At 55.8% G+C, this 43,133-nt stretch carries 35 protein-coding genes; 23 read left to right on the forward strand and 12 right to left on the reverse strand.

Translation table 11 applies throughout. The annotated features are described in order from the left end of the window. The first annotated feature begins 1,891 nt into the window (after positions 1–1,891). A complete protein-coding gene (locus DJ81_RS00380) occupies positions 1,892–4,804 on the forward strand; it encodes a PAS domain S-box protein (RefSeq protein ID WP_094587912.1) in 2,913 nt (970 codons plus the stop codon). Between the two features lie 330 nt (positions 4,805–5,134). Then, entirely contained in the window at positions 5,135–5,596 is a 462-nt protein-coding gene (locus DJ81_RS00385; protein WP_249269034.1) for a hypothetical protein, read from the forward strand. Between the two features lie 44 nt (positions 5,597–5,640). Here the strand turns inward: DJ81_RS00385 and DJ81_RS18570 are convergent, their stop codons facing one another. From DJ81_RS18570 to DJ81_RS00395, 3 genes are all read right to left on the reverse strand, one after another. After that, positions 5,641–6,201, reverse strand: coding sequence for a hypothetical protein (locus tag DJ81_RS18570; protein WP_141212497.1), 561 nt, complete (start codon positions 6,199–6,201; stop codon positions 5,641–5,643). 66 nt (positions 6,202–6,267) lie between these two features. After that, positions 6,268–7,530, reverse strand: a complete 1,263-nt coding sequence (locus DJ81_RS00390) for an RNA-guided endonuclease TnpB family protein (RefSeq protein WP_094526490.1) — start codon at positions 7,528–7,530, stop codon at positions 6,268–6,270. A 251-nt stretch (positions 7,531–7,781) separates the two neighbouring features. Continuing rightward, the gene (locus DJ81_RS00395; protein ID WP_094523949.1) at positions 7,782–8,687 is read right to left on the reverse strand and encodes a helix-turn-helix transcriptional regulator; all 906 of its coding nucleotides are present in this window, start codon (positions 8,685–8,687) and stop codon (positions 7,782–7,784) included. Positions 8,688–8,795: 108 nt separating this feature from the next. Here DJ81_RS00395 and DJ81_RS00400 point away from each other — a divergent pair, with 108 nt between their 5' ends. From DJ81_RS00400 to DJ81_RS00410, 3 genes are all read left to right on the forward strand, one after another. Then, positions 8,796–9,557 carry a CPBP family intramembrane glutamic endopeptidase gene (locus tag DJ81_RS00400; protein ID WP_094526489.1) on the forward strand — a complete coding sequence of 254 codons (762 nt, stop codon included), beginning with the start codon at positions 8,796–8,798 and terminating at the stop codon, positions 9,555–9,557. Between the two features lie 343 nt (positions 9,558–9,900). Then, a complete protein-coding gene (locus DJ81_RS00405; RefSeq protein WP_094523947.1) occupies positions 9,901–10,536 on the forward strand; it encodes a PH domain-containing protein in 636 nt (211 codons plus the stop codon). Next, positions 10,529–11,095 carry a PH domain-containing protein gene (locus DJ81_RS00410; RefSeq protein WP_094523946.1) on the forward strand — a complete coding sequence of 189 codons (567 nt, stop codon included), beginning with the start codon at positions 10,529–10,531 and terminating at the stop codon, positions 11,093–11,095. Before DJ81_RS00405 ends, DJ81_RS00410 begins: the two co-directional genes overlap by 8 nt. A 92-nt stretch (positions 11,096–11,187) precedes the next feature. Here the strand turns inward: DJ81_RS00410 and DJ81_RS00415 are convergent, their stop codons facing one another. The 4 genes from DJ81_RS00415 to DJ81_RS00435 all read right to left on the reverse strand — a co-directional run bounded on the left by DJ81_RS00415 (position 11,188) and on the right by DJ81_RS00435 (position 14,721). Further along, positions 11,188–11,943 (reverse strand): transcriptional repressor, encoded by a 756-nt coding sequence (locus DJ81_RS00415; RefSeq protein WP_094523945.1) that lies wholly within the window; start codon positions 11,941–11,943, stop codon positions 11,188–11,190. Between the two features lie 133 nt (positions 11,944–12,076). After that, positions 12,077–12,493: a hypothetical protein gene (locus DJ81_RS00420; RefSeq protein WP_198948007.1), complete on the reverse strand. Its 417-nt coding sequence runs from the start codon at positions 12,491–12,493 to the stop codon at positions 12,077–12,079. Positions 12,494–12,930: 437 nt separating this feature from the next. After that, entirely contained in the window at positions 12,931–13,830 is a 900-nt protein-coding gene (locus DJ81_RS00430) for an alpha/beta fold hydrolase (RefSeq protein WP_094558228.1), read from the reverse strand. A 234-nt stretch (positions 13,831–14,064) separates the two neighbouring features. Then, positions 14,065–14,721 (reverse strand): helix-turn-helix domain-containing protein, encoded by a 657-nt coding sequence (locus DJ81_RS00435; protein ID WP_094527956.1) that lies wholly within the window; start codon positions 14,719–14,721, stop codon positions 14,065–14,067. A gap of 113 nt (positions 14,722–14,834) precedes the next feature. Here DJ81_RS00435 and DJ81_RS00440 point away from each other — a divergent pair, with 113 nt between their 5' ends. The 7 genes from DJ81_RS00440 (at position 14,835) to DJ81_RS18575 (ending at position 23,072) form a co-directional block, all read left to right on the forward strand. Then, complete coding sequence (locus DJ81_RS00440) at positions 14,835–16,475, forward strand: NADH-quinone oxidoreductase subunit D (RefSeq protein ID WP_094587917.1); 1,641 nt, start codon at positions 14,835–14,837, stop codon at positions 16,473–16,475. Further along, positions 16,472–16,744, forward strand: a complete 273-nt coding sequence (locus DJ81_RS00445) for a hypothetical protein (protein WP_394338274.1) — start codon at positions 16,472–16,474, stop codon at positions 16,742–16,744. The genes DJ81_RS00440 and DJ81_RS00445 overlap by 4 nt, the downstream gene beginning before the upstream one ends. 112 nt (positions 16,745–16,856) lie before the next feature. Further along, positions 16,857–17,780 (forward strand): helix-turn-helix domain-containing protein, encoded by a 924-nt coding sequence (locus tag DJ81_RS00450; protein ID WP_094527954.1) that lies wholly within the window; start codon positions 16,857–16,859, stop codon positions 17,778–17,780. 326 nt (positions 17,781–18,106) lie between these two features. Continuing rightward, a complete protein-coding gene (locus DJ81_RS00455) occupies positions 18,107–18,682 on the forward strand; it encodes a class I SAM-dependent methyltransferase (protein ID WP_342764956.1) in 576 nt (191 codons plus the stop codon). Continuing rightward, positions 18,679–18,999 carry a hypothetical protein gene (locus DJ81_RS00460; RefSeq protein ID WP_094523940.1) on the forward strand — a complete coding sequence of 107 codons (321 nt, stop codon included), beginning with the start codon at positions 18,679–18,681 and terminating at the stop codon, positions 18,997–18,999. The genes DJ81_RS00455 and DJ81_RS00460 overlap by 4 nt, the downstream gene beginning before the upstream one ends. Before the next feature lie 104 nt (positions 19,000–19,103). Further along, on the forward strand, positions 19,104–20,555 hold the full coding sequence (locus tag DJ81_RS00465) for an amidohydrolase family protein (RefSeq protein WP_094558225.1): 1,452 nt from the start codon (positions 19,104–19,106) through the stop codon (positions 20,553–20,555). 993 nt (positions 20,556–21,548) lie between these two features. Further along, positions 21,549–23,072, forward strand: coding sequence for a DUF6498-containing protein (locus DJ81_RS18575; protein ID WP_249269037.1), 1,524 nt, complete (start codon positions 21,549–21,551; stop codon positions 23,070–23,072). A gap of 358 nt (positions 23,073–23,430) precedes the next feature. Here DJ81_RS18575 and DJ81_RS19515 read toward each other — a convergent pair whose 3' ends face one another. Beyond that, on the reverse strand, positions 23,431–23,658 hold the full coding sequence (locus tag DJ81_RS19515) for a DUF5684 domain-containing protein (protein WP_241881410.1): 228 nt from the start codon (positions 23,656–23,658) through the stop codon (positions 23,431–23,433). Between the two features lie 250 nt (positions 23,659–23,908). Next, on the reverse strand, positions 23,909–24,568 hold the full coding sequence (locus DJ81_RS00480; protein ID WP_241881411.1) for a hypothetical protein: 660 nt from the start codon (positions 24,566–24,568) through the stop codon (positions 23,909–23,911). A gap of 548 nt (positions 24,569–25,116) precedes the next feature. On the opposite strand from DJ81_RS00480, the gene DJ81_RS19010 reads away from it, so the two are divergent. Continuing rightward, a complete protein-coding gene (locus DJ81_RS19010; RefSeq protein ID WP_094523936.1) occupies positions 25,117–25,329 on the forward strand; it encodes a hypothetical protein in 213 nt (70 codons plus the stop codon). A gap of 10 nt (positions 25,330–25,339) precedes the next feature. On the opposite strand, the gene DJ81_RS00495 is transcribed toward DJ81_RS19010, so the two are convergent. Next, the gene (locus DJ81_RS00495) at positions 25,340–26,311 is read right to left on the reverse strand and encodes a DUF3592 domain-containing protein (RefSeq protein WP_094525985.1); all 972 of its coding nucleotides are present in this window, start codon (positions 26,309–26,311) and stop codon (positions 25,340–25,342) included. A 307-nt stretch (positions 26,312–26,618) separates the two neighbouring features. Here DJ81_RS00495 and DJ81_RS00500 point away from each other — a divergent pair, with 307 nt between their 5' ends. From DJ81_RS00500 to DJ81_RS19520, 5 genes are all read left to right on the forward strand, one after another. Further along, the gene (locus tag DJ81_RS00500) at positions 26,619–28,295 is read left to right on the forward strand and encodes an ATP-binding protein (RefSeq protein WP_094587919.1); all 1,677 of its coding nucleotides are present in this window, start codon (positions 26,619–26,621) and stop codon (positions 28,293–28,295) included. Positions 28,296–28,740: 445 nt separating this feature from the next. Next, on the forward strand, positions 28,741–29,220 hold the full coding sequence (locus DJ81_RS00505) for a DUF3592 domain-containing protein (RefSeq protein WP_094523933.1): 480 nt from the start codon (positions 28,741–28,743) through the stop codon (positions 29,218–29,220). Between the two features lie 588 nt (positions 29,221–29,808). After that, positions 29,809–30,225, forward strand: a complete 417-nt coding sequence (locus tag DJ81_RS00515; protein WP_094523931.1) for an SHOCT domain-containing protein — start codon at positions 29,809–29,811, stop codon at positions 30,223–30,225. A 904-nt stretch (positions 30,226–31,129) separates the two neighbouring features. Further along, on the forward strand, positions 31,130–32,128 hold the full coding sequence (locus DJ81_RS00520; RefSeq protein WP_094587921.1) for an IS110 family transposase: 999 nt from the start codon (positions 31,130–31,132) through the stop codon (positions 32,126–32,128). Between the two features lie 619 nt (positions 32,129–32,747). After that, the gene (locus DJ81_RS19520; RefSeq protein WP_249269038.1) at positions 32,748–34,358 is read left to right on the forward strand and encodes a hypothetical protein; all 1,611 of its coding nucleotides are present in this window, start codon (positions 32,748–32,750) and stop codon (positions 34,356–34,358) included. Positions 34,359–34,696: 338 nt separating this feature from the next. On the opposite strand, the gene DJ81_RS00530 is transcribed toward DJ81_RS19520, so the two are convergent. Further along, on the reverse strand, positions 34,697–35,236 hold the full coding sequence (locus tag DJ81_RS00530) for a glycosyltransferase (protein ID WP_249269039.1): 540 nt from the start codon (positions 35,234–35,236) through the stop codon (positions 34,697–34,699). Between the two features lie 583 nt (positions 35,237–35,819). On the opposite strand from DJ81_RS00530, the gene DJ81_RS00535 reads away from it, so the two are divergent. The 5 genes from DJ81_RS00535 to DJ81_RS18580 all read left to right on the forward strand — a co-directional run bounded on the left by DJ81_RS00535 (position 35,820) and on the right by DJ81_RS18580 (position 40,661). Beyond that, entirely contained in the window at positions 35,820–36,161 is a 342-nt protein-coding gene (locus tag DJ81_RS00535; protein WP_198948037.1) for a winged helix-turn-helix domain-containing protein, read from the forward strand. A gap of 1 nt (position 36,162) precedes the next feature. Beyond that, positions 36,163–36,480, forward strand: coding sequence for a hypothetical protein (locus tag DJ81_RS00540; RefSeq protein ID WP_094527544.1), 318 nt, complete (start codon positions 36,163–36,165; stop codon positions 36,478–36,480). A gap of 96 nt (positions 36,481–36,576) precedes the next feature. Next, positions 36,577–37,587, forward strand: a complete 1,011-nt coding sequence (locus DJ81_RS00545) for a CPBP family intramembrane glutamic endopeptidase (RefSeq protein ID WP_094527543.1) — start codon at positions 36,577–36,579, stop codon at positions 37,585–37,587. Between the two features lie 996 nt (positions 37,588–38,583). After that, positions 38,584–40,272, forward strand: a complete 1,689-nt coding sequence (locus DJ81_RS00550) for a serine hydrolase (RefSeq protein WP_249269040.1) — start codon at positions 38,584–38,586, stop codon at positions 40,270–40,272. Further along, complete coding sequence (locus DJ81_RS18580) at positions 40,269–40,661, forward strand: hypothetical protein (RefSeq protein WP_094557152.1); 393 nt, start codon at positions 40,269–40,271, stop codon at positions 40,659–40,661. Before DJ81_RS00550 ends, DJ81_RS18580 begins: the two co-directional genes overlap by 4 nt. A 613-nt stretch (positions 40,662–41,274) precedes the next feature. Here the strand turns inward: DJ81_RS18580 and DJ81_RS00555 are convergent. Further along, positions 41,275–43,062 carry a transposase gene (locus DJ81_RS00555; RefSeq protein WP_094587923.1) on the reverse strand — a complete coding sequence of 596 codons (1,788 nt, stop codon included), beginning with the start codon at positions 43,060–43,062 and terminating at the stop codon, positions 41,275–41,277. Positions 43,063–43,133 lie beyond the last annotated feature (71 nt).

Consider the following 43,133-nt stretch of genomic DNA (forward strand, 5'->3'; position numbering starts at 1 on the left):
CAGAAACTGCTGACGAGTGGATTCACGAGTGAAGTCAAAAGAGTGGCAAAAATAGAGGTATTAAAACTGTGAGGAACTCAGCTTATGAGTATGATTAGTAACTGTGATATCGAAATATAGTTTCTCAGATATTATAGTTGCTGCTCAAGCAATTGGTGACTCAACGGGAGCAGCGCCCACTAGCAGTTTCTCAGATACTATAGTTGCTGCTCAAGTACTGTTGAAATCCTATTCTTCAGATATAATATCGCGTATAACAGCCGCTCAGCAGGTGCGCTTATTCACCGGTATCTGTTCGTTCCCCTATCCAAAAACCAAAGAGAAGGATAGCAAACCCGGCTACTACGGCTATCCAAAATCCCGGGTCTAGAACCATAGCAGGTGAAAACTCACTCGGGGCTAGAACCAACGTCCAAAGAGGGACACCAACCAGCAGACAAGCCAGCGCAATAAACATAAATTTGCGATAGGGATTCATCTTGTATAGATAAGTACCATTTGGCGTGAGATATATGCTCTCCCTTTCAGGGTAGTTTGTGAATGTTCTGTAGTGACCGAAACCGCGGTAAGATGTATCAAATTCTGAGGATTCCAACAGAGCTGGTTCTGTTGAAATCGTTAAGCGGTGATAGGATCGGCGTGCGAGATGCAGAAAGGATATTCAACAGGAGGACATCAAAAAGAAGAGTACAGCTTTCCAAAGTCCAATCAGCGCAAGGCCCTCTATCAAACTGGTATCGGATTGTATATTCTGTGGATAATAGCGACGACGCTGCTCATTCTCGGTCGATACACGCCGTTTCCATCGTATAAAATCGTTCACTCAGCGGTTGTAACTGGCGCAGTAGTGCTTACTATCCTAGGTGCGGGGCAACTTTTCCGGAAAGGCTACCGAAAGGTCGTCTCGGGGTAGATACGCGCTCTGCATGTAGCACAGCCTCGACAAACTATCAGCGACCAATGGTTTCAACAAAGCAATTATACGAAGTCAAGGAGAACAGCTGCGGCTAGCCGCAGGATGAATCCGACAACATGGAATTAATACACGTCCGACGGATTAGTTCGAGTTTCTAATACATACTTTGAAGCTCCCAAAACCATGACACGATAGTCAATTCAGAACAGAGAGGATTTCGAACAACCTCCGGAGGCGGTCTCTCCGCCATTCAATGAGACAGTATCCGAAACACCGACGTGGTGAACGCGAATCCTCGGAGGGTTCGTCGTTGTGCCTGTCGGTCAAGCAACCCGAAGATAACTCCGAGTCCGGCGACGCGTCAGCAACTCCCTGTGGCACAAACAACAGATGGAATCAACGGCGTCGAGCATAGGAGTATCGGCGGTTTGGCACCGCCAGTCAGCCACCAACCACGACGACTGGGTTAGATGTGAACTCCCGTAAAGCGGCGGAGTCATGGTTGCGAACCTGAAACTCCCACCGCTCGGGATTCCTCAGCCTTCAGGCGGAGGAGGATGTCAATTCAATAGAGCTAAAATTCTTGAGACGGCCTGAATCAACGTCTGTCGACTAGATGGCGACAGAGAGTCGAGGACGTACATCTGCAACCACCAGTACACCTCGAAATCAGAAGTCGGGCCGGTGGCATGGTCTGTGCGCTTCACGTGGGACGACCGCAACTGGTCAGAGAGACCACACTCCATCAATAGGGCACACCCCAACCAAGAGCGTACTAACCGGAGTACAGGCGGTGGAAAACTTGCCTCGGTGGAACGACATAGCCAATATCCTTCATCGGAAGACCTCCACGGTCTCAACTGTGGGAGGGCGTCAATCCGGCTATAGAGAGGATAAATTAGCCATCTACCGGCCCAAACAACCGGTAGCACGAGCGTAGCGTTATTGTTCTATAAACTTCAACTCACAGAGAGAATGCCCGAGGTTTTCACGCAACGACACCCGACAATTGGCGTGGTGGGGCCAGCGTCGGTCGAAACGACGCTCCAAGACGCGCAGGATTCGCTCGACGTGGCTGTTTCAATAGCACCTGCCGGACGTGACGCTCCCGGCTCAGTCGAGGAGTTCGATTGCGTGGTTGCCGCGGTAACGCCTGAGTCGGGCAGCGTCGACCGGACAGACGCCGATACAGCCGCGTCACTGACCGAGGTCAGCAACTGGACGGTCCGGAACGCCGCCCGTGACTCCGCCCCACCGGTGGTGTACGTCGCCCCTACGGAGGCATCGATCGCCGAAGCGCTTGAGGCCGGTGTGACGGAGTATCTGCCGTGGGAACTGCTCGCGCAATCGCCGACGACAGTGCTCAAGCGGGCGGTTACCGCGACGGAGGAACGGCCGACTGCCGACTATCGGACCATCTACGACAACGTCTCTGAGCCACTGACGCTTCATGACCCCCGGACGGGAGAGTTGATCCACGCGAATCGGCGGCTCTGTGAGTTGCTGAAGTATGACCGAGCGGAGCTCATTTCGATGCAGGTTGGCGATTACACTGCGAGTATCGACGGGTACGATCAGGCCGCTGCTATGGAGATTATCACCTCCGCGACGGAGAGCGGAACCGTCGGTCCAATTGAATGGCCGCTTGAGACGGCCGACGGCGAACACGTCTGGGTCGAAGCGACGCTGACGACAGTCACGATAGACGATCAGGAACTGGTGTTGGCGACCGCCACGGACGTGACCGACCGTCGACGGCAGCGCCGTCAGTTCCGCGAGATCTCGACTCATATCGATGAGGTCGTCTATCTGGCACGTGCGGACCTCTCGGAGGTTCTCTTTATCAACGAGGCCTACGCGGATTTGTTCGACCAACCGGTCGAACGCCTGTATGACGACCCGATGGCCGTTCTCGACGCCGTTCATCCGGACGACCGCGAGGCGTACCACTCGGACCTCGTCGCCATGAGCGAACACATCCGCGGGGAGGAGTCGGGGCCGTACACGTTCAGTCACCGACTCCGCGTGGACGGTGAGACACGTTGGGTTGAGGTACGCGGCTATCCGAGCCGCGGCCCGGGCGGTGCCGTTGACCGAATCGTTGGGGTCATTCGGGATGTCACCGATGCGCGACGCCGTGAGCGCGAGTACGAGCAGATATTCAACGGGGTTACCACTGCGATCGCAGTCCACGACCCCGACACGGGTGAAATGGTAGATGTGAACGACAGTTACGTCGAACTGTTCGGATACGACTACGACACGATTCTTCAACAAGGAATCAACGACCTCAGTGTCCCCGAAGAGGGGTACACTGATGAGCGCGCGAGACGGCTCATCACCGATGTCGGCGAAGACGAGGAGGATGAAACAGTCGAGTGGCGAATTGAGACTGCCGAGGGCGACCACCGTCTCATCGAAGCGAACCTCACAGTCGCGACTGTAGGCGGCCAGCGACGTGTCCTCTCGTTGATGCGCGATATTACAGAACAGAAACGTCGCGAGCGGGAGTACGAGCAGATCTTCAATGGAGTCAACGACGCTATCGCTATCTTCGACCCGCAGACAATCTCCTTTACCAGTGTCAACGATTCGTATCACGAGCTTGTAGGGTGCGACGATCTCGAGCGCATTCGCGAACTCGGTATCGAGGGTCTCAGCGCGACTGGGGACGGGTACACAGCGGAACGCGGCAAAGAACTAATTCAGACTGTCGCCGGTTCCGGTGAACCGAAGACCATCGAGTGGAAAGTCGCGCCGCCGGACGAGGAGCAATCATGGATCGAGGTCACGTTGGCGACGGCTGAGATCGGTGGTGAACAGCGAGTCCTGTCGATCCAGCGTGATATCACGGAGCGGAAGCGTCGCGAACGAGAGTTCGAACAGATCTTCAACGGCGTGACGGACGTGATCGGGATCTACGACCCGCAGACTGCGGAGCTGCTCGACGTCAACGACACCATGTGTGAGCTCCTGGGATATGACCGCGACACGATCATCGATATGGACCCAGAAGAGGTGACGGCGACGGCACTCGGATTCGATGCGGACACGATCGGAGAGGTCGTCCGCGACGTGGCCAAATCCGGTGATCCGGCGAGAGACATCGAGTGGGCGCTGCGGACCGCCAGCGGCGAGGTAGTATGGCTTGAGGTCAACGCGACGTTAACAGAGATTGGCGGCGAGCAGCGTGTGGTCACTATCGCTCGTGACGTCACCGGACGGCGTGACCGCGAAGAGCGGGTTCAAGTGTTGAACCGCGTGCTGAGGCACAACGTGCGGAACGATATGGATGCGGTCTTGGGATACACGGCTGCAATTGAAGAGACGGCGGAAGACGAGGTCGTCCGAGGATACGCCGAAAGCGTTCACGACATCGCGAACAGTCTCTTGGAACTGAGCGGTAAGGCGCGTGCCGCCAGTCAGATGCTTCAGGACAACGACCAACCGGAAAATCGCAGAGTCGGAACAGTACTGGAGTCTGTCGTCGCCGACCTCCGTGAGTCTCACGACGAAGCGACGATTCAACTGTACTCCGCGGAGGCTCCCGCACCAGCTGATACAGCTGTCTTTCGGCTGGTCTTAAGCGAGCTCGTCGAGAACGCCGTCGAACACGGTGGCGACTCCCCGGACGTCGAAATTGAGACGACGCCGTCTACGGCTAATGATGAGACGCGAATCACGGTGCGTGACGACGGACCCGGCATCCCTGACCGCGTGCTCACTCCGTTCCGAGCCGACGGTGAATCGCCGTTCCAGCACAATCACGGGATCGGCCTCTGGCTTGTCAACTGGGGTGTTCGGCAACTCGGTGGCGGTATCGAGTTCGAGCGGCCCACCGATGGCGGAACTGCCGTTCACCTTTCTTTGCCAAACGTGCTGCGCTGACACCCGACACAATACACGATGGATCCCCCAGTTGAGAGCGCGCCGATTTGAGGTGTTACGATCATCGGTATCTACGCCGAAACAGCGGACGCGTTCCGCGATCACCTCCGATCGAGCTTCGAGACATTGGGTCACGTCGTGAGACTCGCGATCAACACGCAGCAGAACCGTGAACTCCTGTTCTCGGACGCAATCACAGCGGTGTCACGGAAGCACTCCATCGATCGATTTCACCACTAGAAACACTCCGAACAGCATTAATTCACAACAATGTCAATAGCAATACGCCCTCCAACGATGAATCAACACACGCGTTCGTCATTCGACTCCGTGACGCGACGTCAAGCCCTCGCAATCGGGGCCAGCGCCGCCGTAGCGTCTACCGCCGGCTGCTCGACACTGCTTAATGCGATCGGCAACCGAGTCTTCGAACAAGTCAACCTCCTCAACCAGCTGAATCAGGAGGTCAGCGGGTCGATCGAAGTCGTAGACCCCGATGGAGAGACGGTCCTCGATACACCGTTCGACGTTCCCTCTACCGAGTCAGACGGTGAGAGTAATATCGTCGCCTACGCCGACGTATGGACCACCACCGGCGAGTATCAAGTTGACTTGGAGCTCGCGGATACCGTGATAGCAGGGACTTCACAGCTGAATCAGCGATTTCCGATTACTAATACTGAAGAGGAAATCGTCGCCATCTCTATCGGCTCGAGCGACCAAAGTGAACCGATCGCGCTTCGAGTCGGAGAGTCGTTCTCGGATCTCGGTCAGACAAACGAGACCAGCTAACCGGGGGAAAACAGTTTCGCGAGTATGCATTCGACAGCGGGTTCCTAGCCCGTGTCAGCAACAAGCAACACAAAGCGCCCGGCTGCGTGTACCAACACTGTTATCGGGAGTCCGATAGCGGCTGCTAGCACGGTAACTGAGAGTATTGTTGGAACGTTACCCACTGAAACCGCGAGTCCGAGCATTGTGAGGAGTCCGCCGACGAACGTTCCCGCCGCGACCGTCTCTATCGTTCGGATGCTATCATAGGCTAACGTCTGCGTACTGCGGTCTCCGACGAACGGGATCCCTCGACGATCTACCTCTAAGTATGCGTAACTGAGTAGTACGACTGCCAAACCGAGTAGCAAGACAGTACAGAGGAGAACGATGGCGGTTCCGCCAGCGAGTATCGACCCTTCTCCGCCGATCGCTGCTAATGACCCGAAGGCCAAAAGCGGGACAGCAAGTGCTGCGAGCGCCATCACCACTACGGAAATCCCGGCCCAGACGTAGAGCCCGTTCCGTGAAAGCCACGTGTACGCCCGATCCGAGTAAGTGTCAGAGTGTGACGTAGCTCGGTCAACCTTGGAGCTAGGCCCGCCCGTTGAGGCGTCGTCTGTCATACCGGCTGATCGGTCGTCTCCCGTATACTTCCTGTTCCGTGTCTCGGGCGGAGAAACACAGGTGAACTACCCCTGCCTACTCACCGCCTTCGGCGGCTCCTTGAGGCAGGGGCTTCCTGTTTCTACGACGCGCTTTGTAGACACAACCGCGGTGTCCGCAGGGAGCGCAGTCTCCACAGGCGTTCCTTTGGAGTGGCCCACTCCTAGTTTGGTGAGTCCGCGAGAAAGAATGTTCCACGCTGCGTTTGCGTCTCTGTCCGCCTTGAAACCACAGGCAGGACAGGAGTGTTCACGCACCCACAGCGGCTTGTCGGTTTCGACACCACACTGAGCGCACTCTTTGGAGGTTCCTTCGGGTTCAACTTCCACGAAGTGCGTGCCTTCACGCTCACACTTCGTTTCGAGCATATCGGTGAAGATATTCCACGCCGCTGACGCCGTATTGCGGCTGTTTCGCGGTGATTCGAGCATCCCTTTGACATCGAGGTCTTCGACGGCCACCAGTTCGTACTCCCGAGCGTAGTAGTTCGAGAGTTTGTGTAGGAAATCACGCCGTTTGCGCTTGATTTTCTGGTGACACGCAGCGACACGCTGACGTTGGTTCTTCCAGTTGTTCGACTCGTACTCTTTGCGTGAGAGGTTCCGTTGCTCCCGTTCGAGTCTGTCGCGTTCTTCCGAGAGGTCGAGCGATTCGACTGCCGTTCCGTCAGTGTCGTGGGCATACTTCAGGATGCCCACGTCGACCCCGACCATCTCGTCAGTGCCAACATCCTCCAACGGTGGCTTGGCCGGCGGGTCTGTGTCCATCTCGATACCGAAGATAGCGAACCACTCGCCGGTTTTCTCCTGTTTGAGCGTGACTTCCTTGATCGTGGCTTCGTCAGGCAGCGATCGGTGGTGTTCGATGGGGATATCCGCGAGTTTCGACAGAGACAACACGGTCTGACCACCCTTCTTGTCGAGTTCGAAGCCAGACTGGTTGTAGGTGAAACTGCGAAACTCCCGAGGCGACTTCCACCGAAGTTCACCGACGGTGTAGCCCTGTTCTTTGAGCTTCCCGAGAGCGGTGATATTCTTGGCAATCCGCATGACTGTGGGCTGAAGTACTTTCGAATACACGTCGGTGAGTGCATCCCACCAGTCTTTGAGGTCGGGAAGTTCGTCACGAATCTTCCGCACACGCTGTTTAACGGTGCCCTCGTGTTCGGGGATCTGGTTGAACCGGTACAGGGCGTGGTTGTAGAGTTGTCGACAGGTATCGCGGTGGTAGTCCAACGTTTCTCGCTGCCGCTCGGTTGGCTTGAGGCGATACCTGTAGTTGTAGTTCATTCCACGCACTTCGAGAGAGGCGTGACAGACGTATCAACCCTGGCCGTCCGGAGTGAAAGTAGTCGCCCCGTGGGCCTGTGCCCCGGCAACAAGCACGTGTCTGAGAGACGATGACGGCGGTGTATCCTCTCCCTACTGCGCTGCTTGTCCGCTTGGGCGGACTGCGCTGCTCGTTGAGGAAGGGGGATTACCGCCTGTATTCAGCTAAAATCAGTGTCTCTGTGAAGCTTCCAACGGTATTGTCGCCGTGGTCACTGTGTCAGTCCTGTATCGCTCGCGTCGTAGCGACGAATGCGACAGTTTTCGTCGAGATCGAACTCGACTGACCCGTCAGCGAGACGGACTACAACCTGTGCGGCGGTCGGCACCGCGTCACCGGTACGCACGTTGCTTACCTCCGTAAGACTGTGCGGTCCGATCTGCGCATCACGCGGACGCAGGCCGTGTGTCGCGTACAGTGCCTCAACGGCGTGATGCCCCAGGACCGTCTGTGCGATCGGGATCGGATACGACAGCCAGCAGGTGTCACATGCCGCGGTGGCATACGGTACGTCTTGGTGGAGATACGTCTCTGGAACGGAGTCACGGGGGAGCGACAACCCCGCTGATCCCCAACAGTGCGGGCAAACCCCGTTACGCAAGAGCCGGATATCACACGCGTGGTTTCGGAGCGTGACATCGATAACTGCGTCGAGTGACCGGTTTTCAGTTGCTCGCGGCGGCGTCGGGTACGCCACAGCGGCGCCGTGGTCCGGACAGCCGATATATAGGTAGTGCTCTCGGTACGCGGCGACGAGATTCCGATCGCAGTGGGGACACCCATACTCCGTCTCCTGCTCTTCGATTTCGTACCGTTTGTCGCCATTTTGTGTCTTATAACTCCCCGCCCGAATTGCGGCGACGATTTCCAAGGCGGCTATTCGGGGACGGTACCGCCCGTCCACCTTCTGAATGAAGCCGTCTTGAAGCTCAGACAGGTGGTAACTGAATCGGCTTGTGTCCTCGACGCCCACTTGCTCTCGTAACTCGGAGAACGTTGGCCACCCGGACGACCACGCTTCGTCGTACCGATCTGCGAGAGTTAGCAGGATTCGGACCCGAGTCTCGTCGGTCAACGCTGCATACGCCGACTCACTTGCCTCACGCTCACCCGTCATTGGTGTATGATAGTGCTGTTGTTTCCGGTCGGGTATTTGATTTGTTACTGAACCAACTTAATGGTCGTCCAGATAACACTTACCACCCAGTCACCCGTTCCGTCATCTATGGTCGATTTGCCCTCCACGCTAGAAGCGACCGTTCCGAATCAACTTAATGATGAGACTGGTGTCGCCAGTGCGGTGGCGTTTCTCGCCTTCACGATACCGATCACTGTCGTGTTGAACTTGGCTGCCTCACTCGCCGCTGTCTCAGCCGTCGGTTCCGATGCCGGAGCGACGCTCATATTTATCGCTGGAAGCATCGCGACCGAACTTTCATTCCTGCTCGTTGGTATCGGGTACGTTTCATTTCGCTCGTCGTTCCAAGTCCCGATTCACGTTCCAGACCGAGACGGCGTTCCTGCTCTTGTCGGCGGACTGGGGCTGAGTTTCGCGACCGCGTTCCTCTCGCTTGTAAGCACTGACGCGGTTCTTCCGAGCGTCGAACTCTCTCCTGGATTCATGCAGTACACAAATCTCGCAGCACCGACGGGTGTCGGCCTCGTCATCGCGGCAGTCCTGTCGCTTGCGTTGATCGGTCCTGTCGAGGAGTTCTTTTTCCGGGGCGTCATCCAGCAGCGACTCCGTGCGTCGTTCTCGGCTAGAACCGCGATCGGTACGGCCAGCCTCGTGTTTGCGCTGTTTCACGTCTACCCGGTCCTCCTTCTGTCGCCGCCGATTGCCGCAGTTGCCCATATGACGCTTTATTACTCCGTGATGGGAAGGATATTCGGGTGGGTGTTCGAACGGACCAGTACCTTCGTCGCCCCTGCGCTCGTTCACGGTGTTTTTAATGCCGTGATCTTTGTCGCGCCCCTACTCACCTAAGATCCAGTGGATTCGCGTTTCGGGGATTGAAACACTGCTCTGGGATTAACATTCGAAAGGGTACACCGTTGAGGTAGCCGCCGGTCGGAGGCGGTATTCAAATAAGTATCCGACTGATGAGCATATCCCATCGCCGTGGCATAGTCTGGTGGGATCACCCATCATTTCTCGCGCTCTCCACTGGCTTCTGGGGCGGTTTTTGACCGATCTGCGCCAGCGATGTGGCCGGGCATTTGGCGTCGTGTTCCGTCTCCTCGATACCCGTTCAGCTACCTCTTGCGACACTGCGTTTCGAACCGTGGATTTCCCCACTATTTTGAGGGTCGGTCATCTGGGATAATGTATGTCTGATACGGCCCTCCAGGACATATCGGAAGACGGCTCAACGGATTCCTCAGAGCTGGATCTCGACTGGCTCACGCTTGAAGACGGCGAGTCTATCCAGTGGTCGAGTACCCCGCACAAGTACAGCGTCCTTCCTGCGTTTATCATCGGGATTCCGCTGTCACTCGTCCTTATTGGCATCCCAATCGTTGCTGCGTCCTATCTTCAGTACACCAATACGAACTACGTGGTCACCAATCGCGGCCTCTACAGCAAACGTGGGGTACTCTCACGTGACGTCCAACAGATTGGGTTCGACAAAGTCCAAAACATCTCGTACTCACAGTCGGCGCTCGGCTCGTACTTTGGATACGGCTCCGTTGACGTCAGTACAGCGGGCGGATCTGGGATCGAACTTCAGTTTCGGAGTATCCCTGCCCCGGCAGCAGTTCAGGAACTGATCGCCAGAGAAATTGACAGCCGACAGCAGACCGAGTCCGACTCGACGAAAGAGGATGTTCTTGATTCGATTCTTATGGAACTGCGCGTCATTCGGCAGGCGGTCGCCGACGACCAGAGCGGGTCCCAGGCCGATTCGACTGCCCCGTCTACTGACGAGGCAATCCATACTGACACAAGTAACACAGATGAGTGACAGCTGGTGGTATCAACACGACGATGAACGCGTTGTCTGGAAGGGTCGCCCGCGTCTCTCAGCGGCTCTTCCAGACATAATCGTCGGAAGCGCCATCTCTGTGTTTGCCCTTGTCGGCGCTGTTAGCGTCGACTTCTGGTTGTTCGCGGGGGTGCCCATCGGCGTTGCGGTTCTCAGTTGGGGGCTACTCAGGGTACGACGGACGCAGTATCTCTTGACGACCCGAGCAGTATGGGCAAAGCGGGGCGTCCTCGGACGAACCGTTCGTCGTGTCCATGTCGATAAAATCCAGAACACTTCGTTTTCTCAGTCCGTCACAGGCTCGTTTTTCGGTTATGGGAAAGTGTCCGTTGAGGTCGCCGGAGGACGCGATCTGGAGTTTCGGCGGGTTGATAACCCGAAGAACGTCCAGACAACGCTCGCGGAGTACATGGGGAGTGAAGAGTACGCAATCCCCGGGTCTCGAGAGCAGTGGGAATCTGTCCTCAGTCTTGTCCGTGAAATCCGCGCAACGGTGGCACCCACCAGAGATGCTAGCGAGCCTGTAAGCCGAGAGTAAAAGAACTCATACTGGGTTTTAAATTGTCCGCCGCCAGTCTGGGGGGCTGTCAGTTACTGTGAGTCGTCAGCGCCACCAGCGTCGGCGAGAGATTACGTGGTGACCGGGAGATCAGTTTGCGGTAGGACAACCCGTATATAGATGATCAAGTAGGAGACTGTCGCGAGAAGATACACACTGACTGTCGGCAGTGGCGGCCAGTCCAAAATAAAAATCGCGAACGCTACCCAGAATCCGGCTAATAGAATCCCACACAGTGAGACGACATGTAACCCTTCTTGTGACTGAACTTGGAGGTCGCTCCCCGTCATCAACCGGACGCTGATCATCGCCACAGTAAGTGTCGCCCAGGTCAAGACCGGGAGCCCGAACACTGTCCATATGGTGACCGGTAACTGTGGAGACTCACTGAGCAATATTGGCCACCCAACTATCCCGAGTGCCGCCCAGCCAATGCTCCGCAAGAGCTCTTCTCGGAAGATTGAACGGACGCGTGGGTGGTCAAGGAATTCGCGGAGGGGATGCGTCGGAGTAGTCTCGTCAGCTGTCAGCGCTTGTTTTCCTTCCGGCGACAGCGGCCACTCCGACTCAGGATGGTTGAGATAGTACAAGGTCAGTGAATCAGCGAACGACTCCGTCGTGACGACCCCGTGTTCCTCGAGTTCCGTTAACCGGTTCCGGACAGTCACCTTTGAGACGTCTGGCTTGATCTGCTGTTGAATTTGCTGGAGCGAGAAGAACGGCCGATCTGCTCGATACATCGTTTCGACGACGTGGCGGCGGGTGAGTTTGGTGTTTACCCGCTTGTCCTGGGGCAGCTTTTCTGCGATCCAAGGTGGGAGGGCCATGTGTTATCGGTCGGTCACGCGCAATATCTTAGCGAGTCAAATTGTATGTTTTGCTCTGGCGGGGCCACAGAGCGGTGCGGTGCTGTTTCAGCAAGCGAGACCGCTTTGGAGACCGTGAGGCTGGCCAGAAGAGTCAGGTAGTCGCTGTCGAGCCTCTGCCCGTCGGGTGAACGTACCAGTACCAGAGGGAAGTCACGGCCGTGACCGCGACGTAACCGAGGGTGATCCACCGAGCGGGGTATCCACTTCTTATGACGAGATACACCGCGGCGACACCCCCGAGCATGATCCCGAGGGCAAGGCTTACGGATATTCCGCCTGTCGTCTGGACGCGAAGATCCGACTCGGTCACGGTCCGGATTCCGATAGCACTTGCCGTCAGCACGGCCCAGGTGACCACGGGAAGTCCGAAGACCGTCAGGGGTGTCGTGTTGAGCCAACTAACTTCCATCGTCACTAGCGGCCAGCCGACGAGTCCGACTCCGAACCAGACGATACTTCGTAGCAGTTCCGTACGTACGATTTCGCGTATTTGTGGCGTCATGTCCACGCACCCACATAGCATAGCAACCGGTAAAGCAGCGCCGAGAATTTTGCGTTCACAGAGGTGGGCTTTCCGGGCACGAAAGAGGGTTTGTACCCGGAAAGCAGAGGTATCGCGTCACGGGCTGCGCGCCAGGCGGTCACCAGCCAGTCGTATTAAGCTAGGCGTGAATTGTGGGAGACAGCGAAGGCTCGCAGCCAACCTTGAGCTGTCTCTAGCGCGACGTTGCTGAAACTATTTGTAGCCGAGAATTTTGTCATTCTATTTTTCAAAAAACACGTTCGATGGCATTCCGAAGTCCCTTGCGGGTACGAATAAAGACAGGGCTCGATCCCCGGGTGAACTCCGAGACAGACGAACACCCAACAAGTGAAATCGAGGGCATGCCTCCGGCGGGCAGTAGTAGCTTCCGGCGTGACTGAGTTGAGAGCATGATTGTGCGTTCATCTTGATTCGAGATGCTGGACTAACTCTTCAGACACCTCTTCCCGCTCGTGGTGGACCCAGTGTGATGTATCGGGAAACATCCGAAGTTGCCCATTCTCGCAGTAATTGAGGCTCTTTTCGGCCATTATAGGGCGGAGAGCGATGTCATCCTTCCCCCAGCAAATCAGCGTTGGGTGGGCAATTGTGTCGCGTGGAGGATTGTCTGACCGACGGAATCCCCGGTACCAGTTGATCCGTGGCTTGATGCCGGTATTTTGCCAAGCTTCCTTATAGCGCTCAATCGTTCCTGTATCAAATGTACCCTCATTTGACGTGATTTTGAGGGAATCAACCATGTTGGCCATGTCATTTCGGCCCAGAAGCCATTCGGGGAGTTTCGGAACCTGATAGAACCACACATACCAGCTCCGAAGGATCTGTTGGGGGCTCGACCGGAGGGTCTCTTGATACACTGTCGGGTGGGGAACATTCAAGATCCCGAGGTGATTGACCATCGATGGGTGCCGGAGGGCGACATTCCAAGCGACAAAGCCACCAAAATCGTGTCCGACTACGTGGGCTGACTCCCTACCTTCGCTGTAGATCAGTTCACAGACATCAGATGCGAGATTCGAGAGCCGGTACGCATCAACCCCATCGGGAGCTTCGCTCAGATTACAGCCCCGCTGATCAGGAATGACGACACGAAAACCTGCTTCGACCAGCGGAATAATCTGGTCACGCCAGCCGTACCAGAAATCGGGGTGCCCGTGAAGAAGGACGACGAGTGGAGCATCGGGATCGCCGGCCGCCACCACATGTAGCTGGACGTCGTTAACGCTGCGATAGGTCGATTCCAGGTCGTGATCGGCTGGTAGCGATACCTCAGTACTCGGGGGGGTTGTTGTGACTGACATCAGTGGAGGGTTGAAACGCCAACCGTGTTTTGAATATATCCCACGATCATCGAATTGTACTCTCGTGTGAGCGAGGATACGGTACGTAACCGAATACGATAATTGCCGCACCCATGAGGTCACTTTTGAATACAGAAAATGATCGGCTGGGTCTGGCACGGACCGACCTATTGTCCTCATAGACGCCCTAACTCACACTGCGTAGCAGTACCTCAGAATAGAACAGTGTTTAAGTTACTGAATGATTTCGTTAAATACACGTTCTTCGACTTTTCGAAGATGTTCACCGACCGTTCCTGGAGTGATTCCAACGACCTCACTGATGTCTTCAAGCGATGCTTGTCGAGGTTCCCTATAATACCCTAAATCAACCGCCGTCTCCAGAATTTCTTCTTGCCGAGACGTAATCATCCTGCTAAACGATGATCCGTCGGCTTCGTAATCACCCGTTTCAAGGACATCAACTGACATATATTCTACATTCTCGACGTACTCGTACAATTTTCTGAATATCTCATCAGTCCCCAGATACGTTATCTTAAGCGAATCATCAGTGGTAAAGCGGATAGGTGTATCAACCACCAAAAATGATTCTCGCTGTAATTCCAGTGCCCGTCGTACCGGTTCTGTCGGTTCGAATTGACTCACAGCCATCCAACGGTCCGCTCCGGCAGTCAGATAACTGATCACATGAAATGACTCCTCCATAATCTGTCTGTACCGTTCTTGACTACCACTTGCCTCGGCAAACAACAGCACAGTGTCATCAGCGAGAAGCTCAACGTAGTGAATGGCTCGCCGATTAATAGAAGGGTCATCTGTTAGCTTCTCTCCGAGCGGATGAAACGCACCACCGTCACTTGGTTTAACTAACACTGTGAGATAGCGCATGTACCGAGATACAGTGTATTTGACTAAATTATCATGGATTCCGTATTTATACACCACCACTGGTGAGGCAGCGTTCCTACCAGACTGGGACGTGAACTGACACCCGCTAGACGATGCAACGGCAACAACGCTTGACCGCTGATCGACTCGCGGATGAGGCGGTCACGGCCCTCCCCGACGACGCCGTCGTCAGCCGTGAAGTACACGAGAACGCCCCCGCGGTCGTGATCCGTGCCGACCGGGTCCGCAGGGCCCTTTCAGTACTTCGCTCAGAAGTGGGGTTCGACCACTGTTCGTGTGTGACTGCCCAAGAGTACGAAGACCGCTTCGAGACAGTGTATCACCTCACCAGCTACGACAACCGGACGTGCGAGCTGTCCGTCGTCGTCCCGACAACGAAGGATAACCCGGTGTCTGAATCGGCCGCGCCGGTTTATCGGACGGCTGAGTGGCACGAACGGGAGGCCTACGACCTCGTCGGCATTACGTACGAAGGGCACCCGAACCTGCGACGGATTCTCCTGCCGGAGACCTGGCAGGGCCACCCGCTGTCGATGAACTACGATCGGAGCCAGCCCCAGATTGTGTCGCTTTCCGAGCACGCCAATCCCATCAAAGAGGACAGTCGTCAGGGTGATACGATGTTTCTCAACATCGGACCACATCACCCCTCGACCCACGGCGTGCTCCATCTGGAGGCAGTCCTAGATGGTGAGCAAGTGATCGATGTGGAGCCGGATATCGGGTACATCCACCGGTGTGAGGAACAGATGTGTCAGCGGGGAACCTATCGTCATCAGATCATGCCATACCCCGACCGATGGGATTGGGGCGGAGCGGGATTACTCAACGAGTGGGCGTACGCCCGCGTCATCGAAGACCTAGCCGATATTGAAGTTCCGGAGTACGCACAGGTCGTCCGGACGATGAGCGCTGAGCTGTCGCGCATCCTCTCGCACTTGTTGTTCACTGCGATGTACGCGCTGGATGTTAGCGGCGAGTTCAATGCCACATTTATGTACGGTTTTCGAGATCGGGACCGCGTTCAGGATCTATTGGAGGACCTGACCGGCCAGCGGATGATGTTCAACTACTTCCGGGTCGGCGGCGTTGCCTGGGACGTTCCGGAGCCACGCGATGAGTTCTTCGAGAACGTACGCGCTTTCACCAACGATCTGCCACGGAAGCTCGAAGAGTACCACGACCTGTTGACGAGCAACGAGGTCTTCCAACTGCGTTGTGTTGACACCGGCAAGCTTCCAGCGAAGGTGGCAAAGCAGTACGGAGTCACTGGACCAGTCGCTCGCGGCTCCGGTATCGACTACGACCTCCGACGAGACGACCCGTACGGCTACTATGATCGTCTCAAGTGGGACATCGTCACCGAGGACGGCTGTGATAACTTTGCCCGCGTGCTTGTCCGGCTACGAGAGATGGAAGAGTCGGCAGCCATCGTCGAACAGTGCGTCGATCTCCTTACAGACTGGCCGGAAGCAGATCGAACCTGTCAGGCCAACGTGCCGCGGACGTTGAAACCGTCCGGTGAGTGCTACAGGGCCGTTGAGGGTGCCAAGGGTGAACTCGGAATTTACATCCGCGCAGACGGCACTGAGACTCCCGCACGGTTCAAAATCCGGGGACCATCGTTCTCGAACCTGTCGGCACTTCCGGCGATGGCAGAGGGAGAGTATGTCGCCGATCTCGTCGCAACCCTCGGAAGTCTCGACACCATCATGGGGGAGGTGGATCGATGACGATGTCCGATTCTAGGGTGTGGGGAGACGACGCCAACCAAGAAGTGACCTGTATCGCCTGCGGTGCGACGCTCGACCGCGAGGACGCCCGAGAGTATGATAAACACGGCGACCGCTGGAGCCGCGAAGGCAAGGAGTTCGAGTACCTCTGTAAGCCCTGTGATCGTGAGTGTTGTCACCAGACCCGCGACGGGCTCGAAGAGGCGCTCCTAGCGGCTGGAGCCGGACGAGTCGACCGCGAGACGTTCCTCAGACGGTTCTGTCAGTGACCCACGACTGAAGTCGTGGGCTTGTCAGTGGAGTTCGCATTGTACGGATATCGGGTGCCAGTCGTGACACCTCATGATCATGTTTCAATAACACAGCGACGTGTCACTCCCTATGGAGACCGAACGAACAGCAGACGAGGTCTTCAACCTCTTGGCCGACGAGATACGACTCGACATCCTCCGAACGGTCGCGTACGCACAACACGAGGAAAAACGGACGGGCATCGCTTCGCTGTCTTTTTCCAACATCTACGACCGCGTTGACGTCGACAGCACGTCGAAGCTATCGTACCACCTCGGAGAACTCACAGGGGTGTTCCTTCGAAAACATAACGACGGCTATGCGTTCACTCACGCCGGGGAACAGCTGGTCCGTTTCGTCCTCGCTGAGAACTACCGTCAGCCTTCTGAAATCAGCCCGATCGAGACGGACGGTGGCTGTCTGTTCTGCGGTGAGACGACGGTTCGGGCGGTGATTGAAGACCAGTATTTCATGGTGTACTGTACGGCCTGCGATCGAGGTGTAAACGCGTATCGGGTCAGGCCGGCCCAGGTCCGCGAGCGCACCGGAGAGGACCTGATCGACGCCGTAACCCGAGAGCAAGCCGGTGACCTGCTCAAGGCCCGTCGCGGCGTGTGCCCGGACTGCGGTGGCTGTATCGAAACTGGAGTACAGGACGCCGCGGACATCCCGTTCCCGGACGAACGGCCCGTCTCGTTCATCACTACGAGCGAATGTCGGGACTGTTTACGGTTCCTGAGCCTCCCGTTGCCCGTCGCCGCGGCGTACCATCCGGAGTCGATATCGTTTCACTGGGAGCACGGCGTCGACGTTCTGGGATCCGGCGTGTGGGAGTTCAACCGTTATCTTCACGACGGCCGGTGGACCTCCGAACGGGTTAGCACTAACTCCCACGAGTATCGCGTCGAGCTACGGCGTGACACCTCCACGCTCCGACTGTTCCTCGACGAGAGTACCACCGTCACACGCACTGAGCGCGTGCGACGCAGAGACCAGAGCAAACGCAATTCGTAATAGAATTACTACAAAAATTCCGTTTAGCGAAACGAGCCGTTTCTGACATCAATCGAGGATTTCGACTCGTATAGGTGTGTTCGCGCTATATCGCTCAAATTCGATTTTGAAACGGTTCCAATAATATATCAATACTTCGATAAATATTATGGGTGGGCCGCGCGACGATCCGAGTGTGGAACACGGTGTTCAACGAGATGACGTCAACAGAACACACGGAACGTGACCGACATCGAGAAGCGAAGCGGACTGACCGCGGCACGGTAGCGAACCGGCCGATGTCAGTCTCGGAGATCAAAGCGTCCTACGCCGAGTTCGCGGACGGGATGAGTCGGCTCGAATGGCTCGATCGGATCGTCATCGGACGCCGTCGCCGCCACCGATTCAGCGACGTGGACGGCAGAGTGTTAGATGTCGCCTGCGGCACCGGAACGAACTTTCGGTACCTGCCCGAGACAGTCGAACTCGTGGGGATCGATATCAGCCCGGAGATGCTGTCGAACGCCGATGAACAGCTCGCCGATCTCGGGAGAGACGGGACGCTCTTGGAGATGGACGCACAGGATCTCGCATTTCCGGACGATAGCTTCGATGCGGTGATCTCGGCGCTATCGACGTGTACGTTTCCGGATCCGGTTGCCGCACTCCGGGAGATGGATCGAGTCTGTAAGCCGGACGGGACGATCCGTCTCATAGAACACGGGCGGAGCGATGTGAGGCCGATCGCCCGGTTCCAAGAGTGGCGCGCCGATCCCCACTACGCGAAGAGCGGATGTCGCTGGACGCAAGAACCAAGCGAAATCGTCGATGAAGCGGGGCTCTCGATCGAGGAGACCGACACCGGATTGTTCGGTATGATAACTACCTTCGAGATCACGCCCGGAGGGGGTGACGACCGGTGATAGAGCCGTCTTCCGGCGCGTTTGAGTGGCTCGCAGTCGGTGTCCTCCTGACGTTCGCGGGGGCACTGATCAAGTTCCACGGGTGGACGTTTCTCCTCGCAGGGTACGACGAGACTGGAGAGATTCCGGACGACGTGGTACAGGATATTGCGGGGAACTCCGTTCTCCGTGTCGGCCTTGCCGTGTTCGCGATCGGTATTCTCGTCTCCGTGACGAACCCACCGTCGTATCTCGGTGTCTTGGTCGGCGCTGGAATCGTACTGGCCGTGCTGCGGATGATCTACCGATTGAACACGTGGTCGCCACGGACGGCCTGAGCGGATGCTGACGACCGCACCAGCGACCGGAGGCCGGGAGCTTTCCCTGCCGAGCGGTCACCGTTCCCGAACGACTTTCGCGGTTCGGCTACCGTGTGCCGATCATGACTGATCTCCTGATTCACGACGCGATCGTGGTTACGGTGGATCACGAAAACCGGATACTGGAGAATGGCTCCGTTCGAGTGACCGACGGAACCATCTTGTCGGTCGAACCGACTGAGCCCGCAGATCGCCGATCGACCGCGGAACACGTGATCGATGCGAGCGGCAAGGTCGTGATCCCTGGTCTCATCGACGCCCACCGTCACACCGATTTCACCCTTGTGCAAGGACTGTTCAGTGAACTCCCCGGTGACGAATTGCTCAAGGAAGCCTTCGCGTTGTATCACACGGCCGAATCGACTCTGGGGGACGATTTTTTCGAGGCCGCGTGGCGGCTCGCCTGCCTACGCCAACTCACACACGGCGTCACAACCGTCAACGCGATGGATTTCACGCCGGAACTCGGGGCGGAAGCGATCGGTGAGACTGGATTACGCGGCGTGATCGGACCGGAACTCGCTGACTTCCTCACCCCTGCGTCCGCAGCCGAACAGCTCGTAGACGCCCGACGGTTCATCGAAACCTATCACGATACTTTCGAGGGACGAGTCACGGCGAGTATCGCACCGGGGGGCGAAGCCGGCTGTTCACGGACGCTCTGGGAGGGTGTGGCCGAGCTACGGGCGGACTATCCCGGCTTGCGACTTCATACACATCTGTATGATTCCGCCGCGGCCGACACGATGGCTGCGGGAAGCGGCACCGATGACCCACTCGACTTACTCGACCGGTACGGCCTCCTTGATGAGCGAACATTACTCACCCATCTACTACACGCAAGCCGAGACGACGCACAGCGGATCGCCGATGCCGGCGCACACGTGCTTCACTGCCCAACCGTTTACAGTTACTTCCAAGCTGGAACACAAACTTGGTTCCCACTCCCCGCACTCCAAGAGTTCGGCGCGAACGTTGTCATCGGCCTGGATGATCCGTTCTGGTTCGATTCCTGGGATCTCATTCAGGAATCCAAACACGCCCGGTTATTGGCGAACTTCGAATACGGTGCTCAGCAATGGTTGTCGTACGATCTCCTCAAAATGCTCACCATTAATGCCGCACGCGCACTTGGCCTCGGCGGGAAGATCGGGAGTCTCGAACAGGGAAAACGCGCCGACCTCGTCGTCATCGACGTCAATACGCCGCGCCATCAGCCGTACAGCAACATTCCTTCAGTACTGATGAACACCGTAACTGCGGGAGACGTTGAGACGGTTGTCGTAGAAGGTGACATCCTGATGGAGGACCGGTCGATCAAATCTATGGATGTCGAGACCGTTCAAACAGCCGCAATCCGAGAGCGAAAACGTTTTCAGCGATGTACTGGCTGGGAAACGTCCCTCGCTGGCAGTACACCGCCGGACAGATCGATACTTCGACGCGTGTCTGGACGGCTCCTATTGAGAGCGATAAAACAGTATGGCCGCGGCGTTGTCAACCAATACCTGTGAAGATTAGGTCAGTAGCTGATGGATCGGGAACACAGACAGGTGAATCGCCTCGGGGTCAAGTACCAGGGCATTCTCCTTGTGTTCAGTAAAACCGCGGTATGACATCACTAAATTTATTTGAGTATCTCAGCCAATTTGATCTGGTGTAACGGGGACACCACATCAGAGGCACATTCTTGAGTATACTATCACTAGTGTTGTCGGGACCTGTATGTCCTAACTTGATACATTGAGAGTCACCGATATTCTCCACCATCGGTGCTATAGTCATAAAACGACCAGATATCCTACCTTGGTGACTCTGTATACTTAGACCAATGCTTCTCGTCAAGTCTGTATTATTAGCTCTTGGTTACAGGGGGAATCAACGCACAGATACTACAGAAGACGATGGTGTACGTATTTCAATATCCAATTCCTCGGAGACACAAGTTCCACGAGCAACTCGAAGTTAGCATCCACAAGGACTGGCGGGGAAGAGCCCTCGACAGGCTGTTGTCGGAAATAGACCACCAGATCCGACGACCTAGAGATCATCTAAAAGCCAGTTCCCGAAATCACGTTGCTTGTCGCCCGCTCGGTACGGATCTTTCAGCACTACCTGCGGCAACTCAGTACCGACAGCGTTGAGAGCCATGTACTTACAACAGACACTCTATCCGATCGGACTGGCCAGTACCAACATTGCAATAGGCTGGCTGCTTTATTACTTATCTGAGCCGGTCCTAGGAGGGCTTGTCGTCGTGGTTGGGGTCTTTGTCATCCTCACCTCAATAGGAAGTACTCTCAGTCGGTATAAACCCGTACTCAGTGATCAACACTGACTCCAGCAACGATGGCTTACTACTATTAGATCCGCTACCGGTTAGGTACATGAATGCCCTCCACAGCATCTGTTCAAAAGTCACGAGACAGAACTGTGATTGATCCTGATGGGTCTGTGTTCCACGCCCAGGGTACGCGCAGCGGGTCGCTTTGTCACCACATCCGTAGATGAGCTCAGCAGCGACAACTCACAATACGGGAGATAGTCGCCTCCCGGATCCCGAACTATCGGCCCTCCTTGTGGCGAATCTGGTTCCGGTTGTCGGGATTGTTGTTTTCAACCTGTCGGTTTTAGAACTGCTGACGTTATATTGGCTTGAGTTCGGTGTTGTCTGTTTTTGGGCGGTTGTTCGAGCGACGTTTGCCGGGCGGCCAATGGAACGGAACGGGGATCCAATCCTGTTGGGGGCGATTGCCACAAAACAGACCTCCATTTCAGTCCCGCTGATCGGTGCTAACGTCCGACTACTGACGATTCCGACACTTTTGTTCGTGGTACCGATCCTCATCGGACTGTGGCTGTTCGTCGGGGCATTAGTTGTCGGCCCCGTAGCAAGTGTGAATCCGGATGCCAACATCTCGTCGTGGCTTATTGCTGGTGCGTTTGGAATTTTCATCGCAGCAGGATGGCGAACAGCCACTACGTACTTTCGAGATGGTGATTACCAAGATCACAACGTCGCAACCGCTCTTCAGAGTGTTGTCACGGAAGGCGCAACAGTACTCCTCGCAAGCATCATCGCGCTGCTCACCGCAGCTCTGGTTGTCTCTAACGGCGGGGGTGGAGAGACCTCTCGTGCGGTTGAACGGGTTGCGACGGGACCACTTGTCGCAGTGGTAGTCTCAATTAGGCTCCTCACCGATCTCGCAGAATACTACTACGATGGCCGTCTCGGTGCGGGATTGTGGTCACTTGTCGGCCGTGGAGACGCATACAGTCCCCCGGAGCGTGAGACAATTGAGACAACGCTATCAGGCAATCCCACAGTTTTGCGGCCGTCGCTGTCGGGACGGCTGCTGCCTACGGCCTCACATTTCCGGACACACCCTGGACTATGGTTGCTGACACCACTCGCCTTTCTCGCCGCATCACTTGCTGTATTTGATGGTGCTACCCAAATAGCGGGTGGCATCATGCTTCTCGGGATCGGCGTCCCGCTTGGTCTCATCCATCTCGACTACTGGATCCGGTACGCTGGTGTTGAATACCGGCTAGATTCGGACACCATTGTTGCGACTGATACCCTGTTTCAAACCCCTCTTTGGCGGTACGAATCGCTAGCTGATCATGAGGTCCGAATCGAACGTGACGCCGTCGACAGGTGGTTGGACACCTCGACGGTACTCGTTGACCGCGGTGGCAGGCCGACCAAGCTACCACGACTCGAAGATACGACCCCAATCACGAACTCACTTGTCGACGCGAGTACCGCAGACAATGACGCTGGTGCGAATTGGAATGCGAATACACACGAGCCAGACACTATGGTGGAAGTTAGCATCGAATTGCTGCGGCTAGACGGTACAGCACCTCGTATCTCGCTTGCGTCGGTGGCTCTGTTCGGAGTCGTCTCACTGATTGCGTTGGTGATAGCTGCTCAGTTTGAAGGCGGCGTAGCAGCGGGCGTCTTCGTATTTTTGTTCACTGCGATTCCGCTCGTCGGGCTTATCATCTATCAGATCAAACAATAACTAACGCTGTTGACCCTCCAGTGTTAGACTGCGGCTCCACGAATTTGTGACACTAACTTCTACTGGTGAGGTGTCGGTGCTACATACTCTATTTGACAGATGAATGCTGGTGGACAGGGTGGAGGGCCGTCCTTCCAGCGGGGGGTGATCGATGGAACGTCGCGGGGGAGGTGGTGAGCCTCCCATCCGTCGGGGGGAGAGGTGAGCGATGGGAGAGGCTCAGCGACCGGATATTTGTTCAAGACCGCCTCCGGCCGGCGGCTACCTGTATATAATACTGGGAATAGTATCAAGCCCATAGCAGCGTTTCATCGGGAGAAACACGGCGCAGTTGGGCCTGAATCAGATTTTTTGAGTGTCAGGCCACGCTCTCAGTTGAGCCAGTGGCATCGTTATACTGGTAGCCACCGAACCCAAGAAGTGGGTAGAAGATGAACGAAATAAACGTGAGTCCGAGGCCGAACAGGATTCCCTTATTGAATTTGCCAGCGATATCGATACTAATCTTCAGCGTGGCGAAGAAATTGATCACCGGGACGAAGAACAGAGCAAACCAGTACCATGCGTTTCCGCTTACTTTGACCAAGACGTAGAGGTTTTATATCGGAATAATCTCAGCCCACCCCGGCTTACCAGCTTTCTCAAATACTTTCCAAAATCCGGCAAAAATCAAAACAGTGAGTCCTAGTGTAACGAACAATTCAATATTGGTACTACCTGCTCCTTGTATCGAAACGGATGAACTCAACGCTAATCGCATCACTCAACTGATTCTCCTATATCAATAAGAAATCCAAGTCAGCGTTTCAGGCACTGAACCACAACCGTTAGAATAGTTATATCCCGAAGTGCGATTCACGTGTGACAACAGTGTATCCCTGAACCGAGAGCACCTCGTCACGATACCGATTCGCGATCAGCTGTTGTGGGACACGTCGTAGTCCGAACCGCCGATTTGAGCTGTATGTTACGTCGATGGTTGTGTATTCCCTTGAGCTGTTAATCGTCGACGTATATGTTGCCCATGGTTGTCCATCAACCGTGACTTCTGACTCAATTAGGTAGCCACCACCTGCTGTCGAATCCGTTTTCGTGTGGACAGTCACGTCGGCCGATCGGAGTCCAAACAGGTACGAAACGGAATATATTGCTGTGTCACCCTCTATGGAGACCTTATCAGCCACACCCCATTGAAGTGCGAGAACAGGCGGTAGGGGCCCGGAAAATTCGTCAATAACAGTATCAAGGTCGTCACTAGTTCGAAGTCGGAACGTCCCGTTTGACTGAAAAATAGGAAGTCGTACTCCAATAATGAGGATAGCTGCGACGAGAACAGATGGTAGCAATGCTGTTACGAGATATGTGCCGAGGAATACCGACACCGCGAGGACGACGACAAGCGCGTTGAGTGGACGTTCGCGTCTAAGATATTGCTGTGCGACATCAACCGCTTTTTGTGAGCGCTCAGAATCCGTGGAGGGTATCGTGGAAACCATTGATGACAGAAATTTACTTTTGCGTTTTGATACAATTTCTCAACATTAAAAGAAGTTAGCTCTGTTAAAATCCTTAGATTCTGATACAAACTCCACGCGAGATACAGGGGGTGAGTTTATCATACCGAACCCAGACTTCCAGAACACATATCTTCGTAGCTTCCGGCTAAGGAAGTAATGTCCGCGCTTCAGTCTGCCCTCCTCAATTGGAACCCGAGTCGGTTCATAACTGCCGTCATAGCTGGCGCTGCAGTCTTTCTTGCGTCCCAGGTTACTGATGGAGTTCTCTTGGAGTTTGGTGTGGCAGTTATCTTAGCAATGGTACTCCATATTCCATGGTGGTTGTACAACCGTCATACCACCCAGTCTGTAGATGGGTGACAGACTCGCGCCCTGTATTCGGCAGCCTGTTTGTATCAACTGCTGAGGATTTCAACAGAGCCGAGAGGTTGAAATGGTGAACACAGAAGTAAAAACAAGCAAATGGATGTACCAACCAGCACTATTGCTAACTGACGAACTAAGCAACGTCGTGGTGATTAATACACATGATAGATGACATTTTTGAGTTCATTATCGAACTACTGCTGGAGTTGGTCCCAAACGCGGTATGGAAGGTTCTGCTGAGTGTGGTCGGGATCGCAATGACGGCAGTCGGAGCGATAAAAATCACAGAGTCAACACGAATAGGGGCCGCATTAATCGCCGTCGGTACATTCCTATTTATAGGCTCTCTCCTCTCGTTGTACCGATCGAGCTAATTCTTTTTTATCACGACGCCGTCACGAGCACGAACGCGACGACACTGATGAGGAACACGATGAGTGTGAACACGAAGCCGGTCAGTTTCACTCGACGGCCATAGGCGTTGAGTTCTTCTCGGGAGTACATGATTGTAACGAGGCGAGACGGATGTCGGAACGGACTCGGTGGCCGTGGGTCTGGAATACGTTCACGCAGTCGTCTGTATTCGGTAAATGACCAAATGCCATAGAGTGTGAGCCCAAAGACAAATCCTAAAACCGATAGAAGCGCCGCAAGTAACGCGAATCCGACTGGATTAGTCACACTGACCTGTAGTGATGATCCCTCCGAATTCAACAGAAGTGCTACTATGGTTACGAGAGAAACAAAAAACACAGCTGGTGTAAACAGCATGAGACGCTTACTAACTCGAGACAGTGTATCCCGACTGAGCCCGAACACCGTGTTATATCGAGTTGGCTCGCGCTCACTCGTTTGACTAATCTCTGTATTTTGGCCAGGATTACGCGCCCCAATCGCATGAAGTGCTGTCAAGAGCGCCAGAAGACTCCCGAAACCAATGAATCTGAATGGAGCAAATATCGTTTGTCGCTTGAGAAACGCTCCACTAGGGTTGTCGGGGGTAACGTAGGCTGTAGCTGTCTCATTCGGTTCGTACGGCTCAATAATACGCTGAGCGTCGCTCTGGACGGTGTATATCGGCCTCGTTGAGCCTGGGAACACCTGTTTGCTCGTATATTCACGCCCCTGATATTCGTAGGTGTGCTCAACTGAGACGCGGTAGTAGAAGCGACGCCCATCAGATCTGCTGATATCGGTGCCAACAACAGTTGTTTCAACAGCGACAGCATCGTCAACAGCGTTCGATTGCTGGACGTAGTCATAACCTCCATACCCAGCGATACCAAGTCCGAGAATGAGCGCGAGAAGGATCAGCGGCGTAACCGTGACAGCCACCCCACGGAGAGTAAACTGCATTTCACCTGAATATTTTTAGGGGAACCAATAAGCCTGAACGGAGTGTTTCAACAGCAGCAACAGCAGTCAGTTGATCGCTATACCGCTGGACGAAGCCGACAAACTTAGAAATAAACTTACGAAACAACTATCCTCAGAGTCGGCTATACCACTCGACATATCCGTGTTTCCGGGCCAGTAACGGGTGTAATGAAATTATGGATGAATCACTTGAACAACCAGCGTGAGTGAGCGCAATGACACCAGTAACTGCCCAGCAGTTCAACGCTGTTCCATATAAAAATCCGAAAGCGAATCCCCTCCGCCAATGCTGCTCTCATTAGGACTCTCAGTTGCCGTTGATGTCGTTGCTGTAGGCCTGCTGGCGTGGGTAACGTGGCAAACTGCGAAGGATCGGTCCCCCCCAAATGCGGTCCCCTTTGCGCTAATAACCGCCAGTCTGTTGCTGTGGGCGCTCCTCTCGCTGATATCTGAATTTCCGAACGCGTGGGGGGTCGGATCGAATTTGGCTGCTATCGCGCAGGTTGTCCCGGTTGTGTTTCTTCCCGCAATATGGCTAGTCTATGTGCTTGGATATATCGGCCGAGAGACAGGCTTTACTCTTCTCCGAGGGGCGGTGTTTGTTCTCCTTACGCTCCCGCTGATTGGGGCAGCAGCCACGTTCGAGGGTGACCCAATGCGAGAGGAAATTCGTCGCTCACTCGCGTCGCTCGTCGGTACTGAATTATTCTTATTGTTCATAATTTACGTCTACGCAGCGTTTCTCTTCCTCAGGTACGGTTGGAACCACGGGCGTGTTTCAAGGACACAGGTTGGGATCCAGCTGGGAGCAATCTCAGCACCATACGTTATTGGGGGCTGGCTGGACGGGAGTTTGATCATCGATGGAGTCACTGGCGGGTTGTTAGTTTCGGGAGTGTTACTTGCCGTTGCGATTCAACGCTATCCGGTATTGACGGGGTTCCCGAAAGCAGATTATGTCGCCCGGTCACGCGTCGTCGAATCGCTTCAGGAGGCGGTTGTCGTTGTCGACTGGGAAGCAAATATCCTCGATGCCAACGTGACAGCTGAAAGCCTGTTTGGGTGGACGACACGAGACGTGATTGGGACACCACTCAACGCGGCCGTTGACGGGTTCGGCGGGGTAGATCTATCAGGAGGTACCACAGAGGTCGCCTCGCTTCAGACGACAAAGGGCCGACGTCCGTTTCAGTACACGGTCTCCGACGTCGAACGCGACATGGGTGACAGCGACGAGGAGCCTGTGGCGCGGACAATTGTCTTTCGAGACGTGACCGATCAACGAACCCGGGAACAGCGGCTCTCAGTACTCAACCGAGTGCTTCGACACAACGCCCGGAACAAACTCGACGTGATCTTAGCGCATGCGGATCACGTAGAAGACGACACGCACCAGACAGCCATTCAAAATAGTGCCAGCGAGCTTGCCTCGGTCAGCCGGAAGGCACGAGAGGCTGAAGCGGTTATGACCGATAGCGTTAGCGCTCCGTCAACGGTCGACATTGCTGCTGTCGCCCACGAAGTCGCTGCGACGGCACGTGATGATTATCCGGATAGCAGCATCTCAGTCACCGCACCGGAGCGGCTGCAATTGACCTCCTATCGAACTGTTGTGCGCCGGCTCATGACTGAACTCGTTGAGAACGCTATCGTTCACTCAGATGACCCCGCACGAGTCGATATCGAGGTGGAACGAACAGCTGATGATATCCCGCAGCTCCGCATCGCGGACAATGGTCCCGGGATCCCAGACCGAGAGCGTGACTTATTGACCGAATCGAGCGAAACACAGCTCGAGCACGGACTTGGAGTCGGACTTTGGTTCGTCAATTGGGCCGTAAGCCAACTGGGCGCTGAACTTGAGTTCCAGTCAACTGGTTCCACAGGCACTACTGTAGTCGTTCGTTTTTATCGGAACAAAGAGTCGATGCCGCAAGACTCAGACGGCAGTGATAATCGGTGAAGGCGTATTGACGCCATACTTCTAGAGGAATGTACTCTATTAAAACATTCGCCAAGTTGTATATTCTGACGCAGTTGGTGTCAGTACAATATCAGCAGAGGTCTTTCTTCGGCTAATTCAATTAACAATGATGCCCTCCACTAACACCAATATCCAGTCACTCCGGCAACCGATAGTACATGGTCTCCTCTGGTTCGTTGTTGTCTTGGTATACGAATATCTGATTACCGATGGCACACTATTTTCAGCACTTTTAGTGGCAATTATAAGTGCGATCTTCTATGGTGGGCTGATATACTTCTGGAATGTATACTGAACGAAAGTTCTACAGTATCAACGAACAAGTGTATGAGATTGAATAAACTGGGACAAAAAGTAAGCAACCCTCAATGACCAGCCGTTTCATCTACCTCTGACACGACCTACCCACACGCGGTGTTCCTCTGTGGCTCCGCCGGTCCCATTGGATAGTCTCAAAGGTGCGTTACTGTACATCCTCATTGGGATTGCTATCATCAGCTACGGGGGATACGATTACGTTCAACAGACAGAGGCAGTTCGAGAGTCAGTCGAGGTTGATGCGACTATCGCTGAACTCGACATCGAGACGGACAGCGGAACGTCATCAAATCCAGGTGCGAATTTCGATTCAGTGGTCGAGTTTGAGTACACCTATAATGGGAATGAATATACTGGAACAAAAATATATCCCGCAGATATTGAACAGAACTACGAAACGCAGTCAGGCGCCGAATCAGCTATTGAAGAGTACGAACAGGGGATACAGACAACCGCATATGTCTCTCCCGACCAGCCGGGAGATGCGTTTTTGAAAGATCAAACGTCAAACGCACCGATCATCGCGATTGTGCTCAGTGGAGTATTCACTCTCTTCGCAGCAGTTTCCGCCGTAAGGAAATTCTAACACGCTGAAACTGCGCTCGGGGTGATAAGTTGGGCGTGAGTCAGGTTAAATACGTTGCGCATCAGAATTATTTGGCCTGAGAATCGAATACTATGCCTCTGTTTCTGAGCTAGAGAGCGTGAATAACACCTATACAATTGCCGGATGCTGACTGAATTATGGACAGAAGCTCGAAGAGTCAGTTGTTGGTTTCTGGAGGAAGTCTTCTGCTAGTATTCCAACTAATTGTGTTTCAGCAGGCTTTCAATATTGTCGCAAATCCTGGAGTTTCAGGCACGCTGAGGAATGTTTTCAGTGGTGGATTGTTACTCATCGCTACGATCTGTATCGGTAGCGGAGCGTATCTTCGGTATTAGCGTATCTCAGTTATACAGGGTCTACACCAAGCGCCTGAGCGTCGATCGATTTTTGTGAAAGAGTAGCATACACACAGTTGCTGATGCCCTCCGCAGATTTACGGGGACAAACCTCCTTCGAGGGCCGGAGGGATGGGGGGGCATCAGCGTTTTCTACGCTGGTAGTATGCCTCTGGTCAAGAACATTTAGCCGTATGTATTTTGGCCGTGACCCATAATTGTCGACACGGTGATGCCCTCCATATTCGATCAACTGGACGATCATCCGGTCTCACTTGTGGCCGGATTTGTGACCGTCGCCGGAGTGTATGTACTCACTCCGGCAGTGTGGTACGTGGCACTGACCGCGGGGATGGTCGCGTCTGGCGTTCTTGAGTTCACGATTAAGGAGGTACCGCCCGATACCGACGAGTATGACCCGGAACAGTACCCGCTATGGGCAGCCGCGGCTTCGGGAGACGTTCCGAGCGACAGTCACGACACCGGCTCTGCGGATGATGCGCTGTCAACACTACAAGAGCGATATACCAGCGGAGAGCTCAGCGATGCGGAATTTGAAGACACAGTCGAACGACTCCTCGAGTCCGACAGAGATGACGCGCCATCGCATCTGGAAGAGGATTCGGTCTTGGAAGAGTCGGAAAAGTAACAACTCTGGTGACGATATAGAGCCAGTCATCTGTCCTTTAAAACGAGACTAACTCTCAACTCTCACTAGCTCTCCGCCACACACGCCAGCCGATCAAAAATAGCCTTCAACGACGCTAACCACTCCGTTTCCAGTTTCGATCTTGGCACACTCATTCGGATCGCTGCCGAGAAGACAGTCTGCGCGGTCACCCACACCGTTATCCAGTCGGACGTCTACTCGGTAGACTGCGCGTTCGAGACGAGTCTGGATGCTGACGGTGTCTTGTGGACCGACAGAGACGGTCCGGGTGAACGCGGTTTCGCCGTTGTCGTCGGTGATTGTGATGTGAACATTGTGGGTACTATCGTCGTAATTCCTGAGGCATAGACTCTCACCACTAACCCGACGTGTATCTGGGTTTCCTGAGTGGTCGGTTGTGCGATGCTCAGCGCGATAAGCCTGTTTTGCGGGCATGTATGGACGGTGGAAGTCCAGTCCGTAATAAGTTGAGTCACCGTTACGGAACGTGAAACACGGATTCTACTACTTCGCCGATCTGTGTCGACCCTGTCACTGACCCAGAAACATTGGACCCGGGTATATGCCACTTCAATACACTAGGGCAAACATTCGACTTGAGATAGAATCGTTCGGTAAGCAGTACTCGGGGGGCCTTTGGGGGGTTCGAGGGCTCTGTTGACTCGATGGAAACGCTGCTACTCCATGAGAACGTGAAACAAGATATGGGGCGCAAGAGACCGACGGATTTCACGTGCCACAGAGCACGTTCTGTTGACTGGTCCGTGTGCGAAAGAAGTCGAGTCATGGGCGTTACAGCCCGGATGCCGCGCCCCGCGGCATCCGGGAAAGCCCGAATAGGTGAATCTCTGCTTCACGCACTGGCGTCCCGGGTGAACGAACCATGTACCTCGGAATAGACGTCCACAAACGGTACGCACAGGTGGCAGTGATGGATGAGGCTGGGAAGATCGTCGAAGAGGTTCGCGTCGAAAACGCGAACCTCGACGACCTCGCCCAGCGGTACGCCGGCGCACAAGCCGTGCTTGAGGCGACCTCCAACTACTACCACATCCACGATACGCTGTCGGAGCACTTGGATGTGACTGTCGCTCATCCCAAAAAGATCAACCAGATCGCAGACACCGACAAGAAAACCGACCGCGTTGACGCCAAAGAACTCGCGCGGATGCTCCGGTTAAATTCGGTGCCTGAAAGCTACGTTCCGACCGAGGAGGTCAGGGAAGCCCGCGCACGAGTGCGCGGGCGACAGACGTTGGTCGAAAACCGTACCAAGTACGCCAACAAGATTCATGGGCTTCTCTCCGATCACGGCATCACTGAGGACGTGAAACCGCTAACCGTAGAGGGACGAGAGTCCCTGCGGGGACTCTCGATCCCGACGCCGTTCGATACGTTGCTTGAGTCGTACCTCGACCTGATCGAGTCGCTCACCGATGAGATTCAGAAGCTCGATGAGACGATCGAAGAGCGCGCTGGGTCTCTGAAGGAGACCCAGCTGCTCATGACGATTCCCGGTGTGAGTTACTACACTGCGCTGACGATCTACGCGGAGTTAGGTGGGATCGACCGGTTTGACGGTGACAAGGAGGTCGTCAGTTACGTGGGATTGAACCCGGTGATCCGCGAGTCAGGTGACTCGCGGATCGAAGGGAGCATCTCAAAACGTGGATCAGGGAGTGTGCGATGGTTGCTCGTTCAAGCAGCAAACACCGCAGTTCATACCAGTAACGACGAGTATCTGAGTCGGTTTTACGACCGGTTAGCAAGCCGAAAGAACTCACAGAAAGCGATTGTGGCAGCAGCTCGGAAGATGCTGGTATCGATCTACCACATGCTTGATCGGGGAGAAGCGTACGATCCACCCGGTGTGACCGCATAGACGAAGGACCTGAGGGCCGCCCGTTCGGCGGCCCTCAGTGGCCAGCCGAGGCCCTCCATGAGCGTCAGCTATCGCCAGACAGCGACCGCACCGCAGACACGTTCTGGCCGCCTACCGGCTGTGAAAACAGCAGATCCCTAGACGGCGTAATCATTTTGTCGCTAGGCGTGGTTTGCCCGGGTAGCAGCGTTTCCATAGGTGAAATCCACAATCGGTGATATGCTCTTAGAGACGTGCAAAGTACAGAGCGCGAATCTGCCGCACGCTAATTCATACGAATACTACAATTATAAGAAAGCTTATAATAACGTATCACCTCTACTGTACGATTATGAATTCACGACGACGTGATAGTCACGCAAATAGCATGCGACGTGCTACCACGAGCAGACGGGCGTTACTCACAGCGAGCGGCGCCGTCGCAATCGGCGCGCTAAGTGGCTGTCTGAGCCAAGTCGCGTCGTCAGTCACGAACACAGGGTCGTCGCCTGCGGCAGTGTTCGCAGGTGCGGATTGGAACGACGATGACACGGAAGTCACCTTCGAGATGGCACCGGAAGGCCCGCACGTGGCTCGGTTGACTCCAACGGTGGCCGGGCGAGTTGAGTTGGAAGGGTGGGTGACTTCGACCGCGCTCGCCGCGGCGAACTACAACAACTCTCGGAGTGACAAGTCAATTATCCGGGCTCCTGACGGGGATGGAGATGCCGATGCCGATGGCGTTGACGACGACGTTCGCGGTGAGGACTATAATACGCCCCGGAGTAATCGGAGTATCGCGGGACCCAGCGATATCATCGACGACGATATCGACGAAGACGACGAGACGTTCCGGCGCGTCTTCCGACTTGACGCACAGCTCCAAGAGGCGACGACTGCGGCTGCGACAGCAATTTCGAAGCGGAGTGCGCGGACGGGGCGGAATCCGGAAACGGAGAAAGAGATTACTGGGGTGTTGGGTGATATGGAAGCGGTGCTGGCCGAGATGCGGGCAGTGCTGGAGCGGTGTTCAGACGAGTCCTGTGTCGCGGCACTGGCGAACGTCGCAGATAGGGAGGCAGACGTTGTCCGAGCGCAGGAGTACGCTCAGGACGGCGAATGGGCGGCGTTCGGTCTTGACGGTGGTGGCGGGAACGACATCCTCGTCGGGGATTACTTGCTTCCACCAGTCGAGTTTGACTCATCCGGGTTGTTCAGTCCGGGAGAGCAGGCGGAGCTTTTCAGGTATCTTGAACAGAAGCCTGTTGTTGCGGAGCGGTTCGCTGTGTGTTTGCCCGATGCTGAGGTTCCGGGTGGAAACGGGAGTATCGAGGAAGCGGTGACGCCGGAGCGGCTCTTCGCCTACCTGACGGGTCGGTCTGATGGTGAGGGCCAACTCTACGCGTGGGGGTCAAATTCGGCTGGTTTGAGTGGTCCGGATGAGAGTGGTGATTGTGACGATGACGACTCCACTGTGTCCCCGGGTGCGGTATGCGGGGCAACGCCCCACTTCGTTGCGGAGATGACGGGGCCTGTGGCGACGGGCGGTGGACTCGTGGCTGAGCGCGCTGCTGACGGCCACGTTGTTGTGACGAACTCTCCACCGTCTGCTAAAGCTGGTACATCTGTTGTGGTGTGTCCGGTTGAGGGTGAGCCGTTCGAGCCGGAGGGGTTGGATGCGTGGGCAAAGAAAATGGATGACCTACCTGTGGAAATTACTCAGCAGGGTCGGTTGCTCAACCTGACAGTAGCGCAGGTAATGGTTCAGCCACCGGGTTGTCCGGAGCCGGTTCCAGCCCTCATGTACGTGGGTCGAGGGCTGAACGATGGGCAGCTCATCTACTCAGGTGGATGGATTATCGATGATGCTGCGTTGTACGAGAATTCGACGACGGTGTTGTCGATGGTGGGGGCAGCACAGGTGGTCCCGGTTGGACTCGACCGTCTCGGCGATCTCGACAGTGATGGGCTCGGTGATGGAGTGGCGCGAGCAGGGGTGAGTGAGCGGGCTCTGCGGGGCGCGCGGATTGAGTTGGGCGGAGTCGACAGAAGCGGCGACATCACTATCGAAGGGCTCGGTGGGAGGCTCCCGGGAATGACGTCCGGAGTCGATAGTGAAAAGGGGGAGACGTATCGGGTTGTGACGCACGTGGCGGTGGATGCGCCGGTGTTACACTTGGTGAACGCTTCGAGTGCGTCGGATGAGATAAAATTCAAGGCGGGGGCTGAGCTGTCGAAGAGCGTGAACTGACTGTCCGTGTTGTACCATACACTCTCGGTGGCGACCCGAGTTCTCGAACAGTATCGCTGTGCTGTATGTACTCTCTGTATACAGCACGCGAGTTCTACCAGACTCTGAGGATTTCGACAGAGGCCTCTTTCTACTACGAACGATACCACATAGGATTCCATTTTTTCAGAACAATCGTTGTAGCCGTTGCCACAGAAGAAGACACAGCCGATGAGAACGGCGACCAACACACCAAACGAAAGTTTCGCTACCGTTGGATCATGCGTTGCGAAAATCTGGTTGAACCGGATATGTCGTTCAACCGTCTGCCGGAGACTTCCACCCATTGGTACCCGGCGTCAGCGTTGAACTGACGTTACATCGGTGTGTTCCCCGAGGCGACCATCGTCGCTGATAGTCTGGCGGAGCTCCGAAAGGAACCTTTCCCCGTCAAGATCACTTCTGTCAAATATGACGGATCCACCCCAGGCGTGGTCGCCCATATACGTCCCGAGCGTTCCCCCAAGAGCATAAACAGGCTCTAACAGAACTGCAAGCGGATCCTGACCGACGAACGCCGGCAGCTCCGTTGTCGGGCCGTATTCGGCGTAGTCCTCGCGGAGGCGGTCAAGCCAGTCCGAGGGGTGATGAAAATCATCGTCGGTCCAGACGAAACGGTAGTAATTGGCAGCCTCCATCCCTACAGCGATAGCATTTGCTTTCCCCGAACACCCGACAGGGCCGCCGGCGGGGATCAACTGGACGTTCTCCGGGAGCGTGTTTCGGTCCGCAACCGGGTCGTCCTCGGTATCGTGGATGATGAGGACCTCGTCCTCGGGACCCAACTTTGCGGCGACATCGTCACAGGCGTGGGTCCAAGACACCGTCGGGAGGAGCACGCTTGTCGGTATGCGTGTAGACATTGATGACTCACTATGATAGCTTCTCACGGCGAGACCGGACTCCGCCACCTAGCAGACTGCTGACGACACCGCCAGCAACCGCGAACGTGACAAGTGTTACCGTGAGTATGGCGGACAGGCCGACTTCCTGCCAGAGGACGAATGCATCTGGTGAAGCCGCCAGTACGCCCACGCGGACGATGCCCCTGTGATACCCCACCGGTTCAATAGCACCCGTCATGGCCAGAAACGTTACCACTGTCCATGGCAGTGTTCCCACCACGCCGGCTACGGCACTCACCACGGTCCTGCGACGCTGGCGCTGGAGTCCGCGTCCTGCGAGCCAGCCACCGGCGACAGGACCGATTCCGGTTGGGACGGCTAGACACACGACGATGCTGCCAAGCAGTGTCCCTGCTATGGTCTGCCATACAGTCTGTGTCTGGTTCTCGGACATCCGTACCTGAATATTGAGCGTACGTATGACTGGCTGTTTCTGGTGGCTTCACCTACTGAAGCCAGACAGAACGGCTAGAACGGCACAACCTATATTGACGAACGAAGAGATGACCGATGTACCGTGTCCGAGGTGCGAGATCCCGAAGCGCTCGCGGATTTGCTTGGGGACGAGTGTACGCGCACGATTCTCGTCGAGACGAAGAAGGAACCGTGCTCGGCGGCGGAGCTCAGCGACTGCGCCGGGGTCTCGGAGCCGACGGTCTATCGCCGACTCGAACGACTCCGCGAGTACGATCTGGTTACCGAAGATATCCAGCCAGTCACCGACGGAAAAAACTACAAGCTCTACCGGACGGATCTTGACGGGATCGAACTCGATCTCAGCGAAGACGGCTTTGAGATTACGATTTCACGTCGGGAACGGATGGCAGACCGCTTCACGCAGTTCGTAGAGGGAAGCTAATATGCTCGATACACCGCTCCAATTGATTGATCTTGATACGCTACGAACCGTCCGTCAGCTGAGCGAGGTGATCCCGATGATCATCGGTTTGGGGATCGGTTACCTCGCTTACACGGCATACCGGCAGAATCAGAGCCGTCCGATGTTGTACATCGCGATCGGGTTCATACTAGTATTGTTCGTTCAGGCTCCGCTGGCCCTCATCTTCATTTACGTCTTGGAGCTTCCCACCCCGGTCCTCAATAGCCTCCTCCAAATCCCCGAGTTCACCGGTCTGGGACTGATCCTCTACGGGCTGTGGATGCCACGCCGAGACTAATGTCACGCCCGAGCCCATATACGACGGTAGGTTGACTTCAACCAGTGAAGCCAGGGAAATCAGCCTTTTTCCATGCGTCCATGCGTTCAGGTGTCGATGACCGAAGCAGACACCGACACCAACTTCGAACGAACCGCGTCGCGGTCGGGCGATGACGACCGGCGAACTAATTACGGTGGCATCACCGGACGCGTCGTCTCCGTGCTGTGGAATCGAACCGAGAATCGCCCCCGTGCACTCTGGCGGATCCTCGGAGTGGAAGTCGCCGCGCTCGTGGGGATTTTCGTGCTCCCGGGGCTGGCGCTCGCGGGCACCGAACTCCCGCCGTCGATGACCGGAGCCGCCTCAAACCTCATCGCTGCCCTCTCTGGACTCCTCGTGGCGGTTGGCGTCGCGAGGTACGTCGACCGGCGACCGTTGACCGACTACGGACTCGCGTTTGACCCGTCGTGGCTGAAGGACTTCGGCGCTGGCAGCGTCATCGCCCTGGCGGGGATGGCGGTAGCACTCCCCGTGAGTCTGCTTGCCGGGTGGGCGACCGTCTCCGAGGTGTTCTCGGGTGGCGCTGGCGCGAACGTGTTGCCGTTCGCCGCCGCATTCGGAGTGTGGACCATCCAGTGGATGTTTGTGGCCTTCTGGGAAGAGCTGGTCTATCGGGGCCTCATTCTGACGAGCGCCGTCGAAGGACTCCGGAGTCGGTGGCTGTCCGACCGTGGCGCGGTCGTGGCAGGAGTGGTGGCGTCCTCGCTGATATTCAGTCTCGGGCACTTCCCGGATACGCTGGGAAAGTTCGGATTTCGGGCGGCGTTAGGGCTCCTCCTCGGGGGCGCGTACGTGTGGACCGACTCGCTGGCGCTGCCGATCGGCCTCCATTTCCTGATCAACTTTGCGATAAACAACATCTACGGGCTAGCAAACTTCGGTGAGGCTGCGGGGGTTCTGCCGATGCTGATCCGGCCGACGTTCACCGGCCCGACACAGTTCGTCGGGGTGTACGGGGCAGTCAACGGCGCAGCCGTGCTCTGTGTCGCTGCGCTCACCGTCGGATACGTTGTCCTCCGGAACGGCGATCTTAGGTCGCGGCTGTCGTCAGCGTACATGCAGTGAGAGTGACCTGAGTACCTACGACGCATGACGCGGACATCGACGTGGAACGGTGACGCCGAGCGGCGGATTCACCGCCCACCCGAAAGGGTTCGACGCCGAGTTCATGGACAAGCCCCACCCTCAAAACGCCGAAGGCGTTTATCATGGGGTAGTTGACTAGTAAATGTGGATATCAAAATCAGGTTGATCGTTCGGAAGCGGATTGATATTCGCTGATAGCGCTTCCGATCAAAGTGAGGATAACAAAGAGGCCGATCACGACAAGCAAGCCTCCCCACCCCGGTTTAGACAGCTGGTAGAGAAGCCAACCCATAATCACGTTCGCACTAGCTAATCCGAACGGATAGATCGCTCGTAATGGGTCCATCTTCTTGATCAGAGGCGTAATGAGATCGTGATGAGACTCCTCAAATTGGGATATATTCAATCCAGAGAGCGTATTCCAAGCAATTTGATGGGGACCCCGCGTCTTGAGACGCTTCCCTTCTGTGGTGTTTCCAACTGGATTAGAGGGACCGTCTGATCGAGATACGTCCCGTAGGTCCGGTTCGCATGCGCGGTGCACGTATCGGCGCCACCGATCGACTGGCATACTCGCATACGCGTATCCTGTTTTCCGCGCCACATATACACTGAGTACGTGTTACAGGCCGAGAAACCGGAAGATGCGGTCGTGGTCGCGATTTGCTCTTATCCGTACGGTTACTACTCCCAGCGAGAATTGTCACCCCACTCGTCGAGCGATCACCGAGACGGGCGGGGTGAATCGCCTCGGGGTCAAGCCCCGAGGCTTCCCGTTTCTACGACATAAAACGCGCCGGGGCGGGACTGAGAGCCTTGTCGACGGCGATTTGACCGTCCCGCTCGCGCGCTGGCTCCCGGAACCGAGGCGGTCAGCGGGTTGGCTGACGCGTCTGTATATCGGTGAACCGCTGTTTCAGGCTCTAAAACACTGGTGTTATTTATTTGTCTTTACCGCTGGGACTTCCGTTTGAGATGATCAACACCAGCAGACGAACCTTCCTAACGGGTGTCGGCGGACTGGCGCTGACGGGCGTCGGATCGACTGCTGACCGCGCGAAAGCCAGTTCACGCACGGTGGAGGCAGGTACGGTTCCTGAGACGGTGTCCCCCGAGATGAGCGATCTTGAGTCGGTTGTCGAAGAGACGCTGGCGTCGCAGCTCGGCGACGCTGCTCCCGGGGCGACAGTTGCGATTGTCAACGGCGACGATATCGCACTCGCAAAAGGATACGGCCACGCCGATGTCGAAACGGGGAGGCGTATGGATAAAAAAGAGACAGCCACCCGTATCGGATCGGTCTCGAAACTCGTGACGTGGACGGCAGTAATGCAGGGCGTACAGGATGGCGTCCTCGATTTGGATGCCGATGTTAACAGGTATCTTGAGGACTCCGCTGTCACTATCCCGGACACGTATTCCGACCCGGTGACGCTCCGTCATCTCGGAACCCACACTGCCGGGTTCAGCGTCGTTCCAAATCCTGGACTCGTTACGAACTCGAACGCACTCACCAGTCTGGAAACGGCGCTTGTCGAGGACCAACCGGACCGGATCCGCCCGCCAAGCGAAGCTGTCGCGTACTCCAACTGGGGCGCGACGCTGGCCGGTCACATCGTCGCTGAAGCATATGATACGACCTTCGAGGAGTACGTCCAATCAAACATCTGTGGTCCACTCGAGATGAACCACAGCACGTTTACACAGCCGGTTCCCGCTGACCACCCCGGCGACCTGGCTGCCCCACACGATTCGAGTGGCGACGAAATTACTCGGGTGGATCCGTTGTACATCAACTGGGGGCCGGCCGGGTCGATGAGTGCGACGGCACTCGATATGGCAGCGTTCATGCAAGCGCATCTCGGGTACGGGACCGACGCGATACTGAACAGCGAGACGATGGCAACGATGCACAGCCGACAATACGGACGTCACCCGGCGGTCAACGGACTGCGATACGGGTTCTTCGAGTACGGCCCTCCCAGTGGATCGTACATCGGTCATTCGGGCGGGACCGTCTACTACACTGCTTGGCTGGGGCTGCTCCCAGACCACGACGTCGGAGTGTTCATCGGGTTCAACGGTCTCGGAGACCCAGTCACTCCCGCCGCCGAGATCCTGACCGAATACGGCTTGTTCCCTGAAACCCCAACACCTGATCCAACCACGGCGCGAACGAGCCGCGAGCGCGCTGAGGCGGTAGCGGGTGAATACAAGTCTACGGCTACCGCTTTTGAAGACGACTGGCGTCAAGTGATTGGGCTGTTAAGCCGACTATCTGTCGACGCAACTGATGATGGTGGTCTCGTCACACAGACCATGGGAGGCGACGCCGTCGAGTGGGTCGAAACCGAGCCGTACGTCTATCGCGAACGTAATGGGGACGATGTCCTAGCGGTCGATGTTGCGGACGGGCGTGTCACGCAACTGCACCTTAACAGTCAACCGTCGACTACCTTCCTCCCGGTCACGATGCCTGACCAGCGCAAGGTCACGCTCGGAGCTGTCGGAGCCGCAGCCGGGGGATCCGCTCTTTCTCTCGTCGGGTGGGCGGGAATCAGCGGCTGGCGGCGTCTCAGTCGCTTCCGATCTGGTAGCGACGGCGGATCCACACCCGATGACGAGACGGCTCAACCAGACCGCAATAAGGAGGGATCGCAGTGACAACTCCACAGTCGCCGTCCAACTCCGGCGAGGCAACAAAAGAAGGACGCAGGGGCATCGCCCTCGGACAGCGGGTGCGGAACCCCGCGTGGCTTGGCCGGGCCTCAGCCGTCGGGTTCTGTGTCACAGTGCTTGTGTTCGCCGGGAGCTTCGTGTTCACACTCATGAACCTCGATCAGTTCGCACTCCTCATCGTACCGGCTTGGCTGCAAGCAGTGCTCGCACTCCCGTACGTCGTTGCGGTGTTCGCACTCGGGACTGTCGCCGGAGCGGTCTCAGGCTGGCGGCACTCACACTGGTCGCTAGCTGCGAGAATCCACCAAACAGTGCTCGCGGGGCTAGCGATTCTATTCGTCTGGCAACTAACCGTCCTCGGATTCTTACCGTGAGTGCCACAGTGCGTATACGCACCGACGCAGTCGACAATCCACTGGAATTACGGAGAATCAAGGAGAAAGCCTCGCGCTTCAGCGCGGGGATGAATCCGACAATTCTCTACAGCAACCACAAACTTCTGGTCGGGTGTTTTAACTGAGTGATTGTCGTACCAATAGTTATCCGAGGCGGTCTATCCGCCCACTTAATCGGATAATATCGGGATTCCCGACCACACACAGAAAGCACCCTTTCTGTTGGAGTGTTCGGGTACAGTAAGAAGTACCTCTGAATCCCATGCCGGGATAGGAGTAACGGCTGATTGGCACAGCCAGTAGCCGTCACCGGGACAGCTACAAATCGTAAACACCCCAAACCAGTGGTGCGGGGCCGTGGGAATCTTCGCCCTTCAGGGCGGAGAGGATGTCAAAGAAGTACGAGGCGGAAGCCCACGACTTTCGTCGTGGGAGAAAGTCGACATCCAAACGTCATGATAGATGAAATTCTAGAGTTTGCTGTTGACATACTACTAGAGTCCTCGGTAATTGAGCCTCAGTTCTCAAATTCAGGATGGCCTTCGAGACGGAACGGATAGCCATCTCCGAACACCTCTCGAACAATGTTACTTCAAACTGATAGATCTCGCACTTCTCCGATATCAATGTCCTCTATGTCAAGCAGCATGGCGATCATCAACTGGTTGGCGGTGAAGGGGTAACGCCCCTGGTCATCTTTCACCGGGTGGTCGTTCTCCACAGCGTACTTCACGTTCGACGCCATCCACATCGCGTTGTAGATGAACACCATGCTGGCGATAAATTCTCGCTGGCTCCGGAGTTCGCTTGCCGACTTCGCGGTGAAATCGTGTTTCATCAGTCGATAGGATGTCTCCACCGCCCAACGCTGCCGATATCGTCGCCCGATCTCCAACCCGCCGAACTGCTCGGGATTGAGGTTGGTGTAGTAGACCTCCCAATTCCTCTGGTCTTCGGTTCCGGTGTCAGCCCTGGAGATACGTTTCTCCGACGGCATCGTGATGAGCCACGACTCGGCCTCGATTTCCGGGACTTCCTCACCGATGCGAACGTCGTATCCCGCTGCATTGTAGTCCAGGTCGTTGTAAATCGCGCCTTCCTTGAGTTCCCTCACGATAGAGGGCATACGCCCTCGCAGACGGGAAATGAAGTCGAGGCTGTGATTTTCGAGACACTCGTGCATTCCGCGACCGTAGAATCCCCCGTCCATACAGACGACATCGGGCTCAACGTACTGATCGGCGTAGGTGAGCAGTTCGTCTATCTGGTGCTCGATGCTCCCGCGGCGCTGGATGCTCTTCGCGGCCAGCGTCACGGGTATCTCGACGTTGGCGAGGCTCACGGACGCGATCTGGAACGCGTAGGCGCTCCCCGCCTTCTCATTCACACCCTCGACGCCGATGGGCTGGTCTTCGTGCGGAATCTCATCCCGGTCGAGCAGCTCCCCGTTCTTATTTTTCTGGTTCGAGTGCCGACCGTACCACATGATATTCGTGAGGTCCACGGCGATATCGGTCGTCTCGGGCAGGTAGCCGTACTCATCGATTACGGTAATGATCGACTCCAAGGCGGCGAGATACATCTTCCGCAGTTTGAGTATGTCATACTCGCGGAGTTGGTTCCAGAACGTTTTGAAGCCGGGCACGTCTCGGTAGTAAAAGTACGGGAGAAACCGGATTGATTCCTCGGCGTCGTTGGGGTGGATGTTGCACAGACCGGCGATCTCCATCAGCTTGAACAACTGCCACTTGGGGTACGTGACCCGTGACTCGTCCCGGTCCAACTGGAAATATTGGTACGCTCTCTTCCGCATCTCGCGCGAGATGAGCACGAGCGGCGGCTCTCCGCGCCCGTCGGCTGAGGATTCCGGCAGCGTGACGACCTCGTCGTTGTCCTCCAGTTCCTCTAGGGCCTCCCGAACCTCGGTACGTACCTCACCGCCGAGTTGTTTCTCGACTTCCTCGCTGATGCGCTCGATTGTGTTTTCGGTGACGGTGTCGTTCAGGCCGAGATGTTCCGCAACGCCGTCCTTCAACTCCTCTTCGATGGCGTAGTCCTTCGAGGCGGTGAGGGACCGGTAGAGATAGAGCCGTGCGGCGTCCTCCCTGTCGAGTTTGTACCAGTTCTTCTCCAGCTTCCAGAACGGGAGGGTGTCGGTGACGAGGTCAAGCTCGCCAACGGCTTCGGCTGGATCGAAGCCCTGGTTCAGGTAGGCCTGAAGTTGCTCCGAGATGGATGCCATCGGCCACCTCTTTGCGTGTAGCAGCTCGAAGCCAAGCATCAGGAGTGCCTTCGAGTTATCAGGGAACTCTGCCGCCAGCTCGGGATTCGACGAAAGGTCGAGATCGATAGATCCAAACTCCTGTGGAGGATTCGGCACGCTTCCGGGACGTTACTGCTGTATAGGTTATAAATTAGCAGGTGTCACCTATCGGTGATGTTAAGTTAAGA

It is taken from the genome of Halorubrum sp. Hd13 (genome assembly GCF_002252755.1).
In the GTDB taxonomy this organism is placed as follows: Archaea; Halobacteriota; Halobacteria; order Halobacteriales; family Haloferacaceae; genus Halorubrum.

Coding starts and splice junctions, on each gene's coding strand:
- DJ81_RS00380 (WP_094587912.1), top strand. CDS start 1,892: ATGCCCGAGGTTTTCACGCAACGACACCCGACAATTGGCGTGGTGGGG.
- DJ81_RS18570 (WP_141212497.1), bottom strand. CDS start 6,201: ATGACAGACGACGCCTCAACGGGCGGGCCTAGCTCCAAGGTTGACCGA.
- DJ81_RS00390 (WP_094526490.1), bottom strand. CDS start 7,530: ATGAACTACAACTACAGGTATCGCCTCAAGCCAACCGAGCGGCAGCGA.
- DJ81_RS00395 (WP_094523949.1), bottom strand. CDS start 8,687: ATGACGGGTGAGCGTGAGGCAAGTGAGTCGGCGTATGCAGCGTTGACC.
- DJ81_RS00400 (WP_094526489.1), top strand. CDS start 8,796: ATGGTCGATTTGCCCTCCACGCTAGAAGCGACCGTTCCGAATCAACTT.
- DJ81_RS00405 (WP_094523947.1), top strand. CDS start 9,901: ATGTCTGATACGGCCCTCCAGGACATATCGGAAGACGGCTCAACGGAT.
- DJ81_RS00410 (WP_094523946.1), top strand. CDS start 10,529: ATGAGTGACAGCTGGTGGTATCAACACGACGATGAACGCGTTGTCTGG.
- DJ81_RS00415 (WP_094523945.1), bottom strand. CDS start 11,943: ATGGCCCTCCCACCTTGGATCGCAGAAAAGCTGCCCCAGGACAAGCGG.
- DJ81_RS00430 (WP_094558228.1), bottom strand. CDS start 13,830: ATGTCAGTCACAACAACCCCCCCGAGTACTGAGGTATCGCTACCAGCC.
- DJ81_RS00435 (WP_094527956.1), bottom strand. CDS start 14,721: ATGCGCTATCTCACAGTGTTAGTTAAACCAAGTGACGGTGGTGCGTTT.
- DJ81_RS00440 (WP_094587917.1), top strand. CDS start 14,835: ATGCAACGGCAACAACGCTTGACCGCTGATCGACTCGCGGATGAGGCG.
- DJ81_RS00445 (WP_394338274.1), top strand. CDS start 16,472: ATGACGATGTCCGATTCTAGGGTGTGGGGAGACGACGCCAACCAAGAA.
- DJ81_RS00450 (WP_094527954.1), top strand. CDS start 16,857: ATGGAGACCGAACGAACAGCAGACGAGGTCTTCAACCTCTTGGCCGAC.
- DJ81_RS00455 (WP_342764956.1), top strand. CDS start 18,107: ATGAGTCGGCTCGAATGGCTCGATCGGATCGTCATCGGACGCCGTCGC.
- DJ81_RS00465 (WP_094558225.1), top strand. CDS start 19,104: ATGACTGATCTCCTGATTCACGACGCGATCGTGGTTACGGTGGATCAC.
- DJ81_RS18575 (WP_249269037.1), top strand. CDS start 21,549: ATGAGCTCAGCAGCGACAACTCACAATACGGGAGATAGTCGCCTCCCG.
- DJ81_RS00480 (WP_241881411.1), bottom strand. CDS start 24,568: ATGGTTTCCACGATACCCTCCACGGATTCTGAGCGCTCACAAAAAGCG.
- DJ81_RS19010 (WP_094523936.1), top strand. CDS start 25,117: ATGATAGATGACATTTTTGAGTTCATTATCGAACTACTGCTGGAGTTG.
- DJ81_RS00495 (WP_094525985.1), bottom strand. CDS start 26,311: ATGCAGTTTACTCTCCGTGGGGTGGCTGTCACGGTTACGCCGCTGATC.
- DJ81_RS00500 (WP_094587919.1), top strand. CDS start 26,619: ATGCTGCTCTCATTAGGACTCTCAGTTGCCGTTGATGTCGTTGCTGTA.
- DJ81_RS00515 (WP_094523931.1), top strand. CDS start 29,809: ATGCCCTCCATATTCGATCAACTGGACGATCATCCGGTCTCACTTGTG.
- DJ81_RS00520 (WP_094587921.1), top strand. CDS start 31,130: ATGTACCTCGGAATAGACGTCCACAAACGGTACGCACAGGTGGCAGTG.
- DJ81_RS00540 (WP_094527544.1), top strand. CDS start 36,163: ATGCTCGATACACCGCTCCAATTGATTGATCTTGATACGCTACGAACC.
- DJ81_RS00545 (WP_094527543.1), top strand. CDS start 36,577: ATGACCGAAGCAGACACCGACACCAACTTCGAACGAACCGCGTCGCGG.
- DJ81_RS00550 (WP_249269040.1), top strand. CDS start 38,584: ATGATCAACACCAGCAGACGAACCTTCCTAACGGGTGTCGGCGGACTG.